Genomic DNA, 57,671 nt, shown 5'->3' on the forward strand with positions numbered 1-57,671 from the left:
GATCTGTCGCGCACCGTCGGCTGGTTCACCGCGATCTACCCGGTCGCCTTCGACCTGTCCGGCATCGACGTCGACGCCGCGTTCACCGGCGGCCCCGCGCTGGGCGCGGCCGTGAAAGCGGTCAAGGAGCAGTTGCTGTCGGTGCCCGACAAGGGCATCGGCTACGGCCTGCTGCGGTACCTGAACACCGAGACCGCGGCCGAGTTGCCGCGTGAGCTGCCCGGCCAGGTGAGCTTCAACTACCTGGGCCGCGTCTCCGAGGGTGACGTGCCGGAGTCGCTGCGCGGCTTCGGCTGGATCCCCGCGCCGGAACTCGGCGCGCTGGGCGGGGCCTACGACGCGGACATGCCCGCGATGGCGCCCTTGGACGTGAACGCGATCGTGGTCGGCGACAAGCTGACCGCCAACATCGGCTACCCGTCGACCCTGCTGTCGGCCGCCGAAGTGCGCGAGTTCGGCGAACTGTGGACCGCCGCGCTGGAAGCTGTCGCGCGGCACGCCAATTCGGCGGGCGCGGGCGGGCATACGCCGTCGGACTTCGCGCTGGTGCGCAGCACGCAGCGCGACATCGACGTCTGGGAGCGGCGCTTCCCGGCGCTGGCCGACGTGTGGCCGCTGTCGGCGTTGCAGGCCGGTCTGCTGTTCCACGCCCGCCTCGCGGCGACCTCGGTGGACGTGTACACCGCGCAGGCGGTGCTGACGCTCACCGGCCGGGTGGACGCCGCCCGGTTGCGCGCGGCCGCACAGGCTCTGGTGGACCGCTACGAGAACCTGCGCACCGCGTTCGTCAGCGACCACGACGGCAACCCGGTGCAGATCGTGCTGGACAGCGTCCGGGTGGCGTGGGCCGAGCACGACCGGATCGAATCCGGTGCGGCCGACGACCTGATCGAGGCCGATCGCATGAGCCGGTTCGACCTGGCCGCGCCGCCGCTGATCCGGTTCACGCTGATCCAGGTCGCGGCCGACCGCTGGCAGTTCGTGGTGTCCAACCACCACATCCTGCTCGACGGCTGGTCCATGCCGCTGCTCATGCGGGATCTGCTGGTGCTCTACGCCGTGCACGCGGACGTCTCCGCGCTGCCCGCGGTGCGGTCCTACCGGCACTTCCTGGACTGGACCCGGCAGCAGGATCAGGCGGCGTCGCTGGCCGCGTGGGCGCACGCGCTGCGCGGCGTCGGCGAGCCGACCCTGCTGGCGCGGCCGGACGCCGGTCGCGAGATCACCTCGCTGTCCGGCGAGTACTTCTTCGACCTGGACGAGGCGACCACCGCGCGGCTGACCGCGCTGGCCGGCTCGCTGGGCGTCACCCCGAACACCGTGTTGCAGACGGCGTGGGGCATTCTCGTCGGCCGCATGACCAGCCGCGACGACGTGCTGTTCGGCACCACCGTCTCCGGTCGTCCCGCGCAGCTGTCCGGCGTGGAGGCGATGGTCGGCCTGTTCATCAACACCGTGCCGGTGCGGGTGCGTTTCGATCCGTCGGAGTCCGTGCGCGACCTGCTGGTCCGCACTCAGGGCGAGCAGGCCGACCTGCTCGACCACCACTACGTGGGCCTGGCCGACATCCAGGCCGTCGCGGGCGTCGGCGGGCTGTTCGACACCCTGGTGGTGTTCGAGTCCTACCCGGTCGACGCCGCGGGCTTGCAGGCGCAGGCGGCGGACATCGACGGCATGGCCGTGGTCGGCCTGGACGCGGCCGACGCCACGCACTACCCGCTGACCCTGATCGCGCAGCTGGATTCGCGGCTGCGGGTGCGCGCGGGCTACCTGCGAGACCTGTTCGACGAGCAGACGGTGCGCCGCATCGCCGACCGCTTGGTCCGGGTGCTCACCGCGATCACCGCCGAACCCGAGGCGGTGGTCGGCGACATCGAGCTGCTGGATGCCGCCGAGCGCGAGCTCGTGGTGTCCGGGTGGAACGACACCGCGCATCCGGTGGACACCGGCGCGACGTTGGTGTCGATGTTCTACGACCAGGTCGAACGCACTCCGGACGCGACGGCGGTCACGTTCGAGGGGACAAGTCTGTCCTACGCCGAGTTCTCTTGGCGGGTGAACCAGCTGGCGCGCTGGCTGATCGCGCGCGGTGTGGGCGCGGAATCGTTTGTGGCGCTGGGTATGCGGCGCTCGATCGATTTGGTGGTCGGCATGTACGCCGTCGCCGTGGCCGGTGGTTCGTATGTTCCGCTGGATCCGGATCACCCGGCCGAGCGCACGGAATACATCCTCGGCACGGCCGACCCGGTGTGTGTGCTGACCTCCGGTAGCGATCTGGACATCGACACCGCGCAGGTGCGCATCGATCTGCTCGATCTGAAGGGTCTGTCCGAGGCCCCGGTCACCGACGCGGATCGTCGTGCGCCGCTGCTTCCGTCGAACACCGCCTACGTGATCTTCACGTCCGGTTCGACGGGTCGTCCGAAGGGTGTGGCGGTTTCGCATTCGGCGATCGTCAACCGCCTGGTGTGGATGCAGACGGCCTACCAGTTGACCGGCGCTGATGTGGTGTTGCAGAAGACTCCTGCGACCTTCGATGTGTCTGTGTGGGAATTCTTCTGGCCGTTGCAGATCGGTGCCCGCCTGGTCGTGGCGAAGCCGGACGGGCATCGCGACCCGGCCTACCTCGCCGAGATCATCAGCGCCGAAAAGGTGACCGTCACCCACTTCGTGCCCTCGATGCTCGCGGTATTCGTCGCCGATGCCGCCGCCGCGCAGTGCGATTCGCTGCGACTGGTGTTCGCTTCGGGTGAGGCGTTGCCACCCAAGCCCGCGCACCGCCTGCGCGAGCTGACCGGCGCGGCCTTGCACAACCTGTACGGCCCGACCGAAGCGGCGGTCGACGTCACCTTCCACGAGGTCGTCGACGCCGACACCGAGACGGTGCCGATCGGTGCTCCGGTGTTCAACACGCAGGTTTTCGTGCTGGACGCGCGCTTGCGTCCGGTCCCCGTTGGTGTCGCGGGTGAGCTGTACCTCGCGGGTGTTCAGCTGGCGCGGGGTTACGTCGCGCGTCCGGATCTGACGAGTGACCGGTTCGTCGCCAACCCGTACGGGGAGCCCGGCGCGCGGATGTACCGCACCGGCGACCTGGTGGCGTGGACCGAACACGGCGAGCTGGAGTACCTGGGCCGCACCGACTTCCAGGTGAAACTGCGTGGTCTGCGTATCGAACTCGGGGAGATCGAGCAGGCGCTGACCGGCCTGGAGGAAATCGCGCAAGCCGTCGTCGTGGTGCGCTCCGACGCACACGCGGGCGATCAGCTCGTCGCGTACGTCATCCCCGCGCCGGACGCCGCGCTGGACACCGACCTGGTGCGCGAGGACCTCGGTCGGCAGCTGCCCGCGTACATGGTGCCCTCGATCGTGATGGCGCTGGAGGAGTTCCCGCTCAACGCTTCGGGCAAGCTGGACCGCAAGGCGCTGCCCGCGCCGGTGTTCGAGGCCGCGGTGTTCCGCGCGCCGACCACGCCGGTCGAGGAGATCGTCGCCGCCACCTTCGCCGACGTGCTCGGCCTCGAGCGGGTGGGTCTGGACGACGACTTCTTCGCCCTCGGCGGCAACTCGCTGTCGGCCACCCAGGTCGCCGCGAGGCTGTCGGCCGCGCTGGACACCGACCTCGGCGTGCGCGAGCTGTTCGAGGCCTCCACCGTGGTCGCTTTGGCGGCGCGCGCGGAGACCAAGGCGGGTGTGGGCGGTCGTGCGCCGCTGGCGCCGCAGCAGCGGCCGGAGCTGGTGCCGCTGTCGCTGGCCCAGCAGCGCATGTGGTTCCTCAACCGCTTCGACCCCGACTCGGCGGTGGACAACATCCCGGCCGCGGTGCGGCTGTCGGGCCTGCTGGACCGGCAGGCGTTGCAGATCGCCGTCGCCGACGTGCTGGCCCGCCACGAGTCGCTGCGCACCTTCTACCCCGAGGTGGACGGCGCGGCGCGGCAGCAGATCGTGGCCACGGCCAAGGTCATCCCGGACCTGACGCCGGTCGACGTCACCGAAGCCGAACTGCCCGAGCGGCTTTCGCGGCTGATCGGCACGGCCTTCGACGTCACCGCCGAGGTGCCCTTCCGCGCCAGGCTGTTCGAGATCAGTCCCACCGAGCACGTGCTCGCCCTGGTGGTGCACCACATCTCGGCCGACGGTTTCTCCATGGGCCCGCTGACCCGCGACGTGATGACCGCCTACGGCGCCCGCGTCGACGGCGGCGAGCCCGCCTGGCGTCCGCTGGAGGTCCAGTACGCCGACTTCGCGCTGTGGCAGCGTCAGGTGCTCGGCGCCGAGGACGATCCGGCTTCGGTGATCGCCGAGCAGATCTCGTTCTGGTCGGACTCGCTGCGCGGGCTGCCCGAGCAGCTGGATCTGCCGTCGGATCGGCCGCGTCCCGCGGTCGCCTCCGGTCGCGGCGCCACGCACGTCTTCGAGATCGACGCGCAGACCCACGCTCAGCTCACCGAACTGGCCCGCACCAGGGGCGCGACGCTGTTCATGGTCGCGCACACCGCGCTGGCCGTGCTGCTGTCGCGACTGTCCGGCGAGGACGACATCGCGATCGGCACCCCGGTCGCCGGACGTGGCGAGCGCGCGCTCGACGACCTGATCGGCATGTTCGTCAACACCCTCGTGTTGCGGACCCCGGTCCAGTCCGGTGCGACGTTCACCGAGTTGCTGCGTGCGGTGCGCGCCACCGACATCGCCGCGTTCGGGCACGCGGACCTGCCGTTCGAGCGGCTGGTGGAGATCCTGAACCCGGCGCGCTCGCAGGCGCGCCACCCGTTGTTCCAGGTGATGCTGTCGTTCCAGAACACCGGCCAGAACAGCCTGGAGCTGCCGGGGCTGACGGTGAGCGGTGTCGAATTGCCGATCGACGTCGCCAAGTTCGACCTGCAACTGGTGCTGTCCGAACGCGACGCCGAGAATTCCGCGGGCGCGAACCCCGCGGGCATCGCGGCCGAGCTGATCTACGCCACCGACCTGTTCGACCCGGCCACCATGGCCGATTTCGGGCGGCGCTTCGGCCGGTTGCTGAAGGCCGTCGCCGCCGAGCCGGACCGGCCCATCGGCGATCTCACGCTGCTGGACGAGCCGGAGACCGAACAGGCGCTGCGCGGCTGGAACGACACCGCCCGCGACCTCGGCCCGGCGAGCACGCTGGTCGAGGAGTTCGCCGCGCAGGCCGCGGCGACGCCGGACGCGGTCGCGGTGATCGATCCGGCCACCGGGACGCAGCTCTCCTACGCCGAATTCGCCGCGCGCGTGCGGCGATTGGCGCGTCGACTCATCGAAGCCGGTGTGGGTCCGGAGACGCTGGTCGCCCTTGGCCTGCGCCGCTCGGTGGACCTGGTCGTGGCCGCTTACGCGGTGCAGGCGGCGGGTGGCGGCTATGTGCCGCTGGATCTCGACCAGCCCGCCGACCGCGTGCACTACGTGCTCGACTCGGCCGACCCGGTCTGCGTGCTGACCACCGCGAGCGACGCGTTCGACGGCGCGGGCCGCGCGACACTGCGCATCGACGAGCTGGACCTGTCCGGTTACGCGGACGACCCGGTCACCGACGCCGAGCGCATCGCGCCGCTGCGCCCGCAGCACCCGGCGTACGTGATCTTCACCTCCGGCTCCACCGGCCGCCCCAAGGGCGTCGCCGTGCCGCACGCCGCGGTCGTCAACCAGATCCGCTGGATCACCGGCGAATACGGCATCGACGCCGACGACGTGGTGCTGTTCAAGACCCCCGCCACCTTCGACGTGTCGGTGTGGGAGCTGTTCGGCCCGCTGAGCACCGGCGGCCGGATCGTGGTGGCGAGCCCGGACGGGCACCGCGACCCTCAGTACCTGGCCGAGGTGATCGCGGCCGAGCGGGTCACGATGACCTCGTTCGTGCCGTCGATGCTGAGCGTCTTCGCGGGCTCCATCGACCCGGCCGACGCCGACGCGCTCGCCTCGCTGCGCACGCTGTTCGTCGCCGGTGAGGCGTTCACAGCCGACGCGGTGGTGGCGATCCGCCGCGTCAGCGACGCCGCGCTGTACAACCTGTACGGACCTACCGAGTTCACCGTGCACGCCACGCACGCACCTGTAGCCGAGCAGGTGGACGGGGCGGTGCCGATCGGCCTGCCGGTGTGGAACGCGCAGGCGTACGTGCTGGATTCGCGTCTGCACCCGGTGCCTTCGAACGTCGCGGGTGAGCTGTACCTCGCGGGCGATCAGCTGGCGCGCGGCTACTTCGGTCGCACGGACCTCACCGCCGATCGCTTCGTGGCCAACCCGTACGGCGCGCCCGGTGCTCGGATGTACCGCACCGGCGACTTGGTGCGCCGGGACGACACCGGCGCCATCGAGTACCTGGGCCGCACCGACTTCCAGGTGAAACTGCGTGGTCTGCGCATCGAGCTCGGCGAGATCGAGACCGCGTTGACGGCGCACGAATCGGTCGCGCAGTCGGTCGCGCTGGTGCGTTCGGACGCGCGCACCGGCGACCAGCTGGTGGGTTATGTGGTGCCGGCGAACGGCGCGACGCTGGACGTCGAGGCGTTGCGCGCGCATCTGTCCGCGCAGCTGCCGTCCTACATGGTGCCCGCCGCGATCGTGGTGCTGGATGCCATGCCGTTGAACCCGAACGGCAAGCTGGATCGCCGCGCGCTGCCCGAGCCGGTCTTCGAGGCGCGGGAGTTCCGTGCGCCGTCCACGCCGGTGGAGGAGATCGTCGCCGATGTCTTCGCCGAGGTGCTCGGCCTGGCACAGGCCGAACGCGCGGTCGGCTTGGACGACGACTTCTTCGACCTGGGCGGCAACTCGCTGATCGCCACCCAGGTGGTGGCCCGGCTCGGCGCCGCGCTGGACACCAGGATCCCGGTCCGCACGCTGTTCGAGGCGCCGACCGTGGCGGCGTTGGCCGTGCGGGTGGAGGCGCACCAGGGCACCGGCCGCCGCCGGGAACTCGCCGCGGGCCCGCGCCCGTCGAAGATCCCGCTGTCGCTGGCCCAGCAGCGCATGTGGTTCCTGAACCGGTTCGACAACCAGACCGCGGTGAACAACATCCCGCTCGCGGTCCGGCTCACCGGAACTCTGGACACCGAGGCGCTGCGCCAGGCCGTGGCCGACGTGGTCGACCGGCACGAGGTGCTGCGGACGGTGTACCCGGAGACCGCCGACGGCCAGGGCGTGCAGGTCGTGCTGCCCGCCGGGCACAGCGCGGTCGACCTCACCCCGATCGAGGTGTCCGAGGCCGAGATCTCCGAGCGGATCAGCGAACTGGTGCTGACCGGCTTCGACGTCACCGCCGAGGTCCCGGTGCGCGCCGCGCTGTTCCGCATCGCGGGCTCGATGGACGGCTCGCAGCCCGACACCCACGTGCTGGTGTTCGTGGTGCACCACATCTCCGGCGACGGCTGGTCGGTGCGCCCGCTGGCACGCGACGTGATGGTGGCCTACTCGGCGCGTTCGCGCGGCGAGGCGCCCGCGTGGGCTCCGCTGCCGGTGCAGTACGCCGATTACGCGCTGTGGCAGCGCGAGACGCTGGGGTCGGAGGGCGATCCCGCCTCGCTGATCGCCCAGCAGGTCGCGTTCTGGTCCGACTCCCTGGCCGGGCTGCCGGATCAGCTGGATCTGCCGTCGGACCGCTCGCGTCCGGCGGTGGCGTCCAACCGCGGCGGCGTGTACGAGTTCGCGCTCGACGCGCAGCTGCTGCGCGAGCTGAACGCGCTGGCCCGCGCGAACGGCGCCAGCCTGTTCATGGTGGTGCACGCGGCGTTCGCCGCCTTGCTGGCCCGGTTGTCCGGCAGCGACGACATCGCCATCGGCACCGCGGTCGCGGGCCGTGGCGAGGCGGTGCTCGACGACGCCATCGGTATGTTCGTCAACACGCTGGTGCTGCGCAGCGCGGTCGATCCCGCGATCGCGTTCACCGAATTGCTTGCGCGCACCAAGGACACCGACCTCGCGGCGTTCGCGCACGCGGACCTGCCGTTCGAGCGGCTGGTGGAGATCCTGAACCCGGCGCGCTCGCAGGCGCGGCATCCGCTGTTCCAGGTGATGCTGTCGTTCCAGAACACCGGTGAGGCCACCTTCGAGCTGCCCGGCCTGGAAGTGGCCGGGGTGCCGCTGGACGTGGTGACCGCCAAGTTCGACCTGCACCTCAACCTCGCCGACCGGTTCGACGCCTCGGGCTCGGCAGACGGCATGACCGCCGAATTCGCTTACGCCACCGACATGTTCGACTCCGACACCATCGCGGGCGTCGCGTCGCGGCTGGTCCGGATGCTGACGGCGATAGCCGCCGATCCGTCCGTGGCCGTCGGCGATGTCGAGTTGCTCGACAGCGTCGAGCGCACCGAGGTGCTCGAGCGGTGGAACGACACCGCGCACCCGGTCGACCCGGACGCCACCCTGGTGTCGATGTTCGCCGCGCAGCTGGCGCGGACCCCGGACGCGACCGCCGTGACGTTCGAGGGGACGAGTCTGTCCTACGCCGAGTTCGCCGCTAGGGTGAACCGCCTGGCCCGGCACCTCATCTCGCTGGGCGTCGGCCCGGACTCGATGGTCGCGCTGGGCATGCGCCGCTCGATCGAGCTGGTGGTCGGCATGTACGCGGTGAGCGTCGCCGGTGGCGCGTACGTGCCGCTGGATCCGGACCATCCGGCCGACCGCACCCGCTACGTGCTCGACACCGCGCAGCCGGTGTGCGTGCTCACCACTTCGCGCGACGAGTTCGACGCGGGCGCTACCCCGGCGATCGAGATCGATGTGGTCTCGCTGGCCGGGTACTCCGACGAGCCGGTCACCGATGCGGATCGCCGTGCGCCGCTGCGCCCGTCGAACACCGCGTACGTGATCTTCACCTCCGGTTCGACCGGCCGCCCGAAGGGTGTGGCGGTCTCGCACGCCGCGATCGTCAACCGTCTGGTGTGGATGCAAGACGAGTACGGCCTCGACGACACCGACGTGGTGTTGCAGAAGACCCCGGCCACGTTCGACGTGTCGGTGTGGGAGTTCTTCTGGCCCTTGCAGGTCGGCGCGCGCCTGGTCGTCGCGAAGCCCGACGGCCATCGCGACCCGGCCTACCTCGTGCAGGTCGTCACCGGCGAGCGGGTCACCACGGCGCACTTCGTGCCGTCGATGCTGTCGGTGTTCGTGGCCGAGGAACGCGCCGACGAATGCACCAGTCTGCGCAACGTCTTCGCCTCCGGTGAGGCGCTGCCCGCCGCCACCGCGCAGCGGATGCAGGAACTCACCGGCGCGCTGCTGCACAACCTGTACGGCCCGACCGAGGCCGCGGTCGACGTCACCTATCACGAGGTGACCGAGGCCGACACGGTGTCGGTGCCGATCGGCGCTCCCGTGTTCAACACACAGGTGTACGTGCTGGATTCGCGCCTGCACCCGGTGCCGGTGGGTGTCGCGGGTGAGCTGTATCTCGCGGGCGTGCAATTGGCCCGCGGCTACGTCGCGCGTCCCGATCTGACCGCTGACCGGTTCGTGGCCAACCCGTACGGCGCGCCGGGCGAGCGGATGTACCGCACCGGCGACCTCGTCTCCTGGACCGACAAGGGCGAACTGGAGTACCTGGGCCGCACCGACTTCCAGGTGAAGCTGCGCGGTCTGCGCATCGAGCTGGGCGAGATCGAGTCGGCGCTCACCGCGCTGGACTCGATCGCCCAGGCCGTGGTCGTGGTGCGCTCGGACGAGCGGCTGGGCGACCAGTTGGTGGCGTACGTCATCGCGACCGCGGGCCGCTCGGTGGACATCGAGGGCGTGCGTTCCGAACTCGGCGGCGAGCTGCCCGCGTACATGGTGCCGTCGGCGTTCGTCGTGCTGGACGCGTTCCCGCTGAACGCCTCCGGCAAGCTGGACCGTAAGGCGCTGCCCGCGCCGGTGTTCGAGGCCAAGGTGTTCCGCGCGCCGTCCACCCCGATCGAGGAGATCGTGGCGGGCACTTTCGGCGACGTGCTCGGTGTCGCGCGGGTCGGCCTGGACGACGACTTCTTCGAACTCGGCGGCAACTCGCTGCTGGCCACCCAGGTGACCGCGCGGCTGGGCGCCGCGCTGGACACCCAGCTGGCGGTGCGCGACCTGTTCGAGGCGTCCACCGTGGTGGCGTTGGCCGCCAGGGTGGAGCGCAACGCCGGGTCCGGCCGGGCCCGGCCGCGCCTGGAGGCGGGGGAGCGCCCGGCGCGTATCCCGCTCTCGCCCGCGCAGCAGCGGTACTGGTTCCTCAACCAGTTCGACACGGCCACTTCGGCGGTGGACAACATCCCGCTGGCCGTCCGGCTGTCCGGCACGCTGGAGGTGGCCGCGCTGGAGCAGGCCATCGGCGACGTGTTCGCCCGCCACGAGGTGCTGCGCACCACCTACCCGCGCTCGGCGGAGGGCCCGCACCAGGTGATCCGCCCGGCCGACCGGTCCGCGGCGGCGCTCACCCCGATCGACGTGGCCGAGGAAGACCTGCTCGGCGCCGTCATCGGGTTCGCGCTGACCACCTTCGACGTCACCGTGGAGGTGCCGTTGGCGGTGGCGCTGTTCCGCATCGCGGACAACGACCATGTACTGGCGTTCACCGTCCATCACGTCGCGGCCGACGGCTCGTCGATGGGCCCGCTGGCGCGTGACGTTATGGCCGCCTACGTGGCCCGGGTGCAGGGCGAGGCGCCGCAGTGGCAGCCGCTGCCGGTGCAGTACGCCGACTACGCGCTGTGGCAGCGCGCGGTGCTCGGATCCGAGGACGATCCGGAATCGCTGGCCGCGCAGCAGGTGGCGTACTGGCGCCAGGCGCTGGCGGATCTGCCCGATCAGCTGGAACTGCCCGCCGACCGGCCGCGCCCGCCCGCGCAGTCGTTCCAGGGCAAGGCGATCCGCTTCGAGATCGACCCGCAGCGGCACGCCCGCCTGCACGAACTGGCGCGCGCGCACAACGCGTCGCTGTTCATGGTGGTGCACGCGGCGCTGGCGGTGCTGCTGTCGCGGTTGTCGGGCACCGACGACATCGCGGTCGGCACCCCGATCGCCGGTCGCGGCGAACGCGAACTCGACGACCTGATCGGCATGTTCGTCAACACCTTGGTGTTCCGCACCCGGGTGGCGTCCGGCGAGCGCTTCGCCGACCTGCTCGGCGACGTCAAGGAACGCGACCTGGAGGCGTTCGCCAACGCCGACGTGCCGTTCGAGCGCCTGGTCGAGGTGCTCAACCCGGTGCGCTCGACCGCGCGCAACCCGCTGTTCCAGGTGGGCCTGTCGTTCCAGAACCTGGCCGAGACCACCTTCGAGCTGCCCGGCCTGACGGTGAGCGCGGTCAACTTCGACTCGCAGCTGGCCAAGACCGACCTGCACGTCACGCTGTACGACCGGTACGCCGACGACGGCACGCCCGCCGAGATCATCACCGAATTCGGCTACGCCACCGACCTGTTCGACGAGGACACGGTGCAGGGCTTCGCCGACCGGTTCCTGCGGGTGCTCGACGCGGTGGCGGCCGACGCCACGGTGCGGGTGGGCGAGATCGACCTGCTCGCGGCCGAGGAGAGCGAGCGCATCCTCACCGCGTGGAACGCCACCGAGCACGAGGTCGACCAGACCGCGACGCTGGTGTCCTTGCTGGACGCCACGGTGGCCGCCACCCCGGCGGCCGTGGCGCTGGTCGCCGACGAGCCGACCGGCCGTCGCGAGCTGACCTACGCCGGGCTGGACGCGCGGGTCAACCGACTGGCCCGGTACCTGATCGGCCGCGGCGTCGGCCCGGAGGACCGGGTCGCGCTGGCGATCCGCCGCAGCAGCGACCTCGTGATCGCCATGTACGCGGTCGCGAAGGCCGGTGCGGCGTACGTGCCGATCGATCCGGATCAGCCCGCCGAGCGGACCGACTACATCCTTGGCACCGCCGCGCCGGTGTGCGTGCTGACCACCGGCCGGGACGGGTTCCACACCGCGGCGGCCGATGTCGTGCAGATCGACGGGCTCGACCTCGCCGAGTACCCGACGGCTCCGGTGACCGCGGCCGAGCGCACGGGTGCGCTGACCCCGGCGAACACCGCGTACGTGATCTTCACGTCCGGTTCCACCGGTCAGCCGAAGGGCGTCGCGGTCCCGCACGCGGCGATCGCCAACCAGTTGCAGTGGGAGACATCTGTCTTCGAGCTGGGCGCGGACGACGCGGTGCTGCTGAAGACGGCGGCGACCTTCGACCTCTCGGTGTGGGAGTTCTGGTCGGCCGCGGTTTCCGGCGGCCGCCTGGTGATCTCGTCCGCCGACGGGCATCGCGACCCGGCGTACCTGAACGAGCTGATGCGCGCCACCGGCGTCACCACGCTGCACGTGGTGCCGTCCATGCTGGACGCGCTGCTCACCGAATCCGGTGGCCGCCTGTCGGACTCGCTGCGGCGGGTGCTGGCCATCGGTGAGGCGCTGCCCGCCGCGACCGCCCAGCGGTTGCGCCGCAACAACGCCGCCGAACTGCACAACCTCTACGGTCCGACCGAGGCGGCGGTGTCGATCACAAGCCACCTGGTCACCGATGCCGACGAGGCGTCGGTGTCGATCGGCGCGCCGGAGTGGAACAGCCGGGTCTACGTGCTGGACTCGCGACTGCGGCCGGTGCCGGTCGGCGTCTCCGGTGAGCTGTACCTGGCCGGTGCGCAGTTGGCGCGCGGGTACTTCGGTCGTGCGGACCTGACCGCGGACCGGTTCGTCGCCGACCCGTTCGGCGCGGCGGGCGACCGGATGTACCGCACCGGCGACCTGGTGGCCTGGAGCGCCACCGGCGAGCTGGACTACCGCGGCCGCACCGACTTCCAGGTGAAGATCCGCGGCTTCCGTATCGAGCTCGGCGAGATCGAGGCCGCGTTGCTGCGGCAGGACGCGGTGAGCGCCGCGGCCGTCGTCGCGCACACCGATCCGAGCATCGGCGACCGGCTGGTCGCCTACGTGGTGACCCGCACGGGCGCGCTGGACAAGCGGGCCCTGCAGTCCGCGCTGTCGGCCGAGCTGCCGTCGTACATGGTGCCGTCGATGCTGATCGGGCTGGAGGCGTTGCCGCTCAACGCCAACGGCAAGCTGGACCGCAAGGCGCTGCCGGAGCCCACCTTCGAGAAGGCGGTGTTCCGCGCGCCGGTCACGCCGATCGAGCAGATCGTGGCGAACACCTTCGCCGAGGTGCTGCGGCTGTCCGATCGCGAAGGCGGTGAGGCCAAGCGTCTCGGCCTGGACGACGACTTCTTCGCCTGGGGCGGTAACTCGCTGCTGGCCACGCAGGTCGCCGCCCGCCTGGGTGAGGCGCTCAACACGCGGGTGCCGGTGCGTCTGCTGTTCGAGGCGTCCACCGTCGCCGCGCTGGCGGTGCGGGTGGAGCAGCACGCCGACATGGGCGGCCGCCGTGCTCTGACGGCGGGCCCGCGGCCGGAGCACATCCCGCTGTCCCTGGCGCAGCAGCGCATGTGGTTCCTCAACCGGTTCGACACCCAGTCGGCGGCCTACAACGTGCCGATCGCGGTGCGGTTGTCCGGCGCGCTGGACGTGGCCGCGCTGCGTGCCGCGATCGCCGACCTGGTGAGCCGCCACGAGATCCTGCGGACGGTCTACCCGCAGACCGAGGCGGGACCGGTGCAGGTCATCCTGCCGCCCGCCCAAGCCGTGCCGCGCCTGGAGGTGCGGGTGGTCGCGCCGTCGCAGATCGAGTCCGCCGTGGTGGCGCTGACCTCGACGATCTTCGACGTCACGACCGAGGTGCCGGTGAAGGTCGCGCTGTTCCAGATCGCCGGGGAGGGCGCGCAGACTACGGCGGACGGGTCGGTGGACTACGTGCTGGCCATGGTCGTGCACCACATTTCCGGTGACGGCTCCTCGGTCGGCCCGCTGACCAGGGACCTGATGATCGCCTACGCCGCGCGGTCGGCGGGCGAGGCGCCGAACTGGGCGCCGCTGGAAGTCCAGTACGCGGACTACAGCATCTGGCAGCGCGAATTGCTCGGCGACGAGGCGGATTCGGAGTCGCTGGCCGCCAAGCAGGTCGCCTACTGGCGCCAGGCGCTGGCCGAGCTGCCCGATCAGCTGGACCTGCCCTCGGACCGGCCGCGCCCCGCGGTGCAGTCCTTCGCGGGCGGCAAGGTCGAGCTGCGGGTGGACGCGCAAACCCATCAGGCGCTGATCGAGCTGGCGCGTGCGGAGGGCGCGACGCTGTTCATGGTCGTGCACACCGCGCTGGCGGTGCTGCTGGCCCGGTTGTCGGGCACCGACGACATCGCGATCGGCACGCCGATGGCGGGCCGTGGCGAAGCCGTTCTGGACGATCTGATCGGCATGTTCGTCAACACCCTGGTGTTCCGCACCCGGGTCGAGGCGGGCGAGGCGTTCACCGATCTGCTGGCCCGCCAGCGCGAGACCGACATCCAGGCGTTCGCCAACGCCGACGTGCCGTTCGAGCGCCTGGTGGAGGTGCTCAACCCGGTGCGTTCGACCGCGCGGCACCCGCTGTTCCAGGTGGGTCTGTCGTTCCAGAACCTGGCGCAGTCCGCGCTGGAGTTGCCCGGCCTGAGCGTGTCCGGCCTGGACATCGACACCGAGCTGTCCCAGTTCGACCTGCACCTGATCGCGACCGACCGCTACGACGACGCCGGCGCGCCCGAGGGCATCACCGGCTTCTTCACCTACGCGACCGACATGTTCGACCGCGCGACGGTGCAGGGCTTCGTGGACCGGTTCGCGCGCCTGCTCGGCGAGATCATCGCCGCGCCGCGCACCCCGGTCGGTGACCTCGAACTGCTCGACGCCGCCGAACGGGCCCAGCTGCTCACCGCGCGCAACGCGACCGACCAGCCGGTGGACACCTCCGCCACGCTGGTGTCGCTGCTGGACGCCACGGTCGCGGCCGGGCCGAAGGAAGTCGCGCTCGTCACCGAGGACGGCGAGTCGATCACCTATGGCGCACTCGATGTTCGGGTGAATCGTCTTGCGCGGCATTTGATTTCGTTGGGTGTCGGTACGGAGTCGCGGGTGGCGCTCGCGTTGCGTCGCTCCGTTGATTTGATCGTGGCGATGTACGCGGTGGCGAAGTCCGGTGGCGCGTATGTGCCGGTGGATCCGGATCAGGCTGCCGAGCGCACGAGCTACATCCTCGAGACGGCGGCACCGGTGTGTGTGTTGAGCAACGCCGAGGCGGAGTTCGGTACCGATGTCGCGCCGGTGGTGCGGATCGATGAGCTCGACTTGTCGGGTGTGGATGCCACGCCGGTCACGGATGCGGATCGGGTCGCACCCCTGCGTCCGGAGAACACGGCGTATGTGATCTTCACGTCTGGTTCGACGGGTCGCCCGAAGGGTGTGGCGGTTCCGCATGGCGCTATCGCGAACCAGTTGCAGTGGAAGAACATCGAGTTCGGCCTTGATGCGGCGGATGCGATTCTGCTGAAGACGGCGGCGACGTTCGACTTGTCGGTGTGGGAGTTCTGGTCGGCCGCTGTCTGCGGTGGTCGCCTGGTGATCGCCTCCCCGGACGGCCACCGAGACCCGGCGTACCTCAACGAGTTGATGGCGCGCGAGTGGGTCACCACGCTGCATGTCGTCCCGTCGATGCTGGACGCGCTGCTGACCGCCGGTATGCCGAACTCGCTGTGGCGGGTGCTGGCGATCGGTGAAGCCCTGCCGGGTTCGGTAGCGCAGCGGTTCCTGCGGGAACACCCGCGCACGGAACTGTTCAACCTCTACGGTCCGACCGAGGCGGCGGTGTCCATCACCAGCCACCGGGTCACTCTCGCCGACGAGACCTCCGTGTCGATCGGTGCGCCGGAGTGGAACAGCCAGGTCTACGTCCTCGACTCCCGGCTGCGGCCGGTGCCCGACGGCGTCTCCGGTGAGTTGTACCTCGCCGGTGCGCAGTTGGCGCGTGGTTACTTCGGTCGTGCGGATCTGACCGCGGATCGGTTCGTGGCGAATCCGTTCGAGCCGGGTGCGCGGATGTATCGCACCGGCGACTTGGTCGCGTGGAACAGCACCGGCGAACTGGAATACCGGGGTCGTACGGACTTCCAGGTGAAGATCCGTGGCTTCCGTATCGAGCTCGGTGAGATCGAAGCCGCCCTGCTCGCGCTGCCGCAGATCGCGCAGACGGCGGTGATCGCGAAGTCGGATCCGAAGACCGGTGACCGTTTGGTGGCCTACCTGGTGCCTGCCGATGCCGAGGCCGGTGTCGATGTGGGGCAGGTGAAGTCCGAACTCACTGCTGGGTTGCCGTCGTACATGGTGCCCGCGGCGTTCGTGGTCCTGGATGCGTTGCCGTTGAACGTCAACGGCAAGCTCGACCGTAAGGCGTTGCCGGAGCCGGAGTTCGAGATTCAAGCCTTCCGTGCGCCGTCGACTCCGATCGAGGAGATCGTGGCGTCGGTGTTCGCCGAGGTGCTGGGTGTCGAGCGTGTCGGCGCGGATGACGACTTCTTCGCTTTGGGTGGTAATTCGCTGTTGGCGACGCAGGTCGCGGCGCGGATCGGCGCGGCCTTGGATGCCCGTGTGCCGGTGCGTGTGCTGTTCGAAGCCTCCACTGTGGCCGGACTGGCGGCGAAGGTCGAGCAGCACGCGGGGGCCGGTGGCCGCCGCGAACTGGTGGCCGGTCCGCGCCCGGAGCACATCCCGTTGTCGCTGGCGCAGCAGCGCATGTGGTTCCTCAACCAGTTCGACACCGCCTCGGCGGTGAACAACATCCCGGTGGCCGTGCGGCTCACCGGCGAGCTGGATGTCGAAGCGCTGCAAGCGGCGGTCGGGGACGTCATCGCCAGGCACGAGACGCTGCGCACCGTCTACCCCGAACAGGACGGCGCGGCGCACCAGGTCATCGTGCCCGTCGAGCGGGCACTGCCGGACTTGCGGCCGGAAGCGGTCGCGCCCGAGGACATCCGGCACCGGATCATCGAGGTGATCTCCGCCGGGTTCGACGTGACCACCGAGGTTCCGTTGCGGGCCAAGCTGTTCCGCGTCACAGATGCGAGCGGCGGGGCGGGAGCCGGCACAGCGTACGTGCTCGTGTTCGTCGCGCATCACATCAGCGCCGACGGCTGGTCGATGGGCCCGCTGACCCGCGACGTGATGCTGGCCTACGCGGCCCGTTCGGCCGGTGTGGAACCGGGTTGGGCGCCGCTGCCTGTGCAGTACGCCGACTTCAGCCTCTGGCAGCGTGACGTGCTCGGCTCCGAGGACGACGCGCAGAGCCTGATCTCCCAGCAGGCCGAATACTGGCGTGCCGCGCTGGCCGGGCTGCCCGACGAGCTGAACCTGCCCGCCGACCGGCCGCGTCCGACGACGCAGTCGTTCGCCGGTGGGCGCGTGGTGTTCCCGATCTCCGGCGAGTTGCACGGCAGGCTCACCGAGATCGCCAGGCAGCAGAACGCGACGCTGTTCATGGTGGTGCACGCCGCGCTGGCGCTGTTCCTGGCGCGTATGTCCGGCACCGACGACATCGCCGTCGGCACGCCCATCGCGGGCCGCGGCGAGGCCGAACTCGACGACGTGATCGGCATGTTCGTCAATACCCTGGTGCTGCGTTCGCACGTGGACGGCGACCTCACCTTCGACCAATTCCTGGCCCGCACCAAGGACGCCGACCTGCAGGCGTTCGCGCACGCGGACCTGCCGTTCGAGCGGCTGGTGGAACTGCTCAACCCGGAGCGCTCCACCGCGCGGCACCCGCTGTTCCAGGTGGCGCTGTCGTTCGAGAACTTGCCCGAGAGCAGCTTCGAGTTGCCCGGACTGCACGTGGGCGCGGTCGATTTCGACGTCGACACCGCCAAGTTCGACCTGTCGCTGACCATCCGCGAGGCAGGGGAGAACCCCGACGACGCGGGCATGTACGCGGAGTTCTCCTTCGCGCGCGACCTGTTCGACGACGAGACGGTGCGGGTGTTCGCCGAGCGGTTCACCAGGCTGCTCACCGCGATCGCCACCGACCGGGAAACCCCGATCGGCGACCTGCCGCTGCTGGACGTGGCCGAGTACCACCTGCTCACGCACGTGGCGGGCGAGGACGTCATGGCCACCGGCCTGCTGCCGGACCTGCTGCAGCACGGCGCGCGGCTGGACCCGGACCAGATCGCGGTGCGCTACCAGGGCCGCTCGATCACCTACCGTGAACTGGACGAGTACTCCTCGCGCCTGGCGCGGGTGCTCATCGCGCGCGGTGTGGGACCGGAGCGCATCGTGGCGCTGTCGTTCCCGCGCTCCTACGAGATGGTCGCGGCGTTCTGGGCGGTGGCGAAGGCGGGCGGCGCGCACGTGCCGGTCGACCCGACCTACCCCGAAGATCGCATGCGGCACATGGTCAACGACTCCGGCGCGGTCATCGGCATCACCGCGAGCGAGTACGTCGACCGGCTGCCGCGCGACGTGGAGTGGCTGCGGATCGACGACCCGGCGCTGGGCGAGCTGATCGAGAGCCAGTCCGCCGAGCAGGTGACCGACACCGATCGGAACGCCGTGCTGGCGATGCGTCATCCGGCGTACGTCATCTACACCTCCGGCTCGACCGGTATGCCCAAGGGCGTCACCGTGACCCACGCGGGCATGGGCGGCCTGGTCGGCGTCGCGGCGGATCTCTACCAGCTGGAATCGCACCACCGGTTCCTGCACATCTGCTCGCCGAGCTTCGACCCGTCGGTGCTGGAATGGCTGTGCGCCGCCTACACCGGCGCGACGCTGGTGGTCGTGCCCTCGACCATCATCGGCGGCCCGGACCTGGCGGAGCTGCTGCGCACCGAGCGGGTGAGCCACACGATCATCACCCCAGCGGTGCTGGGCACAGTCGATCCGGAAGGCATGGAGGCGCTCGAGGTGGCCTCCGTCGGCGGTGACGTCACCACGCCGGAGCTGCTGGCCAAGTGGTGGCCGGGCCGCAAGTACTTCAACGCCTACGGCCCGACCGAGACGACGATCATCTCGTCCTACGCCCAGCTCACCCCGGGCAGGCACATCACCATCGGCCGCCCGGTGCGCGGCATGTCCGCGCTGGTGCTGGACAACCGCCTCAACCCGGTGCCGCCGGGCGTCGCGGGCGAGCTGTACCTGGCCGGTGGCGCGCTGGCGCGCGGCTACCACAACCGCCCCGACCTCACCGCGGAACGGTTCGTCGCCAACCCGTGGAGCGACGAGGGCGCGCGGATGTACCGCACCGGTGACGTGGTCCGCTGGTTCGCCGAACCCGGCGAGCGGGCCGGCAACGCCGCGGTGGCTTCGGTGCCGTGGCACCTCGATTACGTGGGCCGCTCGGACTTCCAGGTGAAGATCCGCGGCTTCCGCATCGAACTGGGCGAGATCGACACCGTGCTGGCGAGCCACGAGGACGTCGAGTACGCGATCACCATCGGCCGCAAGACCGAGGCGGGCGCGACGATCCTGGTGTCCTACGTGCTGGCCGCGCCGGGCCGGGAGATCGATACGGCGAGGCTGACCGAGTACGCCTCGCGCACGCTGCCGCCGCACATGGTGCCGACGGCGATCGTGGTGATCGACGAGATCCCGCTGACCCCGGTCGGCAAGCTGGATCGCAAGGCGCTGCCCGAGCCCGAGCTGGCGCCGCGCGAGTTCCGCGCGCCTGCCAGCGAGGTCGAGGCCGTCATCGCCGAGGTGTTCGCCGAGGTGCTCGGCGTCGACCAGATCGGTTTGGACGACTCGTTCTTCGCGCTCGGCGGCGACTCCATCCTGTCGATCCAGCTGGTCTCGCGGGCCAAGGCGCGTGGCGTGCTGTTCACTCCGCGTGACGTGTTCGAGCGGCGCAGCGTGGCCTCGCTGGCCGAGATCGCCGCGCTGGGCGCGGGCACGGAGCAGGTGCGGCTGGAGGAACTGCCCGGCGGCGGAGTCGGCGAGATCCCGCTGACCCCGATCATGCGGCAGATCCTCGCGAGCGGCTCGTCGTATCAGCGGTTCTCGCAGACCATGGCGCTGCGGCTGCCCGAAGGCATCGACCGGGAGACACTGGTCGCCACCATCGCCGCGGTCTTCGACCACCACGACGTGCTGCGGTCGCGGCTGCGCCGCACGGGCGGGGACTGGACGTTCGAGGCCCTGCCGCACGGCGCGGTGGACGTCGACGCGCTGGTGCACCGCGTGGACCTGGCCGCCGACGCCGACGAGGCGGAGCTGGCGCGCGTGGCCACCGAAGCGCTCGACGGTGCGTTGGGCAGGTTGGATCCGGCCGAGGCCGCCATGGCGCAGTTCGTCTGGTTCGCCTTCGAAGGCGAGCGGCGGGACGTGCTGTTGATCGTCGCGCACCACTTCGTGGTCGACGGCGTGTCCTGGCGCATCCTGATCCCGGATCTGGCGGTGGCCTGGTCGCAGCTGGTCGCCGGTCAGCCGGTGGCGCTGCCTGCCAACGGCACCTCCATGCGGCGCTGGGCGCACAGCCTGGTCCAGGCGGCGAGCGCGCCGGATCGGGTCGCGGAACTGCCATTCTGGCAGCAGGTTTCGGCCACACCGGATCCGTTGCTCGGCGAGCGTGCGTTCGATCCGGCGGTGGACACGTTCGCCACCGTCGAGCGGGTCGAGGTCACCGTGCCCGCCGAGGTCACCGACGCGGTGCTGACCGCGATCCCGGGCCTGTACCGGGGCGGCGTGAACGACGGTCTGCTCTCGGCGCTGGCCATGACGATCGCCCGTTGGCGCGGCGACGGTTCGGACGCGGCGCTGGTGAAGCTGGAAGGCCACGGTCGTGAAGAGGACGTCGTGCCGGGCGCGGATCTGTCGCGCACGGTCGGCTGGTTCACTTCGGCCTACCCCGTCCGGCTGGACGTGGCCGGTGCGGATCTCACCGACGCGTTCGCCGGTGGCGCCGCGCTCGGCGAGATCGTGAAGTCGATCAAGGAGCAGCTGCTCGCGGTGCCCGACAAGGGCCTCGGCTACGGCCTGCTGCGGCAGCTGAATCCGGAGACCGCGCCCACCTTGGGTTCGTCCGGGCAGATCAGCTTCAACTACCTGGGCCGGATGTCGGCCGGGGAGATCCCCGAGCAGCTCGCCGAGATCGGCTGGGTGCCGGTGGCCGACCTGGGTCAGCTGGATGTCGACATGGACCTCGACATGCCCGCCAACGCGACGATCGACATCAACGCCATCGTCACCGACTCCGACGAGGGGCCGCGCCTGGGCGCGTCGTTCGCCTTCCCGACCGGTCTGCTGAGCAGGGAGCGGGTCCAGGAGTTCGCCGACCTGTGGGTCGAGGCGCTCACCGCGCTGGCGACCCACGCGCGGCGGCCGGACGCGGGCGGCTTCACGCCGTCGGACATGCCGCTGGTGCGGGTGCGGCAGCCCGACCTCGAGCAGTGGGAGCGCAGCTACCCGGCGCTGGCCGAGGTGTGGCCGCTGTCGCCGCTGCAGTCGGGTCTGCTGTTCCACGCGATGATGACCCAGTCCACCGTGGACGTCTACACCATGCAGGCCGTGGTGGACCTGGGCGGCACGCTGGACGTGGCGCGGCTGCGTGCGGCGGCTCAGGGCATCGTCGACCGGTACCCGAACCTGCGCACCGCGTTCGTCACCGACGCCGACGGCCAGGCCGTGCAGGTGGTGTTGGATCGGGTCGAGGCGCCGTGGCGCGAGGTGGATCTCACCGGGCTGCCCGCCGACGAGCGGACCGCGGAACTGCGCAGGCAGGTCGCGGCCGATCAGGCGACGCACTTCGACATGGCCACGCCGCCGCTGATGCGGTTCACGCTGTTCCGCAGCGACGCCGCGCAATGGCACCTGGCCATCACCACCCACCACATCCTGCTGGACGGTTGGTCGATGCCGCTGCTCATGCGGGATCTGCTGGTGTTGTACGCGGTGCGCGGCGACCAGACCGCCCTGCCGCGGGTGGCCTCCTACCGCAACTTCCTCGGCTGGCTGGCCGGGCGCGATCGGGACGCCTCGCTGCGCGCTTGGGCGACGGCGCTGGAAGGGGTCAACGAACCCACCCAGCTCGCGCCGCAGCCGCGCGGCGCCGAGAACTACGAGATCGGCAAGGTCGTCACCGAACTCGACGCCGACCGCACCCGCCGGATCACCAAGCACGCCGCCGAACTCGGCGTCACGGTGAACACGCTGGTGCAGGCCGCGTGGGGCATCCTGCTCGGACGTCTGACCGGCCGCGGCGACGTGGTGTTCGGCGCGACGGTGTCCGGCCGTCCGGCCGAGCTGCCCGGTGTCGAGTCGATGGTGGGTCTGTTCATCAACACGCTGCCGGTGCGGCTGCGCATCGATGACCGCCAGAGCATCGGCGAGCTGCTCGGGCGCTTGCAGGGCGACCAGGCGGGTCTGCTCGAGCACCACTATGTGGGGCTTACCGACATCCAGCGGGTGGCGGGCACCGGGGCGCTGTTCGACACGCTGCTGGTGTTCGAGTCGTATCCGATGGACAAGGAAGCGATCTCGGCCGCCAGCTCGATCGACGGCATGTCGGTGACCGGTGTCGGCGTCAACGACGCCACGCACTACCCGATGACCCTGCTGGTGATGTCGGAGGCCACGATCGAGCTGACCCTGAAGTACCTGGGCAGCCGGTTCACCGCCGAAGAGGTCGAGATCCTCGCCGAACGGCTGGTGCGGGTGCTCGACGCGCTGCTGGGCGATCCGGACGCGCTGGTCGGGGACATCGATATCCTCGACGAGGGCGAACGAGCCCGGCTGCTGGTCGAATCCGGCGTCACGGCCGCGGCTTCCACGCCGGAGCCGGTGGGCCGGGTCGGCGCTCGCACGGTGTCCAAGGTGCTCGCCGAGGTCGTCGAAGAGGACCCGGACGCGCCCGCGCTGCTGGCAGGCGAGGACGAGGTCGCCTTCCACACGCTGGATCGGCGTTCCTCGCAGCTGGCCCGGGTGCTCATCGACCGCGGCGCCGGACCCGGCGACGTGGTCGCGGTGACGCTGCCGCGTTCGGTGGACGCGGTGGTCGCGGCCTGGGCGGTCCAGAAGGCCGGTGCGGCATGCCTGTTCGCGGGCGATCTCACCGCCGAGGAACTGACCGCTGCGGGCGCCGGGTTCGGCATCGGCTCGGAGTCGGTGGCCGACAGCGACATTCGCTGGCTGGCGCTCGACGACGCCCAGGTCCAGCAGGACATCGCCGCGGCGGCCGCGCACCCGGTCTCCTACGCCGACCGGGTCCGCCCGCTCGGCGAGGAACACCCGGCGTTCGTCGTCACCACGGCGAACAGAGTCGTCGCGATCACCCAGTCCGAGGCACTGGACGAGGCCGAACGCGTGCGTGATGAGCACGAGATCGACTACGAGTCGACCACGTACACCACCGCACTGTCCGGCCGCCCCGCGCTGCTGGAGTTCCTGACCTCCGCCACCGCGGGAGCCCTGTCCGTCGTCCCGACCGGCGACCTGGAAACCGACCTCACCGAGGGCGAGGTCACCCACTGGTTCGCGGGTCCGGGCGAATCGACCGACGCCGCGGGCGAGGAGATCACGATCGTGATCGCGGAGTAGGAGAACGGCAGTACTTGCTGGTGTAGGGCACGGTCGACCTGTGCCCTACACCAGTGGCGTTGCTCCGCTCGATCGACTCGAATCAATTCGATCCACGCGATTACACTCGAGTCGATCGGCGGCGGCGATCGTCACCGTCCTACGAGGTTGGAGGTTGGTTTCATGGCGATGCCAGTTCCTCATGGCGACGGCTGGACGGCTGCCGACCTCGATCACATGCCCGAAGACGGATTGCGTTACGAGGTGTTGAATGGTCAGCTCGTCGTGAATGCCGCACCCAAGCCGCGCCATCAGTGGCTGGTCCAATGCCTGGTACGCGCGCTGACGGCTAGCGCGCCGTCCGGTTATCTGGTTCTCGAAGGTGTGGGTGTGCTGATCGATGAAGATGAACCAATTCCTGATTTGATCGTGGCAAACGGACCGATCAACTGGGACGATCGCGGCATCCCGGTGGCACAGGTTCAGCTGGTGGTCGAGGTGGTGTCGAAATCCACCACTCTGCAAGACCGTATGGTCAAGCCCGTTGTCTATGCCGAAGCCGGGATCACGAACTACTGGCGCTTCGAGCCCAACGCCTTCAAGGGCCAATTACCGGGCGAGTCGCTCCCCGTTCTGTTCGCACACGAACTCGGTGCCGACGGTACCTACCAGCTGACCCACCGGGTGTCCGCCGGCGACGCCGTCACCTTGCGTAGCCCCTTCGAATTCACGATCGACCCCGCCACCCTCCTGCCCTGACCTCGCCGTAGCGGAATCTTCCGCCGTGGTGATGGTTCCTCTCGCCGCCGGAGGTGATCGTCAGCCGAGTCCGTGGTCCGGTTCGGTTCGAACTGCAATGATCTCGCTATGAGCGCTCCCGACGAGCAACAGGTACTCCGTGTCACGGCCGAGCAGTTCGCCGAAGGGGTGACTGCCGGGCTCGGTGACATCGAGATCGTCGACGGGCGCGTAGTGCGACTGATGGCACAGAGCCCCGTGCACAGCCGTGTGGTCCGGCGGCTGGCCCGATTGGTCCGGCCGCCGCTACCTGGCCCACACAGTCCACCGACGCGTACTGCTGCTGGACGACCCGGTCGAGGCAACTATTCCCTTCGACGTACTGGAACAGCCCTAGCCCGCAACAGCCGCGAGTGGCACATGGCTGCGGCAAAGCGCGAGAGACCTCTCCACCATGTGCCACTCGTCGCTGCGCGAGATTGTTTGTCTTGATACGTCATTTACGGGGGTTGTGGGCGTAGATAGTGTCGGTGGCGCGGCTTCGGTCGCGCGTTTCCCGTCCTTTCGGTCCGTAATGGACTCGCCCGCACGCGTTTCGCGGGTGGTGCGCGAACTTCATAAGGAAGACATGTCCACGATCGCAACCTCGTCCGGCAGCAAGCCGGACGACTCTTCCGCAAGTCCGCTGCGCGCCGGGCTGGTGCTGGTCATGGTCAGCGGGGCCATCTTCATGATGATGCTCGACCTGACCGTGGTCTCCGCCGCGCTCGCCGATATCCGCACCGACTTCGACACGTCCATCGACGGATTGCAGTGGGTCATCGACGCTTACGCCATCCCGATGGCGGGACTGTTGCTGACCTTCGCCACGCTCGGCGACCGGTTCGGCCGGAAGCGCCTTTTCATCGCGGGCATGGTGGTGTTCACCGCGTCATCGCTGGCATTGGCGCTGGCCGGCAGCATCTTGCAGTTGAACGTCCTGCGCGCGGTCCAGAGCGTCGGCTCGGCGATGATCTTCGCGACGGCGTTGCCTCTGCTCGCGGTGGCCTACCCCGACGCGGGCAAGCGCGCGAAGGCCATCGGCGTCTACGGCGCCGTCATGGCGAGCGCGACCGTCGCGGGTCCGGTACTCGGCGGCGCGCTGGTCACCCAGTTCGGCTGGCGGTCGATCTTCATCATCAACGTCCCGATCGGCATCTTCATCGGGGTGCTCGCCGTGCTGCGGATGCCGGAGTCGGCGCGCATGGAAGGGCGCAAGGCCGACTGGCCGGGGTCGCTGATGCTCACTGGTGGCCTGGTGACGGGTGTGTTCGCGCTGACCCGCGGCAACTCGCTCGGCTGGACCTCGGCCACGGTGCTCGGGCTCGCCGCCGCCACGGTGCTCCTGGCCGGGTTCGCGGCATGGCAGTTCAAGGCCGAGCACCCCCTGCTCGACGTGTCCATGATTCGCAAGCGCGGATTCACCGGCACGGCCGTCGTCTCGATCGGACACATGGCGACGCTGATGGCCGCGAGCAACTACCTGGCGGTGTTCCTGATCAACACACTCGGGTACACGCCGTTGCAGATGGGCCTGCGCTTGCTGCCCGTGAGCGTGGCCGCGCTGATCAGCGCGCCGCTGGCGATGGTCTTCGCTAAGCGGGTCCCGTTCGCGGTCTCGCTGCCGGTCACGATGGGCATGGTCGCGTTGGGCACATGGCTGATGGGCGACTTCGGTTCCGACGACTCTTGGACGCATTTCCTGCCCGGAATGGTGATCGGCGGCCTCGGGCTCGGCGCGATCACGGCCGTCAACCAGGCGGCCTCACTCACCTTCGCCTCCGACGAGAACGCGGGCATGGCCAGCGCGACGTTCGGCACCCTTCGGCAGGTCGGCCTCGCGGTGGGCGTGGCCGGGCTCGGCGCCATGTTCAATCACTCCGCGCGCGGTTCCGCTGCCGACGGGCTCGACGCGCTGCCCGGAGCCGTCCCGCCGGTGTTGCGTGAGCAGTTCCTGGAAGCGGCGGGCTCCGGCGCCGGCCGCTCGGTGGCCGACGAGCTGCCCACGCGGTTCCAGCCGATCGCGTCGGACCTGTCGCACATCGCGGCCTCCGCGTCGATCGATGGACTCAACTCCATGATCGCCCTGGCCGCCGTGATCGGATGCGTCGCGGTACTCACCTCCATGCTCGCATTCGGCGTGAACCACCTCCGCAGCAGACGCACCCGCCCGGACTAGCCGGAAACACCACCGCGAGTGGCACATGGTTGCGGCGAAGCGCGACCTCTCCACCATGTGCCACTCGTGGTCATGACTTCGCGGGGAGGAGGGTCGTAGAGGCGATGAGGAGGAAGGCCAGGACGGCGCAGGCGGTGCGGGCGACGTGGAAGGTTTCCCAGCGGGTGAGGATTTCGGCGTAGTCGGCGGGTGGGCCGCTGATCGCCCATATCTTGATCTTCTGGTTGATCGGGACGTTGCCCAGGCGGGTGATCAGGAACGCGGCGATGGCGAGCAGACTCGCGCTCCCGGCGAGCAGGCGTGACCGGCCGGTGGAGCGGGCGGCCAGCACCAATGCGCTCAGAATGGTCAGGCCCATCAGTGTTTGCATGACCACGCCGTTCACGCTCATCAGCGCGGTGTGGAAGGTGAAGCGCACATCCAAAGGGACTCTGCGGAACGCGTAGAGGACATTCACCGCGCCGTAACCGAACGCTCCGGCGAGCAGCCCGCCGGGAACCAGCGCGAACGCACGCGTCACCAAGGGTCTTTCGGCGATTCTCATGCGCGCCGCTCCGCAGGGACGAGCGCGAGGAGTTCGTCGACCGACCACTGGTCGTAGACGTGCGCGCCGTGCTTCGCGGCGAGCACCCGTCCGTCGGGTCCGATCAGGAAATCGGCGGGCAGCCCGAGACTGCCGCCCTCGGGCTTGCCGGGTGGTGCGGACTGCCTTCGGCGCAAGGTCGCGTAAGCGTCGTGGGCGACACCGCGCAGGATGGCGGGCCAGCCGCGCGGGTCGAGCAGCGCGCGAGGCGAGGTCTCGACGCCGAATTCGCGGTAGAGCTTCCGGTCCGGATCGGCTATCACGTCCAGCGGCAGTTCCGCGGTGTACTTGCGCAATTCCGCCGCGCTGGAATGGAAGACGATCACTTCGCGGACGCCTGCGGCGGCGATCTCCGCGTGGCGCACGACGATCGAACGCAAATGCAGGTTGCACACCGGGCATCCGGCGAAGCGCCGGAATTGCAGGTGGGTCAAGCGATCCGGGTCCGGCACCAAGACCTGCGCACCGGAGACGGTGACCAGCTTTCGGTCCGGGACAGCGGTCGGCAGCGACATCAGGGACTCCTCTCGTAGGTGTACTTTGTACGCCTACGACAAGTATGCGCGTAGCTTGTACGCTGTCAATCCGTGCCCCGCCCCCGCTCGCTGACCACCGCCGATCTCGCCACGGCGGCCCTCGCCGTGCTCGACCGCGAGGGTTCGTCGGCGCTGACCATGCGTGCGGTGGCCAAGGAACTCGGCATGGCCACCATGGCCCTGTACCGCTACGTGCGCGACCGCGACGAACTAGAGGTGCTGGTGGCCGACCAGGTCTTCGCCGCGATCGACACATCGCTCCCTGCCGGAACCGACTGGCGGGAGCGCGTGACGATACTGCTCGAGAACATCCGTGACGGGTTCTCGGCCCATCCGGCCGCCGTGCCGATCGTGCTGCGGCGCAGGCAGTCGGCGGTCGAGTCGTTGCGCGTGATGGAAACACTGCTCGCCGTGCTTACCGAGGGTGGATTCACCGGGCGCGCCCGCGTCATCGCCCAGCGCACCCTGATCGCCTTCCTGATCGGCTACCTCCAGAACAAGCACTATGCGCCGCTGCGCGGGCAGGGGACGATCGTGCTGGCCGAACTGCCCCCGGAGAAATACCCGCACCTGGCGCAGACCGCGGGCCAGGCCAAGGGCATGTCGGCCGACGACGAATTCCGCGGTGGCGTCGAGATCGTGCTGCGTGGTCTCGAGCCGTGACCTAGCCGAAAAGAACTGTGACGTCGACACTTTCCGCCATGGCGCGAGCGCCGGCGTCATTGAGGTGCATGCCGTCGCCGCTGTCGAACTCGGGCCGGATGAAGTCGGGCCGCTCCGGGTCCTCGACCGCTCGCGCCACATCGAACACCGAATCGAAAACGTCGGTGCCACGCAGCCATTCGTTCACGCGCCGACGGATCGGCAAGGTCTCCGCGACCGGCAGGCCCTCGTAGACGCAGCCGCCGTAGGGTCCGATGGTCGCGGCATGGATGGGAAGCCCCGCCGCGTGCGCGCGCCGCGCGAGCGTGGTGAAGCCGGTGATCAGCTCCTCGGCGGTCGCGGGCGGCTGCCCCGCCATCCCGCCCAGGATGAAGTCGTTGATGCCGAAGTTGATCAGCACACTCGTCACGCCCGGCACGGCGAGTACGTCGCGCTCGAAACGATCCAGGCCCGGCTCGCCGATTTCGTCGGTGAGCAGCCGATTCCCTGAGATGCCCTGGTTGACCACCCAGCCCCGCTCCAGTCGCGCGTTGAGGAAGTCCACCGACCTGCGGTTGGCGCCGATCGTGGTGCCGAAGCCTTCGAACCACGAATCGCCGAACGCGACGGCCACCGGCGTCGCCACGGGCGCGAGAACGTCGACACCGGTGACGAAGAACCGCGCGGGCGCCTCGTCCGCGGTGGTGAGCGCGGCTTCGTCGGCGACATTTCCGTCCGCGATGTAAGCGGTTTCGCCGGGCTGGTGGGAGAAGGTGGCCAGCCCGGTCGGGCCGGGCAGATACAGGCTCAATGCCAGGTCCGCGCCCGCGGGGACAGCCAGATCGACAGGGTCGCTGAGCACTTCGCCGCCTACCGGGACGACCACCTGTTCGGCGCCGTCGAACCGCAACGCGGCATCGGTCTCGGCGACGATCTCGCCGCCGGTCTTGCGCAGGGCGACCCGGGCGGCGCCGATCGCCAGCGGTGTCTTTCCATAGCGATTGGTCAGCCCGACCCGCACCTGCGCGCCGCCGCCCGCGAGATGCAGCACTTGGCGGACGGTCTGGTCGGTGAACGCGCGCGACTCCGCGAGCTTGATCTGTTCGTCCGGGCGGATCACCGCGGAGCGGAATCCGGCGATCCAGGCGGTCGGCGACATGGGAACCTCCACTAGTTGACGCGAGGAATATTGCGTATGCATATTTCTACAACGACTTATTACTCGTGTCAACTATCCGCGCGGGGAAACATTCCGGTAGGTTGCCCGTATGGACGTGACTGAGCTGTTCGACGACCCGCGCCTTACCACGATGGGCCTGCTGTTCGAGGCGCACGGAGGTGTGGTCGCCAAGCTGGAGCAGGTCTGGAATGCGCACGGTCTGTCCGGACTGGATCTGAACGCCCTGATGCGGCTGAGCCGTTCACCGGGGCGGCGGCTGCGGATGACGGAGCTTGCCGTGCAGACCGCGCTGTCCACCAGCGGCGTCACCCGGCTGGTCGATCGGCTGGCGCGCGCCGGGCTGGTGGAACGCGAGCTGGACCCGGGCGATCGGCGCAGCGCGTACGCGGTGCTCACCGAGGCGGGCGCGGAGCGGCTCGCACAGGTGCTGCCGGACTATCTCGCCGCCGTCGACCGCTGGTTCGTCGGTTTGCTGACGCCCGAACAGCTCGCGGCGATGTCCGAGGCGTTGCGGATCGTGCGGGACACCGCGAACCCCGAGGCCACGTTCCGCATGGACTGAGCGTCAGGCGCTCGCGGCGAGCAACCGTTCCGGGCCGTCCAGGATCAAGTCGAGGCCGAAATCGAAATCGGCGATGCCCGAATGCTTCCCGTCGATCACCAGCTTAGCGAGTGCGTTCATGTGCGGATACCCCTCGGCTGGGATGCGCGGCAGGAACTGTTGTGCCGCAGCGACGTATGCGGCCGGTTCCGTGGAAAATTCAACTCCTGCAATGTGAAACCGTAGCGGTGGCCGTCCAGCGCGTTCCAGGCGCGATCGGCTTGCGGCAGGGAGAAACCCGCCGCGCGCAGGCAGCCCACGGTGGCGTCGATGTAGCGCAGCATCGCGGGGCCGACGTTGATCCGGGTGCCGGTCAGACCGGTGGCCCACGGATGGCGCAACAAGACTTCGTGGGCGGACGCCGACCGGGCACGCAGCGCGGCCTTCCAATCGCCGCCTATGGCCGTAGCGCCATCTCGGCCACCACCAGATCGGCGATGCCCGGCGGTGGCCGAGGCCTGGTCGCCACCGGCACCCGAGCCGGGTCGGCGGCCGTGACGGGTCATCCGGCCAGGACCGCGCCCCGGTGTTCCGCCAGGTAATCCGCCCAGGTCAGCTCGCCGACGTCGGCGCCGTCGGTCACCAGATTTCCGCCCGCGCGATAGACCCGGCCCGCCTTGCCCGGCACCCGGACGGTCAGCAACGCCCGCCGCTTGCCCAGCAGCGCCAAGTAGTCGCGGATCAGCTCGCGCATGCCGATCACCTCGGGCCCGACCAGATCCGGGACCCGTCCGGCGGGCGCGCCGAGCGTCAGCTCCGCCAGCCGGGCCGCCACCTCGCGCACGTGCACCGGCTGGAGGCACACCCCACCGAGCACCGGGAGCACCGGCGATTTCAGCATCGTGTCCACCAGCTTCGGCACGAAATCGTGGAATTGCGCGGCACGCAGCGTGGTCCACGGGATACCCGACTCCGCGATGGCCCGCTCGGCGGCGAACTTCGCGCGGAAGTAGGTCATCGGGAGCAGTTCGGCGGCGGTGACCGAGATGTAGACGATGTGCCCGACGCCCGCGGCGGTGGCGGCCCGCAACAGATTCGCGGTGGCCACGTCGTCGCCCTTCGCGTCGCCCGCCAGATGCAAGATGGTGCCGACACCCGCCACCGCGGCATCTATGCCGGTGCCGCGCAGCAGGTCTCCCGCGACGAACTCGACTCCGCCGTCCGACGGACGTTCGGTGCGGCTCAACACGCGCACGTCGGCGCCGGTCGCGCGCAGCAGCGGGAGCGCTTCGCGGCCGAGGGTGCCCGTGCCACCGGTGACCAGGATCTTCGCGGTCATGACTGTCTCCGATCTCGTCGGTGCCGATGGGACGTTCCCATCGCTTCACCGAGACGACGACGTGCGGGCGCGGACTGTGACACCTGTGCCGGGCACCACTCCTGACCGCGATAGCGACCGTCTGAGCCGGGTCAGTCGGCCGCCGCGCCGAGGCGCGCGGCGAGTTCGCGTAAGTGCGTGACGAGTTCCGGCGGTTCGTGCACTCGGAAGGGAAAGCCGAAGCCGGCGACGTAGATCGCCAATTCGTCCAGCGAGTCGGAACCCGTTCGCAGCACGCAATTTTCCGCGTCCACCGCCTCGATCACGCCGACGGTCGGAGCGATTCGCTCGGCGGCCACTTCCGCGGCGACCCCCAGAGTGATGCGCGCCGCGTAGCGGTACGGCGCGGTGGTGACGCCACGGGAGACGTACCCGGGCAGGTCGGCATCGGGCGCTTCGCGCGGCGTGAAGCGGGGGCCGGTCGGGATGCGCGGCCGCAGGCGGTCGACGCGGTAGGTGCGCCAGTCCGCGCGGTCGACGTCCCAGCCGATCAGGTACCACCGCCTGCCCGTGTGGGCGAGGCGATGCGGTTCGGTGACGCGCAGCGAGGTGGCGCCGTCGTGCGCGCGATAGTCGAAGCGCAGGCGGTGGTGGTCGCGGATGGCCGCCGCGACAGCGGTCAGCACGTCCGGGTCGACGGTCGGGCCGCCCGCGGGCACCGCGACCGTGGCCGCCTGGAGCATCCCGACGCGGTGGCGCAGGCGCGCGGGGAGCACCTGCTCGAGCTTGGCCAGCGCGCGTAGCGAACTGTCCTCGATGCCCGCGATGGTGCCGCCCGCCGCGGTGCGCAGGCCGAGTGCCACCGCCACCGCCTCGTCATCGTCGAGGAGCAGTGGCGGCAGCTTCGCTCCCGCACCGAGCCGGTAACCCGCCACGCCCGGTGTCGCGTCCACCGGGTAGCCCAGCGCGCGCAGCTTGTCGATGTCCCGGCGGACGGTGCGCACGTCGACACCGAGTCGTTCAGCGAGTGCGGCGCCGGTCCAATCGCGCGGGGTCTGCAACAGCGACAGCAGACGAAGCAGGCGCGCCGAGGTTTCCAACATGGGAAAAGTCTGCCCGAAAGCTAGGGCGGAAGCTGTCCTAGGCAGGCCATACCGTCGATGACATGACCGACGAAATCACTCCGTTCCGCATCGAAATCCCGCAGCGGCAACTCGACGACCTGCGTATCCGTCTGGACGCGACCCGCTGGCCTGCCCCCCTGCCCGGGGACGACTGGGACACCGGTGTGCCGACCGCGTGGCTGCGCGAACTGGCCGACCACTGGCGTACCGGATACGACTGGCGCGCGGCCGAAGCGCAGCTCAACTCCTATCCGCAGTACACGACGGAGATCGACGGGCAGACCATCCACTTCCTGCACGTGCGCTCGCCCGAGTCCGACGCGCTGCCGCTGCTGCTGACCCACGGATGGCCCGGCTCGGTGGCCGAATTCCTCGACGTCATCGGGCCTTTGAACGATCCGAGGTCGCACGGCGGCGACCCGGCCGACGCGTTCCACCTCGTCATCCCGTCGCTGCCGGGATTCGGGTTCTCCGGCCCGGTCGCCGAGACGGGCTGGAGCGTCACGCGGATCGCCGCGGCGTGGGCCGAGCTCATGGGCAGGCTGGGGTATGAGCGATACGGCGTGCAAGGCGGCGACATAGGAGCGGCGGTGAGCCCGGAGGTGGGTCGAACGGTGCCCGATCGGGTCGTGGGCGTGCACGTCAACGGCGCGCCGGGTCTTCCGCCGCTGCCGCGCGCGGAGGCGGAGCTGGCGAGCCTGACCGAACTGGAGCGCGATCGCGTCCGGCGGATGCAGGCGTTCATGCGGGAGGAGTACGGCTACGTCGCCATCCAGTCCACCCGCCCGCAGGCCTTGGCCTACGGACTGACAGATTCTCCGGTGGGGCAACTGGCCTGGATCATCGACAAGTTCCGGGAGTGGACCCATCCACGGGCCGTCGAGCCGGACAAGATCCTCGACCGGGATCGGCTGCTGACCAACGTGATGATCTACTGGCTCACCGGCACCGCGGGCTCCTCGGCCTATGTCGGCTACGCCCAGGACGCCCCGTGGGGCGAGCCGAAGCGCAACTCCGGCGTGCCGACGGCCGTGCTGGTCTTCGCCCACGACGTCGGCATTCGTCGCTACGCCGAGGAAGCCAACACCATCACGCGCTGGAACGACGTCGATCGCGGCGGCCACTTCGCCGCCATGGAGGAACCCGCGCTGCTCACCGCCGACATCCGCGAGTTCTTCCGCGACCTGCGCTGACGAGTCAACCGGTGAGCTCCTGCGCAGATATCGCACATAGTTCGTGACCTGCGCGGATTACTCAACCCGTGAGCTCCTGCGCAGATAGCACACGCAGTTCGTGACCTGCGCGGATTACTCAACCCGTGAGCTCCTGCGCAGATAGCACACGCAGTTCGTGACCTGCGCTCATAACTCAACCCGTGAGCTCCTGCGCAGATAGCACACATAGTTCGCGACCCCTGCGCCATAACTCAACCCGTGAGCTCACCAGCCGAGCGCCAGGAATTGCGTTCCGCGGTGAACGCTTCCGCCTGCTTCGCGCGGAAAGCGTCGATGGATCGGGCGTTCTCGGCGAGGAACGCCCGATACTCCGCGAGGCGGAATTCGCCGTCCTCGGCTCGCACCCGCACGTCGCCCGCGGCGAAGTCGGCGCGCAGGTCGAGCAGTTCCTCCGCTTCGACGGGATACCAGCGGATCCGGTCGAAGTAACGAAGTAGCCAGGGTGTTTCGACGCCCGATGCGGCCCGGTCGGCGCCGGGGGGAACCGGGCCCGCACCGGCTCGGTGATTCCACACCTGCGTGGTGCGTCCGACGAACTGATATCCGCCCGGCCCTTCCATACCGTAGATGCACAGATAGGCGCCGCCGATGCCGACCGCGTTCTCCGGCGTCCAGGTGCGGGCGGGGTTGTACTTCGTGGTGACCAACCGGTGCCGGGGGTCGGTGGGTGTGGCGACCGGCGCGCCGAGGTAGACGTCGCCGAGGCCGAGAACCAGGTACTCGGCTCCGAACACGGTGTCGTAGACGTCCGCGACGGAAGCCAAGCCGTTCATGCGGCGGATGAACTCGATGTTCCACGGGCACCACGGCGCATCGGCGCGCACGCCGTGCATGTAGCGGGTGATCGCCTCGCGCGTGGACGGATCGTCCCAGGACAGCGGCAGATGAACGACCCGGCTGGGCACCACCAGCTGATCGGAGGCGGGCAACTGCGCCTCCGTCTCGGCGAGCAGGTCGAGCAGCGCGGCCACGGACAGCACGTGCGGGTCGACCCGGATCTGCAACGAACGAATGCCGGGGGTCAGCTCGGTCACGCCGCGCACTCCGGCGGCGAGCAGGTGCTGGTGCAGCGCGTGCACGCGGGCGCGCAGGCCCAGATCCAAGGTCATGGCGCCGTATTCGACGAGGACGCCGTCGTCGCCGGCGCGACGGTAGGTCACCGCGGTCTCGTCGTCGGCTTCGCAACGGCGCAACACGCCGTCGTCGCCGTCGCCGCCCGACGAGAGCACCGTCGGCCACCCGGCCCGGCGCGCGAGCCCGAGCTCCCGGATCGAGGCCGCCCGGTCACCGCGGACCGGCACGAATCGCACGCGGTCGCCCGGCGAGAGCTGCCCGAGCTTCCAGCGGTCGGCCGCGACGACGGTGACCGGGCAGACGAAACCGCCGAGGCTGGGTCCGTCGGGACCGAGCAGAATGGGCGTGTCGCCGGTGAAGTCCAGCGCGCCGACGGAATACGGGGTGTCGTGGATATTGGACGGGTGCAATCCCGCCTCGCCGCCGTCGGTGCGGGCCCATTCCGGTTTCGGCCCGATCAACCGGACGCCGGTGCGGTCGGAGTTGAAGTGCACCTCGTAGTCGGTGCCGACGACGGTCTCGAAGTCGGCGCGGGTGAAGAACTCGGGCGCACCGTGCGGGCCCTCGGTGACGGCGAGTTCCCAGCGCCGGGCCAGCACGGGTTGCTCGTCCATCGGCACGGCCGCCGTGACGCGGCCGTGGTGCGCGCCGAGCGCGAGCGACTCTCCGGCGCGCAACGCGGCGCCGGTGCCGCCGCCGAAGCGGCCGAGCGTGAACGTGGCTGCGCTGCCGAGGTATTCGGGCACGTCGATACCGCCGGCGATCAGCACGTAACAGCGCATCCCCGGTCCGCGCACCGCGCCCACGTCCAGCACACCGCCCGCGGGCACCCGTACGGACCGCCACTGCGGCACGGCGACGCCGTCCACGGTCACCTCCGCCGGAGCGCCGGTGACGCAGACCCAGCCCGGTGCGGTGAACCGCAGCGCGGGGCCGCCGAGGGTGCATTCCAGTCCGGCGGCGCCCTCGGCATTGCCGAGCGCGCGATTACCCAGACGGAAGGACAGATCGTCCATCGGCCCCGACGGCGGGACGCCGATGTGCCAATACCCGACCCGGCCCGGCCAGTCCTGCACGGTGGTGAGCATGCCGGGGCGAACGACCTCGATCCGGCCGGGTCGCGCGGACTCGTCCTGCGCGACCCGGGCCACCGGTAGCTCGGCGACGGTCATCGCGACACCACCATGCGCACCGGGGTCGGGTCGAAGCCGTTGCAGGGGTTGTTGATCTGCGGGCAGTTCGATACCAGCACCAGCGTGTCGATCTCGGCGCGCAACGTGACCCGTTTGCCCGGCGCGGACAATCCGTCCACGATGCCCAGCGTGCCGTCCGCCTCGACCGGAACGTTCATGAACCAGTTGATATTCGACACCAGGTCGCGTTTGCCCAGGCCCCAGCGCAACGCCTCGGTGAGGAAGTTCTCCACGCAGGCGTGCTGGTGGCGGGTGTGGTGGCCGTAGCGCAGAGTGTTGGATTCCTGCGAGCACGCGCCCGCGATGGTGTCGTGGTTGCCGACCTCGTCGGCCACCACCGTCATCAGTGCCGTGCCCGTGTCGGTGCGCAGCACGCTGCCGGTGGTGAGGAAGATGTTGCGCTGGGCGGTGATCGTGGCCTGCGCGCTGTAGCGTTCGGAGTGATCGGCCGCCGAGTACAGCAGGCAATCCACCGCCTGGTTGCCGTGCAGATCGATGATCTCCAGGTATTCGCCCGCCCGGACCACCGCCGACCAGGGCGAGCGGGCGGGGACGGTCTCATCGAGCACGATGGCGCGTGCCGTGGTCATGCGGTTGCCTCCAAGGTCAGCGCGGCGGTCCAGGCTTGTTCGGTGTTCTCCAGGGCCCGTCGGTATTCCGGGTCCTCGTTGCCGGGTGCGGCGAGGTCTTCCGGTGCGGCCCACGCGACGAAGTCGAGGTCGGTCGCGGGCCGGTCGTCCAGCGGATGCGCGGAGTTGGCGACCAGCACGGTGACCGGCAGGTGCACCAGCAGATCCACGGAGGAGCCGGGGGCGGCGCTGCCGGTCGAGACGAGCGCGCCATCCCGCGCGACACGCACGCCGCGGAAGAACGAGACCGTCGGCCCGATGTCCCGTGGTTCCAGGCCGTGTTTGGCGCCCGCGAGGCGCAGCGAATGCCGGGCCTGGTCGGTGGGTCCGCAGAGCGTGTCGTGGTGGCCGGAGGTGTCGGCGAGCACGGTCGCCAGCACACGGCCCTGGTCCGACAGCAGCGGGTGACCGCTGCCCAGGTACGCCTGCCACGGCACCTTGACCGTGTCGGCGACGTTCAGGCGCTCCCACGGCGCGTCGGCGCGCACCAGCAGCAGGTGCGCGCAGGCCGCGCCGTGCGGGTCGGACAGGCGGACGCGGGTGCCGCGTCCGAGTGTGATGTTCGCGTAACCGCCCGCCGGAATCCGCTGGGCGAAGGTGATCTTCGAGGCGGGGATCTCGGCGGGGAGCGCGGGATTCGCGATCGTCGCCGCCGCGGCCTGCGCCCGTGCGTGCGCTCGCGCGCCGGAGGTGTCCGCAGTGCTTGTCACGATGATTCCTTTCGGATGCCGAATGTGGGGGAATGCGGCGGTGCCTGGCAGCGCACCGCCGCATCGAAGGCGCTCAGGCCGGTTGCGGTGCGGGCTCGCCCGCGGTGACGCCGCGCGACCAGCCGACCACGAAGCGGTGCACCACGACGCCGACGGCGAGCACCAGCAGCACGAAAAGCGGTGCGGCCCAGAGCATCCACCAGCCGCCGCCGGCCGGGGTGTATACCTCGGCGCGCGGCCAGGCCAGGTTCACCACCATCGCGACGCCCCAGACCACGGCGAGCGCGTTGACCGGAATGCCGAATCGGCCCAGGCCGAACAGCCGCGCGTCGGTGCCCGCGTCCGGCAGGCCGGTGAACCGGCGGATCAGCAGCGGCACCGTCACCAGCAGGTAGGCCAGGTACAGCGTGACGATGCAGACGCTGGCCAGCGTCGCGAAGATCGCGGCGTTGCCGAGATTCAGCACCAGCAGGCCGATGCCGAGCGCGCCGATCACGATCGCGGGCAGCACCGGCGTGCCGTAACGCGGGTGCACCGCGGCGAGCCTGCGGGCGAACGGCAGCTTCCCGTCCCGCGCCATGGAGAACATCAGCCGCGAGCCCGCGGTCTGGATAGCCAAGGTGCACACGGTGATCGCGACCGCCACGCACCCCAGCAGCACCTTGCCCGCCGGGCTGTCCAGCTTCGCGGTGAGCACGTAGGCCAGGCCGTCGGAGGCCAGCGCGCCATCGGACAGGCTCGGCGCGGCCATCAGTGCGCCAAGCAGCATCAGCCCGCCGCCCAGCGCCGAGACCGACAGCGCCGTGAGAATGGTGCGCGGCGCGACCCGGCGCGGGTTCTTGGTCTCCTCGGAAAGCTCACCGGCGGAGTCGAATCCGACCATGACGTAAGCCGCCATCAATCCCGACACCAGGAACGCGGCCCAGTAGGGACCCGGCGCGGCCTGGTCGGTCTCCAGTACCACGCCGGGCCCGCGCTCGGTGTGGGTGAAGAACAGCGCGACGATCGCCAGCACGCCGACGATCTCGACCGTGACGCCGATCGAGTTGATCCGCGCCATCAGGTCGATGCCGATGACATTGATCAGCGTGGTGACCACCAACAGGATGCTGCCCAGCAGCACTGCGTTGGTCGCGCCGGACGACGAGGTGAGCGCGGTGTCGGTGCCGACGAGCTGGAATCCGCTCCAGATCGACGGCAGCACCACTTGCAGGGCGATCGCCGCCGCGGCGGCCGTGACGATCTGCGCGATGATCATCATCCAGCCCGCGAACCAGCCGACGAGTTCGCCGCCGAGCCGCCGGGACCACTGGTAGATGCAGCCCGAGATCGGGTAGCGCGCGGCAAGTTCGGCGAAGTTGAGCGCGACGAGGAACTGTCCGGCGAACACGATCGGCCAGGTCCAGAAGAAGGCGGCTCCGCCGAACGAATAGCCGAAGCCGAAGAATTGGAAGATCGTGGTCAGGATGGAGACGAACGAGAAGCCTGCCGCGAAGGAGGCGTAGCGGCCGAGCTTGCGGTGCAGCACGGGCTGATAGCCGAACCTGGCGAGGTCGGCGCTGTCGCCGGTCAGGTCGGGCGGCGGGGTCTGGGCGAGCGTGGTGGCCATGGGCGGTCCTTCGGCGTGCGGCCAATAACTATCAGACGACAGTTTTGCCGCCGCGATCGCGCTTTCGGTGACCTGCGTGTATCGCTTTCGAGACCTTGGGTAACTTCTGTGTTGCGGCTATTTCTATCAAGTGACAGAAAACGCACCGCGTGCCGTCGGCCAACTGAGCGCTCGACCACCGCGCCGGACCATCCCCACGCCGACCTGCCAGAATGAACCCGTGGCAAACCTCGGGCCCGGACGGCCGCGTCTCGAACAACGACGCAGGCGCGGATCGACGCCGCGCGCCGAGATCCTCGACGCCGCAGGCGAACTGTTCACCACCAACGGGTACGCCAACACCTCCACCCGCGCGATCGCCGACGCCGTCGGCATCCGCCAGGCCTCGCTGTACCACCACTTCGCCGCCAAGGACGACATCCTCGACGCGCTGCTCGCCGAAACCGTCGCCGCCCCGATCGAACTGGCCGAGCGGCTGCGCGCGGCGTCCGAACCAGTGCCGGTCCGGTTGTACGCGCTGGCACTGTTCGACGTGCGGCAACTATGTGCGTCCCGCTGGAATCTCGGTGCGCTGTACCTGCTCCCGGAACTGCGCACCGAGCGCTTCGCCGCCTTCCGCCTGCGCCGCGACGAATTGCGCGGACATTACGAGACTTTGGCCGCGCAGGTGCTGGCCGAGGTCGGCGCGGTGAGCGTGCCGGGTACGCAGTTGCTGCCGTTCCGGTTGGTGGAGACGGTGATCAGCATTCGCTCCGACGAAGGAGCCGCGCCCAGGTACGCCGAGCGCACGATCCCCGGGGCGGTACTGCGCACGCTCGGCTGGCCCGGAGATCTCGACCCGATCCGGGCCGAGGCGATCGTGCTGCTGGACCACCTGGCGATGCCCAACCCATGACACGGTACGGCTACCGATTGCGCTCGATCCCCCGGCTCCGATCCTGGCTGTGCAAATAACCCCGCACGACCGACGGGCCATGACCCGGCGACTCCCGCACCGCCGCCGACGGCGGTTCCGCTTGACCGAGCCCCAGAATCTTCACCACCTCCGGTGGTATTCCGCGCGCTTGCAGCCGCGCCAGATGTTCCGCGCGTTCCTTCTCCGCTGCCGCGCGTTCCTTCTCGGCTGCCGCGCGTGCCTCGGCCGCCGGTTCCCCAGTGACGGCGGCCGGTCGCTCCTGGTGCTGGTCGGGCGCTGGGAATTCCCGCGCGACCCGCTCGGCGGCCTCACGTGCAACCCGTGCACGCTCGGTTTCCGGCGCATGGGGTACTTGCCTGGCTCGTTCGGCTTGCTCCTGGACCTGCCTGGCGTGTTCGGCTCGCTGGGGAGCTTCCACCCGGCCACGAGTGGCGCCTTCCCGAAACCGCAGCATATTCCGGAACTTCTCGGCTCGTTCACGTGCCTTGTTCGCCAGCTCCGCGAGTTTCGACCTATGCTCGCGCTGTTGCGTCTTCTGCTGCCGCGCTTTCTCGCCGACACCGGGCAATTCGAGCTGCTGGCCTCGCTCCAATGCCAGCCCACGTGCCCAGATTTCGCGAGCGTCGGCCCGCGATATGACCTGGTGCGTGAACCGATCCCCGAAATCCCGAATCAATCCTCTGATGAGTTCTTGAGCCTTACTTGATATGAACTCGCCTTCGACGGATCGCAATATATGTTGATGCACCTCACGATTGGCGAGAAGCGCACGTATTACCTTGAGCTGAGTTTCGTCCTTATCTCCGTCGATTCTGCCGGATTTCTCTTCGATGGAGCTGACTTTTCCCCGATCGTCTTTGATCTTGTCGAATCGAGTTTTACCCACTCCTTCGACGCGGTACAACCGCGACTGCTGAACGTATCCGTTCTCACGGTCGCGAAAGAACCGGTCGGTGCCGTTTTCGAATATTCTGCCGCGTTCATGGTTCCTGACCTTGTCGCGGTCTCGGTCGTATCCATCCGGCATAGCTGGACACACCCCCCGGTGTGCGTAGTGTCCTGGTGAGAAGATCTAGAGAAGCGAGCCTTCATGTGCGGTTCGCGGATTCCTCTTGCCGTTTCTCTTCGTGGTAGGACGCATATTCGCGCACTGCTGCGGCAATGTAGGAGAACATGCCGTCATGGTCTTCAGGGTCGTAGCCGATCATGCTGTCCACCAGCCGCCACATCACGATTTCGTCTTCGTCGTAGGTGTCGCATTCCACTGCGGGATTCACGCGCGGGTAGAAGGAATGCTCTCGGCCGAACCATTCGCAATCGAACCATCGTGCGCCCGCGAACCTGATGAAACATTCACCGACGAAGCAGATGAAAGCGTCTACCATGTCGGCGTTCTCGGGGTCCACCGCGGTAGTCATATTCGGGAACAATTCCGCGACGATGGGGTTCAGACGCTTCGCCTCCGCCGATCCTTCTGGCCACGGTTCCGAGGGAAAGCGGCTCAATCCTGCATGGTCCATGAACTTCTGGACCTGCGCCGCGCGGCGGTCCGGGTCGACCCATTTACCCCATTCGGTCTGCTCGACGGGTACGCCGAGATCCATGGTCAACTGCTCGTCATTCCCCACGCCCAGCTCCTTCTCGTCATGGTCCGAACAGGTCAGTGTCGCGCGTGCACCGGTCACCGGGCAAGGAACCCTCATCGCTCCAGGTACAACTTCTCGTTCGGTAACCTGGGCCAGCCTCCTGCATTATCGGGAAGTATGTGCACCGCGTCGACGTAGTGGCGTTTCCGGTGGTCTTCGATGAACGTCAACGCGGCAGTAAGGCAGGCCGTGAAGTCGAGCCGGACGCCGTGCAGGAAGACGGACAGATGCACATCAGGATCGTTCGGCAGCGGAGAAGTCATCGCGTCTCGCTTCCGGTCATCGCCTACCCGGACCGACACACGCCCGAATGGACTCGACCACAACCATTCCGGACGGACGGTACCTGTCCCGGGGTGTCTCTATCCAATGCCTGACAGCGCCGAACTCAGCTGTGGGTGACGGCAGTGCCACAGTTCCGCCCCCTCGGACAATCGATACGTCGAGCCGGAACATCTCCGCGAAAAGCTTTGTGTCGTCGGGAAGATCGGGCCGAACAATGTAGGTCCACCTGTTCGAGCGAGGATGCGCCACGATCGGCCCTATCGCATCCCTGCGGCGCTGCATGTCTTGCCTGACGGCTCGCCCTAGCGGAGCGGGCATGGTCAACGCTCCTACGTACGACGCGCGCATGATGATGCGCCCCAGCTCTGGCGGGTCGATTACAGCGGGCAGATCACACACGCGCTGGTAGAAGTGGCAGCGAGACCGGGGTGTGTCCCCGAAAGATATGTGTCCCATCGGTGTAGACCCTCTTGGTCAGATTGCTCGGCCTTGGTGTACGCCCGCCGCCGGGGAGCCGATCAAGGCATCGCATCAACCCGGCGGCGGGGCTTTTTCAGCTTGTCCGCGCTGAGCATGTGATCCCAGGCACACAACTCGTCTCGAGGTCGTACGATCGTCAGCACATGGACACGAAAAGAAGTCCGAGCGCTGCGCGAAGTTGCTTTGCGCATGACACAAGAGGAGTTCGCCGAGAAGGTCGGATTTCAGACTGCGACTGTGCAGAAGTGGGAACAGAGGACCACAGCCGAGCGTCCGGTCAGAGGGCGGTCGGCCGAAGCGCTCGACACGATCTACAACGGCCTCGAACCGGCGCAGCGGGAGCGGTTCTGGCATCAGTTGGCAGGTGCACCACCGCAAACCGGAGGGCATCCTGTTCTTAGCGGGGCAGAAACCATCCAGCCCGAACCGGCCAATGCTGGTGACGGTGCGGTCGGTATGCATGTGCGGGAAGTCGAGGACGATGTGAAGCGGCGTGAGTTCAACAAGCTAGCCGCGGTAGGCGCGGTCGCGGTGCTTGTCCCGGACAGCGCCGACCGAATCGGCATGAGTGATGCCGAACGGCTGTTGGCCGATGTCGATGCGCTCGGTCAGGAGGATCAGCGCACAGGCGGTGCACAACTGGTCGGTTTCGCCGTTGACAAGCTGGCGCACGCCCTGGACCGGCTTCAAACCGGTGTATTCGATTCCGCTACTGGCAGCGCCTTCACCAAGGCGACCGGAGAACTAGCCGTGCTCGCCGGGTGGTTGGCCTATGACGCGGACCGGCACCCGCTTGCGCGCCGGTGCTTTGCTGATGCCATGGCTCTCGGCACAGAGGCGAACGACGATGACCTCATTGCACACACTTGCCTGATTGCGGCGAATCAATCCAGCTCCCTTGCTCGCGCCAATCGAGGAGGAAGCCCCCACAAGGCCCTGCAACTCGCTGATCGTGCCCGCACCTTGATGCGCGGTCGGCTACCAGGCCGGATACATGCTCTGATAGCTGTTCGTGAGGCGCAGGCGTGCGGAATACTCGGTGACAGAATTGCTTTCGGGCGTGCTATCGCGACCGCATGGCGAGAGTTGGATCAGGCCATGCAGTCCGAACCGCTGGAAGAAGTTCCGCAATGGCTGCGATTCGTAACCTACTCGGAGATCGCCGACCACGAGGCTCGCGGCTATGCGGACATCGGCGACCTGCGTCGATCTGTCGAGTTGTACGCGGCTGCCGTCGATCACCCCGCGGCAATGCGTAATGCCACGATCGTCCGCGCATGGTCGGCGGCGACCAGGGCTCGCCTCGGCGATATCACCGGCGCGCTCGAGCACGGCTTCCCGGCGTTGTCGGAACTGTCTGCCATTGCATCGACACGCACACTGCGCCGCCTCGAGCCAGTTCGAGCAGCAGTCGATCGGGTGTCCGCCGGTGTGGAGTTCCGCGAGCTGTACGACTCCCTGACGCGGAAGGCGGTGACCGCGTGACCGGCTTGCCGGATGGCCTGAAATTCGAGCACTACACAGCTGCCGAAGCACGTGCGCGAAGAGAGATCGTCGAGGACGTCTACCGCCATTCATACGTCGATGCCATCGAATCTGGAGATCCGTTCGATTCGCCTTCGGAATTCATGCGCCGGTTCGATTCCTACACCGGTCCCCGTGGCAGCGGCTTCGCATATGTGCTTGCCCGAGTCGAGGGTGAACCTGCGGGGCAGACCTGGGGATGGCCGCTACCTCCGAACGCGCGATGGTGGACAGGACTGCATCTCGACAGCGGCGATCCCGAGGAGTTCACCACCGAAGACGGCGCGCGCACGTTCGGTCTCAGCGAGATCATGGTGTGCGCGGAATATGCCGGGCAAGGCGTAGCGCGGGCACTGCATGACGAACTGCTCGGTTCTCGATCCGAACAGCGCGCGACACTTCTCGTCGAAGCGGACAACGAGCGCGCCTACGCGCGCTATCGGCGCTGGGGCTGGGAAAGGGTCGGATGGCTGCGCCCATCTTGGCCTGACGCCCCCCGTTTCGAGGTGCTGATCCGCGAGTTGCGCTGAGCAGAAACGACGAAAGAAGCCGGCTCGGCTGACCCACCCCTCAGTGCGTCGGCGGCGCGATCTGCCAATGCTCCTGCAACGCCCCCGCGATCTGCGGCAGCACCGTCACCGGAATCCGCTTGCGCCGCAGTATCGCCCGTATCTCCGTGACCTGGTCGCGTTTGCGCAGGTCGTACGCTCCCGCGACCGGGCGGACCACCGGGGGAATGGACAACAGCACCAGCTCGCCGTGCGGTTCGTCGCCGCCGGAGAGGTCCAGTGCCAGCGACCACCGGGCGCGCTCGTCCAGGGTGAAGCGCCCGGCCACCACGCGGTCCCACGAGATGCTGGAGATCGTCCACGGCTTGCGCCGGTAGATGGCGTGATCGGTGAGGACGACGGCGTCCCGGGTGAACAGGGCGACCAGCACCGCGATACCGACGACGGCTCCGGCCAGCAGGCCGGTGAACACCCGGTTCACCCCGAACGCGGCGACGAACGAACCGCAGATCGTGACGGTGGTAAGGATGCCGAGCACGCTGTAGAACACGGCGCGCTGCGTCGGAACAACACCCGCCCGCACCGTTGTCATCTCACCTACCTGTTCATGGCGCATATCCGGCCACCGTACCGTCTCGCGCTCCGGCCGCGCACCTGGCCGTTCCCAGATGTGACCGGCGCTCAGAGGGTCAGCGGGACCGCGGCCTCGGCCGTGTACACCAGGAACGTCAGGCTCTGCTGGAAGTACAGCTGCACCGACGTGCTGTCGTGCGTCAGGTAGCCGATGGACAGGTCCTGGCCGATGCGCAGATCGAAGTCGCCGCCGCGCGTGGTGAGCACGATCGCGCCGTCGATGGCGGGCGCCCAGATGATCTCCCCTTCCGGGATGAGGCGCTCGATATGCGTGCGGATCATGTGGCCGTGGTCGGAGGTCTCGCTGACCGCGGTGTACAGATCGGCGCTGAGCAGCACCGAGTACGGTCCGTCGACACCGGCCAGCCGCAGGGCGGTCAACGCCTGCGCGATCGCCTCGGGAACCAGCCGGGTATCGCTGGGCAGCGTGATCGGGTCGTTCGACGAGGCGGCGCGGATGCCGGTGATGTGCGCGGTCGGATAGCCCTCGAAGATCGCCCGGTCCTCGGCGAACGCCATCTTCTTCGCGGCGTCCTTCACCGGGTCCAGGTCGGCGTCCTGCGCGCCGCGCTCCACGTTGTCGAGTTCCTCGCGGGAGAGCGTGAACGGCACCCGCAGTTCGACCAGCGGCGCGACCACCCGCTGACGGGCGAACACCCCGGCGTCCGGCGAATCGATCGCCGTGGTGTGCCCGGTGCCCACCGCCGAGTAGTCGACGCCGTGCGGGCCGGACAGGTCGACGACGCGCCTGCCCGCGATGTGCCGCTTGAACGTGCGCGTCGCCTCCTCCTCGATGGCCGCCCACGCCTCGGAGGTGATCGGCGCTAGTTCGCGATGGAGGTTGTTCATGACCGGATGCTCCTTTTCAACGAGCCGATACCGAGGGCGCCGTCGCCCGCGGGCGCGGCGGTGCCGGGCAGATCTGCGGGACCGGCGCCGTCGGTGTCCACGGACACCACGGATTCCGCCGCCTCCCACGGCGCCGGGGGCAGATCGTCGAGGAAATCGACGGTGGGTGCGAAGAACGAGGTGCCTGTTTGGGCGACGGAGAAATCCAGGATGCGGTCGTAGGCCGCCTCGTCGGTGCCGAGGAACATCCGGGTGAGCATGCGTTCGGTGACGCTCGGCGTGGCCGCGTAGGCGATGTAGTAGGTGCCGAACACGCCCTCGCGCACGCTGCCGAAGGGCATGTTGCCGCGCAGGATCTGGCGTTCGGTGCCGTCCGGATCGATCAGAGTGTTGACCTCGACGTGCGAGTCGGCCGGCTTGATCTCGTCGGGGAGTTCGAAGTCGTCCAGTTTGGTGCGGCCGATGACGCGCTCTTGCTCTTCTACCGAGAGCGCGCGCCAGTCCGCCAGCGGGTGCGTGTACTTCTGCACGATCACGTAGCTGCCGCCGGTGAAGTCCGGGTCCTCGTCGCCCACCAGCGCCGCCGCGTAGGCCGCGCGACCCTCCGGATTCTCCGTGCCGTCCACGAAACCGAGCAGATCGCGCTGCTCGAAGTAGCGGAAGCCGACCGTCTCGTCCACGATCGTTCCCGCACCGGCCAGCCGATCGCCGATCGCCATGGCCAGCTCGAAACAGGCGTCCTGCACCTCGGACTTGATGTGGAACAGCAGGTCGCCCGGCGTCGCGGGCGCGGTGTGGCGTGCGCCGACGTAACCGGGGAACGGATGCAGCTCAGCCGGTTTCGGGCCGGCGAACAGGCGGTCCCATGCGTCGGAGCCGATCGAGGTGACGCAGGTGAGGTTCGCGCCCGGCAGGCGGAAGCCCACCGAGCGGCGCAGGCCGGTGATATCGGCGAGCAGGTCGCGGACCGTCGCTTCGCCACCCTCGTCGATCGTGGCGACCAAGAAGATCGCGGACGGTGTGAGCGGTTCGAGGATCGGCTGCGGCTCACCCATGATCGACACCCTAATGCCCGACCGGTCCGGCCGGGCTACGGACCCGCATCGTGGTGGCTACATCGCCACCGTCAGCAGGAACGCGACGTCGTCGATCGCCTTGACGCTGTGGCGCGCCTTGGGTATCACGATCAGGTCGCCCTCTGAGCCTTTCCATTCGTTGGCCCCGCTGAGCAGCACCAGGGTGCCGCTGAGCACCTGCAACGTGGCTTCGCCGGTGTTGTCGTGTTCGGCCAGGCTGTGCCCGGCGATCAGGCCGACCACCGTTTGCCGCAGCGTATGCGTGTGGCCGCCATAGATTGTCTGTGAACTGCGCCCGCTCGTGGCGAGGGCGGCCAGCTTCAGTTGCTGGCGCGCTACCGCAGTCAGCGATTTCTTTTCCATGGACCGCCTTTCGCAGAGCACCACAGCCGGTGCCGGGCTGGTGGCAACGGCTCGAGGCGGGCGACCGGACGCGGGTCCGGCCGCCCGCATATCGAGGAGTATGCCCGAGTCCGTCGCGGCGCGGGCCGGGTTCGACCGTCCCCGCCCGTGGGGGCGGCGTTCGCGGAGCCTCTTGGCGTGGCGCGCTAGGCGGGCCGCCGGGTGTAGTGCCGGATGCGGTAGCGCAGGCCGGTGGCCGAGGTGCGCCACGGCTCCGGGTCGTCGGGCCGCCACTGCGGTCCGATCGACGGCGCGAAGGCGTCGCCCTCGACCGCGGTATCGATCTCGGTGACGCGCAGGTCGGTCGCGAACTCGAGTGCGGCGCGGTAGATCTCGCCGCCACCGGCCACCCAGACCGCGTCCGGGGCGCACTTGGCCAGCGCCTCCGGCACCGACGACGCCCGCTCGGCGCCTTCGGCCGACCAGTCCGGCTGCCTGGTCACCACGATATTGCGCCGCCCCGCCAGCGGCCGGAACCGCGGCGGCAGCGAATCCCAGGTCCGTCGGCCCATCACCACGGGATGTCCCCAGGTGACGTCCTTGAAGTGCGCCATGTCCTCCGGCAGCCGCCAGGGGATGGTGTTGCCGGACCCGATCACCCCGTCCAGGGTCTGCGCCCAGATCAGCCCGACCGTCCGCTCGCTCACACCGCCACCGGGGCCTTGATGGCCGGATGGTGCCGGTAGTCGATAACCTCGACGTCCTCGTAGCGGTAGTCGAACAGCGTCGGCGCGGGATGCAGCCGCAGCGTGGGGAACGGGTAGGGGTCGCGGGCGAGTTGCTGGGCGACCTGGTCCAGGTGGTTGTCGTAGATGTGGCAGTCCCCGCCGGTCCAGATGAAGTCACCGGGCGTCAGCTCGGTCTGCTGGGCGACCATGTGGGTGAGCAGGGCGTAGCTGGCGATGTTGAACGGCACGCCGAGGAACAGGTCGGCGCTGCGCTGGTAGAGCTGGCAGGACAGCTTCCCGTCGGCCACGTGGAACTGGAAGAACGCGTGGCAGGGCGCCAGCGCCATCTTGTCCAGGTCGGCGACGTTCCACGCCGAGACGATGATGCGCCGGGAGTCGGGGTTGGTGCGCAGCGTGTGCAGCACCTGGGAGATCTGGTCGATGTGCGTTCCGTCCGGCGCGGGCCACGACCGCCACTGCACGCCGTAGACCGGGCCGAGTTCGCCGTCGGCGTCGGCCCATTCGTCCCAGATGGAGACGCCGTGCTCGCGCAGCCAGCCGATGTTGGAGTCGCCGCGCAGGAACCACAGCAACTCGTAGACGATCGACTTGAGGTGGACCTTCTTCGTGGTGATCAGCGGGAAGCCCGCCGCGAGGTCGTAGCGCAACTGGTGGCCGAAGACGCTGCGCGTTCCGGTGCCGGTGCGATCGGCTTTCTTCGTGCCGGACGTCAGCACCAGTCGCAACAGGTCCTCGTACTGGGTGTCGGGAGCCGATGCCGGATCGAGCGCGTCGTGAGCCACGTCTGGCAACTCTAGTCTTCGTGCTCGCACACTCGGCGAGCCGATCGGGCGCGTCCCTGGCCACGCCTGACGACGGTGGCCCGCCGTGGCCCTGGCAAGCTCGAGCCCATGCGCAAGCTCTACGTGATCGGCATCGGTGCGGGCGACCCCGACCAGGTCACCGTGCAGGCGGTCAAGGCGATGCGGCAGGTCGAGACGTTCTTCGTCATCGGCAAGGGGGAAGCCAAGCGGGAACTGGTCGACGTGCGGACGGCGATCCTGGCCGAACACATGGATCGGCCGTACCGGATCGTGCCGATCGCCGACCCGCCGCGCGACCGGACGCCCGCCGACTACGTGGACGTGGTCGACGACTGGCACGATCGCCGCTCGGCGCTGCTGGAATCGGCGTTCGCCGCGGCCGACGGCGTCGGCGGCATCCTGGTCTGGGGTGATCCCGCGCTCTACGACAGCACGCTGCGGATGATCGAGCGGGTGCTCGCTCGCGGCGTGGTGCGTTTCGACTACGAGGTGATTCCTGGCATCACCAGCGCGCAGGCCCTGGCCGCCCGGCATCGGATCGTGCTGCACGGCATCGGTGAGCCGGTACGCATCACCACCGGCCGTCGCCTGCGCGACGAGGGACTCGGCGCAGAGAACGCCCTGGTGATGTTGGACGGCGACTGCTCGTTCACCACGATTTCGGACCCTGGCGCGCACATCTGGTGGGGCGCCTACCTCGGCATGCCGGACGAGACGTTGATCGAGGGGCCGCTGTCGGAGGTGGGCGAGGAGATCGTGCGCCGCCGCGCCGAGCTGCGCGACCGGAAGGGCTGGATCATGGACATCTATCTGCTGCGCCGCGCGGGGAGTGATCCGCCCGCTGCCGTGTGAGAACCGGCAGGTTGTCGGTAGGGCTGGGTAGTCTGAACCCCGTGCCTGAGCTACCGGAAGTGGAGGCGTTGGCTCAGTTCCTCCGGGAGCATGCGGTCGGCGCCGTGGTCGGCCGCGTCGACGTGGCCGCGTTGAGCGCCGTGAAGACATTCGAGCCCCCGGTCACCGCACTGTCCGGTCGAGACGTCACCGGCGCGGGGCGCTGGGGCAAATTCCTCGGCATGGAATGCGACGGGCTGTGGCTGGTCACGCACCTGTCGCGGGGTGGATGGCTGCGCTGGATCGATGAGCCGAGCCCGACGCCGCCCAAGCCGGGCGGCAAGAGCCCGCTGGCGCTGCGGGTGCACTTCTTCACGCCCGAAGGGGCGACACCCGCGTTCGACCTCACCGAGGCCGGCACGAAGAAGCGGCTCGCGGTGTACGTGGTGGCGGACCCGAAGGCGGTGCCCGGTATCGCGCGCCTGGGCCCCGACGCGCTGGAGGTGACCGAGGCGCAGTTCGCCGAGATCCTGCACGGCACCTCCCAGCGGATCAAGACCGCGCTCGTGGACCAGGCGCTGCTGGCGGGCGTCGGCAACGCCTACTCCGACGAGATCCTGCATACGGCGCGGATCTCGCCGTTCGCGAACACCAAGACCCTCCCGGCGGACAAGATGGCCGAGCTGTACACCGCCATGCGCACGGTGCTCACCGACGCGGTGCAACGCTCGGTCGGCCAGGACGCCGCCCGCCTCAAAGGCGAGAAGCGCTCCGGTATGCGGGTGCACGCGCGGACCGGGCAACCCTGCCCGGTCTGCGGCGACACGGTCCGCGAGGTCTCCTACGCCGAACGGTCCTTCCAGTACTGCCCGACCTGTCAGACCGGCGGCAAGGTCCTCGCGGACCGGCGGATGTCGCGCTTGCTGAAGTAGCGGCCCGGCTCAGGTCAGCGTCGGGACCCGCACGCCCTGCCAGGCGAGTCGTTTCTCCCGGTCCGGGTCGTGTTCCACGCGCGTGGGGTAGTCGATGATCAGGGTGGACCTGCGGGCCTCCGTGTAAGCGGGCCAGGACGGCAGCGGAGTTCCGGTGCGCGCGAAAGCCAGCCAGTTGTCCTGGAACTGCTCGGTGACCGCCCGCAGTCCGCGCCTGCCGCCCGCGGCGGTGAAGGCCCGGCCGATCGGAGTATCCGTCACGCCGAAGACCGGAACGAGATCGGTCGCGTGCGTGGCGCCGATCCCGGCGAGTTGCAGGGCGCGCGGGGCGAAGTCGTAACGGTAGGCGTAGGTCGGCGCGTGCCTGCTGTGACCTTCCATGACCGTCACCGAAGGACGCCAGAAGGTGTAGTCGCCACCCGCCCGCACCGCGGCCTTCGGCTGGGGATAGCCGGGATACGCCGCCTTGATCCTGGACTCCGCCTCGGTGGAGTTACCGAGCGCCGAGCGCAGCCGGTCCGGGGTGGTGGGCAGTTCGTCGGCGAACCTGGCGAACAGCGTGCCCTCGTCGCGGTTGGTGCCGATGATCAGCGGCACCCGGTGCGCGGAGCCGTCGGTGATCGCGTCGACCGGGGAAACCGGCAGGAACTCGCCGTCCACCACCGGGCACACCGGAAACGCGCCGGGCTGTTCCCGCACCACCTGGCCGATGGTGCGGTCGACCGCGCGGCGGATGTCGTTGGCGCCTGCCGTGCGCAGGGCGGTGTGCGCGGTGTCCGGCGTGGCGCCCAGCGCGGCGACGCAGCGGCGCGCGAAGCCGCGGGCTTCCTCGGCGGTCACTGCCCAGTCCGCGGGTGGGCTCTGGGAAATGGCCTGATGGAAAAGCCCTTTGGCTTTCGGTGTGGCCAGGAGACCGAGTACGGCGTGCGCCCCGGCCGACTCGCCGAATATCGTCACGTTGCCCGGATCGCCGCCGAAGGCCGCGATATTGGTGCGCACCCACTCCAGCGCGGCGAGCTGGTCACGCAAGCCGAGGTTCGAGTCGAACGGTTCCTGCGCGGTGCCGAATTCGCTGAAGTCGACATAGCCGAACGCGCCCAGCCGGTAGTTCAGCGAGACCACCACCACATCTCCACGCAGCGCCAGTCGCGCGCCGGAGTACAGCCCGAGCGCGGAGGTTCCGATGAGATAGCCGCCGCCGTGGATGAACACCAGCACCGGGCGCGGGCTCGCCGCCGGGGTCGCGGGCACGGTGACATTGAGTGTCAACGCGTCCTCGCTGGTCGGCTGATAGGCGCGCGGCCCGATCCGCGCCCCGGAGCGATGCTGCATGGCCGCGGAGGTGAAGTCCGTCGCCGCCCGAACGCCGGACCAGGGTTCGACCGGCTGCGGAGCGCGAAACCGCAGGTCTCCGATGGGAGGAGCCGCGTAGGGAATGGACCGCCAGCGCAGGACGCGGCGGCCCCGGCGACCGCGGACGACTCCGTCGGCGGTCGCGATATCCGTTGTTGCCACCATTTAGAAATGGTAGCTACGCGCGCCGCGCCTCCAACAGGCGCAGCCAGAACTCGCTGACCGCAGGGAAAGCTGGCACGGCGTGCCAGAGGGTGGACAGCGGCACCCCGCCGACCACGGCGATCGTCGCCGCGTGCAATTGCTCGCCCACGTCGGGCCCCACGAAGGTGGCGCCGAGCAGCGTGTCGGTGGCGCGGTCGATCACCAGTTTCGCGTGGCCCGCGTAGTCGTCCCGGGACAACGCCGACCCGGCCACGTCGATGTCGAGTTCGACGGTCTCCACCGAGTGCCCCGCGTCCCTGGCCACCGCCTCGGTCAGGCCGACCGCCGCGACCTCCGGCGCGGTGAACACCACTTGCGGCACCTTGCCGTGATCGGAACTCGCCACGAACCGCGGATCCTCCAGCGGCTTGCCCTCGGCCCGCGCGGCGATCACGTCGCCGCACACCCGACCCTGGTACTTGCCCATGTGGGTGAGCGCGGCGCGGTGGTTGAGGTCGCCGACCACATACAGCCACTCGCCCTCGACATCGCGCGCGGTGAGGTGGTCGTCGACCGCGATGTAACCGTCGGACAGCCCGACCGCGTCCAGGCCCAGGCCTTTCGTGGCGGGTGCGCGTCCGGCCGCCACCACGATCTCGTCCACCTCCAGCGCCGACTCGCCTTCGGGACCGCGCAACCGGACCGTGACGGGACCGCCGTGGATCCGGCCTTCACCGGTGTCCTTCGCGACCGGGCGCTCGACGGAGGTGGGCTCGGTGCGGAAACGCACTCGCACGCCCGCGTCGGTCAGCGCCGCCGCCACCCGTTCGCCCGCGAACGGCTCGTTGGCGGCCAGCAGCGCCGCGCCGCGCACCAGCAGGGTGACCTCGGCCCCGAGCGCGGCCAGCCAGGTCGCCGCCTCACTGGCCACCACGCCGCCGCCGACCACGGCGACCCGGCGCGGGACCTCGTGCAGATTGGTGGCGTCGCGGGAGGTCCACGGCAGCGCGGCGCGCAGGCCGGGCACATCGGGCACGTTCGCGGTGGTGCCGGTGGCGAGCACCACGGCATGCCGGGCGCGCAACTGCCGCCCGTCGACCTCGACCGAGCGCGTGCCGGTCAGGCGGCCGGTGCCGCGAACGACGTCGATGTGGTTGCCGCGCGCCCAGTCGACCTGGGCGGAATCGTCATGGTCGTGCACGAAGGCGTCGCGCCGCCGCAGCACCGCCTCGACGTCGAGGCCGGTGGCCGAAACGCCCGGCATCGCCCGCGCGGCCGCCAGGACGTGGCCCGGTCGCAACAGCGCTTTGCTCGGGATGCAGGCCCAATAGGAACATTCGCCGCCGATGAGTTCACGCTCCACGATGGCGGCCGTGCGGTCGCTGCCCGCGACGGCGTAGGCGGCGGCGTTCTCGCCCGCCGGTCCGCCGCCGATCACGATGACGTCGTAGTCGGTCGGTGTGCTCGACATCGCCCGCGCCTACTGCAGGTAGCCCTCGACCTGCGAGACCGTATTGGCTTGGACCGCGTCCGGGGATTGGCCCTGATCGATCCGCGCCCGGCGGTGACGGAGCAGGTCCCAGGCCTGATCCAGCATCACTTCCAGTTCGGCCAGGCGCTGGCGTTCGGTCCTCGGGTCCAATTCGCCGCGAGTCGCCTGCGAGCGCAGCTGGTGCTCCTGGTCGACCAGTTCCTTGATCCGCGCCAAGATGTCCTGTTCGCTCATGGTCCGTCCTTTCCGGCATGTGCGGGGCTCCGCGTGATCACGCTGCGCTGCCGCCTCCGGGCCTGTTCGCTGACCCCGACCATGCTACGGCCGGACGAGGCACGCGGCGGCCTTCGGGACGGCCGCGGCGAGTTCCGGCCAGGACAGCGCCGTGTAGCCGAGCGCGACGCCGAAGTGGTCCCGGCGCGATCCGAGGTGATGTCTGGCCAACCCGTCCAGCGCGACACCGTGCGCCAGGCCTTCCGCGACCACGCGCAGCTCGTCCTCTGCCGACTCCACCGGCACGACGACGTGCGAACCCGCGTCGTCGCCGAGCACGCCGAGTCCGCGGCGGCGCAGTTCGGTCACCACCAGCGCCCTGCGCGGCGGCAGCATGCGGCGCAGCCTGCGCAGGTGCCTGGCCAGATCGCCGTGTGCGGCGAAAGCGGCGAGCACGCGCTGGCCCGCCGTGCTCGGGCCGGTGCCGGTGCGCTCGCGGTGGGCGAGCACCGCCCCGGCTATCTCCGGAGCGGCGAGCAACCAGCCGACACCGAGACTGGGGGACAGGATCTTGCTAGTCGTGCCCAGGTGGACGACGACGTCCGGAGCCATGGTGGCCAGCAGCGGCAGCGGCGCGGTGTCGTAGCGCAATTCGCCGTCGTAGTCGTCCTCGATGACCAAGGTCCCGGAGCGGCGCGCATGCTCCACCAGCTCGACCCGTCGCGCCGCGGGCATCCGCGCGCCGAGTGGGAATTGATGCGCCGGAGTGCAGTACACCGCTTTGATCCGGGACGGCAGCGCGTCGACGCGCAGTCCGTGCGCGTCGACGGGAACCGGGACGACCTCGAGACCGGCCGCCGCGAATGCCCCTGCGGCGCGCTGATAGCCGGGATCCTCCATGGCGACGGCATCGCACGGCCGCAGCAGCGCCACGGCCAATTCGCCTACGGCGGAACTGGTTCCCGCCGTCGCGAGCAGCACGGTGTCGCTGCCCGCGCCGATCCCGCGGTGGCGCAGCAGATGCTCGGTGACCGCCGTGCGGAACTCCGGTTCGCCCGCGCGGTCCTTGCGCACGAGCGGGGGGTGGTCCGCCGCGGCGCGCCAGGCGCGGCGCCATGCGGCCGGATCGATGGCGTCGACGCACGGCGCACCGGGGGCGAGGTCGAACAGCTGCGGCGCGGCGTCGGTGTCGTCCACGGGGTCGGTGCGCGCGGGCGCGGCGGCCGGTGCGGTCGTCAGGTAGGTTCCGGAGCCGCGTCTGCCGTCGAGCCAGCCCTCCGCGTGCAATTGGTCGTAGGCGGCGGCGACCACGGTGCGGCTCACGCCGAGCCGCCCGGCCAGCGCGCGGGTGGACGGCAACCGGTCGCCGCCGCGCAGCGGCCCGCCGGTCGCCGCGCGGCGCAGTTGGTCGGCGATCTGCACCGACAGCGGTTGCGCCAGGTCGCGATCGAGGTCGAGGGGAATGTCGTCCAGCACGGCTTCTCCTCGAAGTGGACTGCTGAGAATCATTTGAATTGGCACTTTGATAATGCCATTAGCGGATCGATGCTGGGTTCATGACCGAAACAGTCAGCCCACGGGCTCCCCTCTCGCCGACGCCGCGCAGCACGCCGACCCGGCTGACCGACCGTGCCCGCACCGATCGCGCCGACTTGGACGCGGTGCTCGACGCCGGGCTGATCTGCCACTTCGGTGTGCTGCTCGGCGGCACGCCGGTCGTGTTGCCGACCGCCTACGGCCGCGACGGCGACACGCTCTACCTGCACGGCTCCACCGGCGCGGGAAACCTGCGCGCGGCGCTCGCCGCCGACATCTCGGTGGCGGTGACCTTGGTCGACGGCGTGGTCTACGCGCGTTCGGCCATGCACTTCTCGATGAACTACCGCTCCGCGGTCGTGCTCGGCCGGGCGCGGGAGGTGACCGAGCACGACGAACGCCTGCACGGGCTGCGCGTGATCGTCGAGCACGCCGCACCGGGCGCGTGGTCGCGCGTGCGGCCCCCGAGCAAGAAGGAGCTCGCCGCCACGAAGGTGCTCGCTCTCGACCTCACCGAGGCATCGGTGAAGGTCCGTGCTGGCGGCCCGAAGGACGACCCGTCGGACATCGACAACGGCGGCGTGTGGGCCGGTGTCCTCCCGCTGCGCCAGATGTGGGACGCCCCGATCGACTCCACGGACCTGGACCCCGGCGTCCCGGTCCCCGCGGACGTCCTGGAGCGCTCGGCCTCCGTCCGCTGACCACTTGTGGGGTGTGGACGACGACCACGAGTCCGGAGGTGGCGGCGAGATCGACCGCTGAGCGTGAACGGCCGCTCGCGTTTTCGTGCGCGTCACAGCGGGTGCGGCGCGTCGATCCGCTGCGCGGGCGTGGACTCGTGGCGGGCCGCCGAGGCGGATGGGAGGCAGGCGAGCAGCGCCGCGAAGGCCAGCAGCCAGATGCTCCACAGCACATAGCCCACGAAGTTGGTCTGCGCCATGAGCGGGATGTCCAGCGGGACGAGTACTCCGCTGAGCACCAGGACGGCGCAGACGTAACCGAGCACGCTCCACGCCGCGGGCATTCTGTGCCGCAACGCGATGGCGACCAAGGCCGTCCACGCGGCGGTGAGGGTGTATCCGGCCGTTTCGCCGAGGCCGGTGCCGAGCACCGCGCCCAGCGCCTCGAAAGTGCGCACGGCCGGGGAGCTGGGGCCTTCCTCGGCGGCCCGCGCCGCCAGCGCCGGAACCGCGACGGGCCAGCGCAGCAAGCCGATCGCCTGCACGGCGGCGGCCGCGACGCCCGCCGCGACGGCGGCGCGCATGGCCGGTGTGCGGTCCAGCTTGCCGATCAGAACCGCCAGCGGCGCCAGTGCGGCGGCTGCGACGGCCAGCACGACGAACCAGGCGACGACGGCGGTTTGGTTGTGCCGGAACAGGGCGAGCACTTCGGCCGCGGGTTCGCGTAACACGTGCGGATAGTCGAAGGTCGAGCCGAGTCCGGCGAAAGCGACGTTCAGGGTGATCGGCGCGGCCACCAGCAGGGCGATGGCGGGCCAGGGGCGTGCGGGCATGGCGTCTCAATTCTGGCTGTACGGGGTACAGGTAGCTGTACGGGGTACAGTCAACCGCGTGGCAACGGCGAAGTCAACACCAGGGGAACGCAGGACCAGGTCCGAGCGACGGGCGTTCAGCGACACGCAGATCGTCGATGCCGCCATGGAACTCATGGACGAGGGCGGTGTCGCCGCGGTGTCGATCCGATCGGTCGCGACTCGGCTGGGCGTGAATCCGAACGCGATCTACACCTACGTCGCGAGCCGGGCCGACCTGGAGCGCGCGGTGGTCGAACGGGTGCTCGGAGCGGTGCCGGTCGCCGTGCTCGCCGACCCGGGCGTCGAACCCCGCGCGGCCGTCCTGGAATTCGCCCGTGGACTACGAACCGAGGTGCGGAGACATCCCGCGGTGGCGGGGTTGATGATGAGCGCGCCCATGGACGGCGACGCCGCACGAGACGTCGGGGAGGCGTTGCTGAACTGTCTGGCCAGAACCGGCCTCTCCGAGGAGGACTGCGCCCGCGCGGCCTACGCCGTGATGGTCCAGGTCATCGGCTCGCTCGCCATGGAGGTCGCGGAAACCGACGGAACACCACCGCTGGCGCCGGAATCCGAGCGGATCGCCGGGCGCGCGGCCGCGTTCGACACCGTCGACGGTGATCGTTGGCCGCGCACCCGGGCGAGTGCCGCCGTGCTGGCGCAGTGGATCTCGGACGCGCAGTTCGACTGGGGACTGCGCGCGCTGCTGGACGGATTGGTGCGGCGCGACGGTCAGAACCAGAACGCGGCGCCATAGCCGGTCGTTTGCGCGGTTGCCCTTTTCGAATCGGCCCGCACGGTGACAAAAGGCATGGCCGAGGCCGGTGAAAGGCAACCGCTGACATTCAACGGGGTATTGGTGTGCGCGAAAGTGTAAGGGAATTCGGATTCCCCGTCGATTTCCGCCGCGCCGACCACCGCCGCCGTGACCGAACCGGGGGCAAGATTCACCGCGAGTTCGCCGGCGACGCCCGCCTCGACGCCGATACTGGGCTGGATGGCGACGGCGGCGCCGACGCTGACGCTCGGCGGCGCCATCAGTTGCAGCGAGGGCATCATCATGTGCTGATCGGGCATGTTCATCTGCAGGGAGGGCGCCTCGA

At 69.4% G+C, this 57,671-nt stretch carries 38 protein-coding genes (2 of these 38 cut by a window edge); 13 read left to right on the forward strand and 25 right to left on the reverse strand.

The features are described 5' to 3' along the window. From ACFV2O_RS06485 to ACFV2O_RS06495, 3 genes are all read left to right on the forward strand, one after another. Positions 1 to 23,412: the 3' portion of a non-ribosomal peptide synthase/polyketide synthase gene (locus tag ACFV2O_RS06485; RefSeq protein ID WP_379250642.1), read on the forward strand. It extends 20,277 nt beyond the left edge of the window; 23,412 of the gene's 43,689 nt are visible here — the last part of the coding sequence; its start codon lies beyond the left edge, outside the window; it ends in the stop codon at positions 23,410 to 23,412. A 162-nt stretch (positions 23,413 to 23,574) separates the two neighbouring features. After that, positions 23,575 to 24,150 carry a Uma2 family endonuclease gene (locus tag ACFV2O_RS06490; RefSeq protein ID WP_379250644.1) on the forward strand — a complete coding sequence of 192 codons (576 nt, stop codon included), beginning with the start codon at positions 23,575 to 23,577 and terminating at the stop codon, positions 24,148 to 24,150. Positions 24,151 to 24,757: 607 nt separating this feature from the next. Further along, positions 24,758 to 26,347 (forward strand): MFS transporter, encoded by a 1,590-nt coding sequence (locus ACFV2O_RS06495; protein WP_379250646.1) that lies wholly within the window; start codon positions 24,758 to 24,760, stop codon positions 26,345 to 26,347. Positions 26,348 to 26,417: 70 nt separating this feature from the next. Here ACFV2O_RS06495 and ACFV2O_RS06500 read toward each other — a convergent pair whose 3' ends face one another. Together ACFV2O_RS06500 and ACFV2O_RS06505 are read right to left on the reverse strand one after the other, a co-directional pair. Next, positions 26,418 to 26,891 (reverse strand): anthrone oxygenase family protein, encoded by a 474-nt coding sequence (locus ACFV2O_RS06500; protein ID WP_379250648.1) that lies wholly within the window; start codon positions 26,889 to 26,891, stop codon positions 26,418 to 26,420. Next, positions 26,888 to 27,445, reverse strand: a complete 558-nt coding sequence (locus tag ACFV2O_RS06505) for a peroxiredoxin-like family protein (RefSeq protein WP_379250650.1) — start codon at positions 27,443 to 27,445, stop codon at positions 26,888 to 26,890. Before ACFV2O_RS06505 ends, ACFV2O_RS06500 begins: the two co-directional genes overlap by 4 nt. Positions 27,446 to 27,517: 72 nt before the next feature. On the opposite strand from ACFV2O_RS06505, the gene ACFV2O_RS06510 reads away from it, so the two are divergent. Then, positions 27,518 to 28,129, forward strand: coding sequence for a TetR/AcrR family transcriptional regulator C-terminal domain-containing protein (locus ACFV2O_RS06510; RefSeq protein WP_379250652.1), 612 nt, complete (start codon positions 27,518 to 27,520; stop codon positions 28,127 to 28,129). A gap of 1 nt (position 28,130) precedes the next feature. Here the strand turns inward: ACFV2O_RS06510 and ACFV2O_RS06515 are convergent, their stop codons facing one another. Next, positions 28,131 to 29,339, reverse strand: a complete 1,209-nt coding sequence (locus ACFV2O_RS06515; RefSeq protein ID WP_379250654.1) for a GDSL-type esterase/lipase family protein — start codon at positions 29,337 to 29,339, stop codon at positions 28,131 to 28,133. Positions 29,340 to 29,376: 37 nt separating this feature from the next. Here ACFV2O_RS06515 and ACFV2O_RS06520 point away from each other — a divergent pair, with 37 nt between their 5' ends. Beyond that, on the forward strand, positions 29,377 to 29,850 hold the full coding sequence (locus tag ACFV2O_RS06520) for a MarR family winged helix-turn-helix transcriptional regulator (RefSeq protein ID WP_379250656.1): 474 nt from the start codon (positions 29,377 to 29,379) through the stop codon (positions 29,848 to 29,850). Positions 29,851 to 29,966: 116 nt separating this feature from the next. Here ACFV2O_RS06520 and ACFV2O_RS06525 read toward each other — a convergent pair whose 3' ends face one another. The 3 genes from ACFV2O_RS06525 to ACFV2O_RS06535 all read right to left on the reverse strand — a co-directional run bounded on the left by ACFV2O_RS06525 (position 29,967) and on the right by ACFV2O_RS06535 (position 32,250). Then, positions 29,967 to 30,230, reverse strand: a complete 264-nt coding sequence (locus ACFV2O_RS06525; protein ID WP_379250658.1) for a TetR/AcrR family transcriptional regulator C-terminal domain-containing protein — start codon at positions 30,228 to 30,230, stop codon at positions 29,967 to 29,969. 161 nt (positions 30,231 to 30,391) lie between these two features. After that, entirely contained in the window at positions 30,392 to 31,168 is a 777-nt protein-coding gene (locus ACFV2O_RS06530) for an SDR family oxidoreductase (protein WP_379250660.1), read from the reverse strand. A 131-nt stretch (positions 31,169 to 31,299) separates the two neighbouring features. Then, entirely contained in the window at positions 31,300 to 32,250 is a 951-nt protein-coding gene (locus ACFV2O_RS06535; protein WP_379250661.1) for a helix-turn-helix transcriptional regulator, read from the reverse strand. A gap of 62 nt (positions 32,251 to 32,312) precedes the next feature. Here ACFV2O_RS06535 and ACFV2O_RS06540 point away from each other — a divergent pair, with 62 nt between their 5' ends. Further along, positions 32,313 to 33,464 carry an epoxide hydrolase family protein gene (locus ACFV2O_RS06540; RefSeq protein ID WP_379250663.1) on the forward strand — a complete coding sequence of 384 codons (1,152 nt, stop codon included), beginning with the start codon at positions 32,313 to 32,315 and terminating at the stop codon, positions 33,462 to 33,464. Between the two features lie 233 nt (positions 33,465 to 33,697). Here ACFV2O_RS06540 and ACFV2O_RS06545 read toward each other — a convergent pair whose 3' ends face one another. The 4 genes from ACFV2O_RS06545 to ACFV2O_RS06560 form a co-directional block, all read right to left on the reverse strand. Then, a complete protein-coding gene (locus ACFV2O_RS06545; protein ID WP_379250665.1) occupies positions 33,698 to 35,752 on the reverse strand; it encodes a 5-oxoprolinase/urea amidolyase family protein in 2,055 nt (684 codons plus the stop codon). Beyond that, positions 35,749 to 36,363 (reverse strand): urea amidolyase associated protein UAAP2, encoded by a 615-nt coding sequence (locus ACFV2O_RS06550; RefSeq protein WP_356963787.1) that lies wholly within the window; start codon positions 36,361 to 36,363, stop codon positions 35,749 to 35,751. Before ACFV2O_RS06550 ends, ACFV2O_RS06545 begins: the two co-directional genes overlap by 4 nt. After that, a complete protein-coding gene (locus ACFV2O_RS06555; RefSeq protein ID WP_379250667.1) occupies positions 36,360 to 37,112 on the reverse strand; it encodes a DUF1989 domain-containing protein in 753 nt (250 codons plus the stop codon). The genes ACFV2O_RS06550 and ACFV2O_RS06555 overlap by 4 nt, the downstream gene beginning before the upstream one ends. Positions 37,113 to 37,185: 73 nt before the next feature. Next, positions 37,186 to 38,721, reverse strand: coding sequence for an amino acid permease (locus ACFV2O_RS06560; protein ID WP_379250669.1), 1,536 nt, complete (start codon positions 38,719 to 38,721; stop codon positions 37,186 to 37,188). 220 nt (positions 38,722 to 38,941) lie between these two features. On the opposite strand from ACFV2O_RS06560, the gene ACFV2O_RS06565 reads away from it, so the two are divergent. After that, positions 38,942 to 39,616 carry a TetR/AcrR family transcriptional regulator gene (locus tag ACFV2O_RS06565; protein WP_364428649.1) on the forward strand — a complete coding sequence of 225 codons (675 nt, stop codon included), beginning with the start codon at positions 38,942 to 38,944 and terminating at the stop codon, positions 39,614 to 39,616. 10 nt (positions 39,617 to 39,626) lie between these two features. Here ACFV2O_RS06565 and ACFV2O_RS06570 read toward each other — a convergent pair whose 3' ends face one another. The 3 genes from ACFV2O_RS06570 to ACFV2O_RS06580 form a co-directional block, all read right to left on the reverse strand. After that, positions 39,627 to 40,664 (reverse strand): hypothetical protein, encoded by a 1,038-nt coding sequence (locus ACFV2O_RS06570; RefSeq protein ID WP_379250671.1) that lies wholly within the window; start codon positions 40,662 to 40,664, stop codon positions 39,627 to 39,629. Positions 40,665 to 40,725: 61 nt separating this feature from the next. Continuing rightward, positions 40,726 to 41,322, reverse strand: a complete 597-nt coding sequence (locus ACFV2O_RS06575; RefSeq protein ID WP_379250673.1) for a hypothetical protein — start codon at positions 41,320 to 41,322, stop codon at positions 40,726 to 40,728. 14 nt (positions 41,323 to 41,336) lie between these two features. Next, positions 41,337 to 41,546, reverse strand: coding sequence for a hypothetical protein (locus tag ACFV2O_RS06580; protein ID WP_379250675.1), 210 nt, complete (start codon positions 41,544 to 41,546; stop codon positions 41,337 to 41,339). A gap of 691 nt (positions 41,547 to 42,237) precedes the next feature. Between ACFV2O_RS06580 and ACFV2O_RS06585 the strand changes: the two genes are divergently transcribed. Further along, entirely contained in the window at positions 42,238 to 43,533 is a 1,296-nt protein-coding gene (locus ACFV2O_RS06585) for a hypothetical protein (protein ID WP_379250677.1), read from the forward strand. After that, complete coding sequence (locus ACFV2O_RS06590; protein ID WP_379250679.1) at positions 43,530 to 44,102, forward strand: GNAT family N-acetyltransferase; 573 nt, start codon at positions 43,530 to 43,532, stop codon at positions 44,100 to 44,102. The genes ACFV2O_RS06585 and ACFV2O_RS06590 overlap by 4 nt, the downstream gene beginning before the upstream one ends. Positions 44,103 to 44,142: 40 nt before the next feature. Here the strand turns inward: ACFV2O_RS06590 and ACFV2O_RS06595 are convergent, their stop codons facing one another. The 6 genes from ACFV2O_RS06595 to ACFV2O_RS06620 all read right to left on the reverse strand — a co-directional run bounded on the left by ACFV2O_RS06595 (position 44,143) and on the right by ACFV2O_RS06620 (position 48,512). Then, positions 44,143 to 44,673 (reverse strand): hypothetical protein, encoded by a 531-nt coding sequence (locus ACFV2O_RS06595; protein WP_379250681.1) that lies wholly within the window; start codon positions 44,671 to 44,673, stop codon positions 44,143 to 44,145. Positions 44,674 to 44,762: 89 nt separating this feature from the next. After that, a complete protein-coding gene (locus tag ACFV2O_RS06600) occupies positions 44,763 to 45,563 on the reverse strand; it encodes a family 1 encapsulin nanocompartment shell protein (protein WP_379250683.1) in 801 nt (266 codons plus the stop codon). Next, on the reverse strand, positions 45,560 to 46,618 hold the full coding sequence (locus ACFV2O_RS06605; protein ID WP_379250685.1) for a Dyp-type peroxidase: 1,059 nt from the start codon (positions 46,616 to 46,618) through the stop codon (positions 45,560 to 45,562). Before ACFV2O_RS06605 ends, ACFV2O_RS06600 begins: the two co-directional genes overlap by 4 nt. A 57-nt stretch (positions 46,619 to 46,675) precedes the next feature. Next, complete coding sequence (locus tag ACFV2O_RS06610; protein WP_356963798.1) at positions 46,676 to 47,002, reverse strand: cupin domain-containing protein; 327 nt, start codon at positions 47,000 to 47,002, stop codon at positions 46,676 to 46,678. 185 nt (positions 47,003 to 47,187) lie between these two features. Continuing rightward, positions 47,188 to 47,688 (reverse strand): dihydrofolate reductase, encoded by a 501-nt coding sequence (locus ACFV2O_RS06615; protein WP_355074710.1) that lies wholly within the window; start codon positions 47,686 to 47,688, stop codon positions 47,188 to 47,190. After that, the gene (locus ACFV2O_RS06620) at positions 47,685 to 48,512 is read right to left on the reverse strand and encodes a thymidylate synthase (protein ID WP_379250687.1); all 828 of its coding nucleotides are present in this window, start codon (positions 48,510 to 48,512) and stop codon (positions 47,685 to 47,687) included. The genes ACFV2O_RS06615 and ACFV2O_RS06620 overlap by 4 nt, the downstream gene beginning before the upstream one ends. Before the next feature lie 108 nt (positions 48,513 to 48,620). Between ACFV2O_RS06620 and cobF the strand changes: the two genes are divergently transcribed. Beyond that, positions 48,621 to 49,385, forward strand: a complete 765-nt coding sequence (gene cobF / locus ACFV2O_RS06625; protein ID WP_379250689.1) for a precorrin-6A synthase (deacetylating) — start codon at positions 48,621 to 48,623, stop codon at positions 49,383 to 49,385. 41 nt (positions 49,386 to 49,426) lie between these two features. Then, on the forward strand, positions 49,427 to 50,296 hold the full coding sequence (locus ACFV2O_RS06630) for an Fpg/Nei family DNA glycosylase (protein WP_379250691.1): 870 nt from the start codon (positions 49,427 to 49,429) through the stop codon (positions 50,294 to 50,296). A gap of 9 nt (positions 50,297 to 50,305) precedes the next feature. On the opposite strand, the gene ACFV2O_RS06635 is transcribed toward ACFV2O_RS06630, so the two are convergent. The 4 genes from ACFV2O_RS06635 to ACFV2O_RS06650 form a co-directional block, all read right to left on the reverse strand. Next, positions 50,306 to 51,814 (reverse strand): carboxylesterase/lipase family protein, encoded by a 1,509-nt coding sequence (locus ACFV2O_RS06635; protein WP_379250693.1) that lies wholly within the window; start codon positions 51,812 to 51,814, stop codon positions 50,306 to 50,308. Positions 51,815 to 51,827: 13 nt separating this feature from the next. Then, positions 51,828 to 53,264, reverse strand: a complete 1,437-nt coding sequence (locus tag ACFV2O_RS06640) for a dihydrolipoyl dehydrogenase family protein (RefSeq protein WP_379250695.1) — start codon at positions 53,262 to 53,264, stop codon at positions 51,828 to 51,830. A gap of 9 nt (positions 53,265 to 53,273) precedes the next feature. After that, positions 53,274 to 53,519 (reverse strand): DUF2630 family protein, encoded by a 246-nt coding sequence (locus ACFV2O_RS06645; protein ID WP_355074698.1) that lies wholly within the window; start codon positions 53,517 to 53,519, stop codon positions 53,274 to 53,276. 84 nt (positions 53,520 to 53,603) lie between these two features. Beyond that, positions 53,604 to 54,974 (reverse strand): PLP-dependent aminotransferase family protein, encoded by a 1,371-nt coding sequence (locus tag ACFV2O_RS06650; protein WP_379250697.1) that lies wholly within the window; start codon positions 54,972 to 54,974, stop codon positions 53,604 to 53,606. A gap of 80 nt (positions 54,975 to 55,054) precedes the next feature. On the opposite strand from ACFV2O_RS06650, the gene ACFV2O_RS06655 reads away from it, so the two are divergent. Then, positions 55,055 to 55,735, forward strand: a complete 681-nt coding sequence (locus tag ACFV2O_RS06655) for a pyridoxamine 5'-phosphate oxidase family protein (RefSeq protein ID WP_379250699.1) — start codon at positions 55,055 to 55,057, stop codon at positions 55,733 to 55,735. 92 nt (positions 55,736 to 55,827) lie between these two features. Here the strand turns inward: ACFV2O_RS06655 and ACFV2O_RS06660 are convergent, their stop codons facing one another. Further along, positions 55,828 to 56,547 carry a DUF4386 family protein gene (locus ACFV2O_RS06660; RefSeq protein ID WP_379250701.1) on the reverse strand — a complete coding sequence of 240 codons (720 nt, stop codon included), beginning with the start codon at positions 56,545 to 56,547 and terminating at the stop codon, positions 55,828 to 55,830. A 58-nt stretch (positions 56,548 to 56,605) separates the two neighbouring features. On the opposite strand from ACFV2O_RS06660, the gene ACFV2O_RS06665 reads away from it, so the two are divergent. Next, positions 56,606 to 57,325, forward strand: coding sequence for a TetR/AcrR family transcriptional regulator (locus ACFV2O_RS06665; protein WP_379250703.1), 720 nt, complete (start codon positions 56,606 to 56,608; stop codon positions 57,323 to 57,325). On the opposite strand, the gene ACFV2O_RS06670 is transcribed toward ACFV2O_RS06665, so the two are convergent. Further along, a protein-coding gene (locus ACFV2O_RS06670; RefSeq protein WP_379250705.1) for an MspA family porin crosses the window boundary here: on the reverse strand, positions 57,301 to 57,671 show its final stretch. 394 nt of this gene lie beyond the right edge of the window; only the last 371 of its 765 coding nucleotides appear in the window; its start codon lies beyond the right edge, outside the window — the gene reads right to left on this strand; the stop codon is at positions 57,301 to 57,303. The two genes, ACFV2O_RS06665 and ACFV2O_RS06670, sit on opposite strands and share 25 nt — an antisense overlap.

Source organism: Nocardia sp. NPDC059691 (assembly GCF_042733915.1).
Taxonomy (GTDB): Bacteria; Actinomycetota; Actinomycetes; order Mycobacteriales; family Mycobacteriaceae; genus Nocardia; species Nocardia sichangensis.

Coding starts and splice junctions, on each gene's coding strand:
- ACFV2O_RS06490 (WP_379250644.1), top strand. CDS start 23,575: ATGGCGATGCCAGTTCCTCATGGCGACGGCTGGACGGCTGCCGACCTC.
- ACFV2O_RS06495 (WP_379250646.1), top strand. CDS start 24,758: ATGTCCACGATCGCAACCTCGTCCGGCAGCAAGCCGGACGACTCTTCC.
- ACFV2O_RS06500 (WP_379250648.1), bottom strand. CDS start 26,891: ATGAGAATCGCCGAAAGACCCTTGGTGACGCGTGCGTTCGCGCTGGTT.
- ACFV2O_RS06505 (WP_379250650.1), bottom strand. CDS start 27,445: ATGTCGCTGCCGACCGCTGTCCCGGACCGAAAGCTGGTCACCGTCTCC.
- ACFV2O_RS06520 (WP_379250656.1), top strand. CDS start 29,377: ATGGACGTGACTGAGCTGTTCGACGACCCGCGCCTTACCACGATGGGC.
- ACFV2O_RS06530 (WP_379250660.1), bottom strand. CDS start 31,168: ATGACCGCGAAGATCCTGGTCACCGGTGGCACGGGCACCCTCGGCCGC.
- ACFV2O_RS06535 (WP_379250661.1), bottom strand. CDS start 32,250: ATGTTGGAAACCTCGGCGCGCCTGCTTCGTCTGCTGTCGCTGTTGCAG.
- ACFV2O_RS06540 (WP_379250663.1), top strand. CDS start 32,313: ATGACCGACGAAATCACTCCGTTCCGCATCGAAATCCCGCAGCGGCAA.
- ACFV2O_RS06545 (WP_379250665.1), bottom strand. CDS start 35,752: ATGACCGTCGCCGAGCTACCGGTGGCCCGGGTCGCGCAGGACGAGTCC.
- ACFV2O_RS06550 (WP_356963787.1), bottom strand. CDS start 36,363: ATGACCACGGCACGCGCCATCGTGCTCGATGAGACCGTCCCCGCCCGC.
- ACFV2O_RS06560 (WP_379250669.1), bottom strand. CDS start 38,721: ATGGCCACCACGCTCGCCCAGACCCCGCCGCCCGACCTGACCGGCGAC.
- ACFV2O_RS06570 (WP_379250671.1), bottom strand. CDS start 40,664: ATGCCGGATGGATACGACCGAGACCGCGACAAGGTCAGGAACCATGAA.
- ACFV2O_RS06580 (WP_379250675.1), bottom strand. CDS start 41,546: ATGACTTCTCCGCTGCCGAACGATCCTGATGTGCATCTGTCCGTCTTC.
- ACFV2O_RS06585 (WP_379250677.1), top strand. CDS start 42,238: ATGACACAAGAGGAGTTCGCCGAGAAGGTCGGATTTCAGACTGCGACT.
- ACFV2O_RS06595 (WP_379250681.1), bottom strand. CDS start 44,673: ATGACAACGGTGCGGGCGGGTGTTGTTCCGACGCAGCGCGCCGTGTTC.
- ACFV2O_RS06600 (WP_379250683.1), bottom strand. CDS start 45,563: ATGAACAACCTCCATCGCGAACTAGCGCCGATCACCTCCGAGGCGTGG.
- ACFV2O_RS06605 (WP_379250685.1), bottom strand. CDS start 46,618: ATGGGTGAGCCGCAGCCGATCCTCGAACCGCTCACACCGTCCGCGATC.
- ACFV2O_RS06610 (WP_356963798.1), bottom strand. CDS start 47,002: ATGGAAAAGAAATCGCTGACTGCGGTAGCGCGCCAGCAACTGAAGCTG.
- cobF (WP_379250689.1), top strand. CDS start 48,621: ATGCGCAAGCTCTACGTGATCGGCATCGGTGCGGGCGACCCCGACCAG.
- ACFV2O_RS06635 (WP_379250693.1), bottom strand. CDS start 51,814: ATGGTGGCAACAACGGATATCGCGACCGCCGACGGAGTCGTCCGCGGT.
- ACFV2O_RS06640 (WP_379250695.1), bottom strand. CDS start 53,264: ATGTCGAGCACACCGACCGACTACGACGTCATCGTGATCGGCGGCGGA.
- ACFV2O_RS06645 (WP_355074698.1), bottom strand. CDS start 53,519: ATGAGCGAACAGGACATCTTGGCGCGGATCAAGGAACTGGTCGACCAG.
- ACFV2O_RS06655 (WP_379250699.1), top strand. CDS start 55,055: ATGACCGAAACAGTCAGCCCACGGGCTCCCCTCTCGCCGACGCCGCGC.
- ACFV2O_RS06660 (WP_379250701.1), bottom strand. CDS start 56,547: ATGCCCGCACGCCCCTGGCCCGCCATCGCCCTGCTGGTGGCCGCGCCG.